Below are 42,959 nucleotides of genomic sequence, written 5' to 3'. Positions count from 1 at the left end.
GGTCCTATGCCGCCTATCTCGGTCACGCCCTGGCGCTCGATATCCTGGCGCGGATCCTGGCGCCCTGTCTGGCGGGGACGGTTTTCGCCAGCCCGGTGTTTTACACGGCCGCACTGCTGGCGAGCCTTGTGCTGGCCTGGCTCAGCCATCGCCTGATCGAACTTCCGCTGTTGAAACTCGGAAAATCGGCGATCAGGGCGCTGCTGCCCGATCGGTCGGCCCCGAGCCCCGCCTAGCGGCAATCTTCCCTTGCACAGGCTCGCTGGGTCAGCGATACCGGACGCAATCAAAGCAGGAGAAATTCGACATGCGTGTTGCAATGATCGGGACGGGATATGTGGGCCTGGTTTCTGGTGCCTGCTTTGCCGATTTTGGCCATGAGGTCATTTGTGTCGACAAGAATGTCGAAAAGGTCGAGACGCTCCGCTCCGGCGGTATCCCGATTTATGAGCCTGGCCTGGACTTGCTGGTCCAGCGCAATGTCCGTGAGGGCCGTCTCAGCTTCACCGATGACCTGACCGAAGCCGTACGCGATGCCGATGCGGTCTTCATCGCCGTTGGCACGCCGAGCCGGCGCGGTGATGGCTTCGCCGATCTGAGCTATGTCTATGCCGCAGCGCGCGAAATCGCGAGCGTGATGAATGGCTATACCGTGGTCGTCACCAAATCGACCGTGCCGGTCGGCACCGGTGATGAAGTCGAGCGCATTATCCGCGAAACCCGGCCTGACGCGGATTTCGCGGTTGTCTCCAATCCGGAATTCCTGCGTGAAGGCGCCGCGATCGACGATTTCAAACATCCGGACCGCGTCGTCGTCGGTACTGATGACGAGCGCGCCCGCACGGTCATGCACGATATTTACCGGCCGCTCTTCCTCAATGAGACCCCGATTGTCTTCACGTCCCGGCGCACCTCCGAACTGATCAAATACGCCGCCAACGCCTTCCTCGCCCTCAAGATCACCTTCATCAACGAGATGGCGGACCTGTGCGAGGCGGTGGGCGCGAATGTGCAGGAAGTCGCGCGCGGTGTCGGTCTGGACAATCGTATTGGCAGCAAATTCCTGCATGCCGGCCCCGGATATGGCGGCTCCTGCTTCCCCAAGGATACCCTGGCCCTGACGCGCACAGCGCAAGAGTCCGGCGCGCCCCTGCGGCTGATCGAGACCGTGGTCGAGGTCAATGATGCGCGCAAGCGCTCGATGGCCGACAAGGTGATTGCGGCCTGCGATGGCGATGTCTCCGGCAAGACTGTCGCGGTGCTGGGTCTGACCTTCAAGCCCAACACCGATGACATGCGTGACGCGCCCAGCCTCGAGATCGTCCCGGCCCTGCAAAAGGCCGGTGCCCGCATCAAGGCGTTTGACCCGGCCGGAACCCTGGAAGCGGAGAAACTCCTGTCCGGCGTGGAATTCGTTTCGGGCCCGTATTTCTGCGCCGAGAATGCCGATGTCCTGGTGATCATCACCGAATGGAATGAATTCCGGGCGCTTGATCTGGAGCGGATCAAGTCGGCGATGCGCGCGCCGGTCATTGTTGATTTGCGCAATATCTACTCACCGGAAGAAATGGCCAGCGCCGGCTTCGCCTATTCGAGCGTGGGGCGGCCGACAGCCTGACGCCTGGCCGCCGCGCCCGGCAGGGGCGCGGCCGGCATGATGCGGACCAATTCTGGTCCCGGCGCCAGGTTTGGCAGGGTCATGCCAGCGCCAACCCACCCGTTATTCAGATGGAAGCGCCCAATGAGCCAGATCCCACAAGCGACACTGAAGCCCAATACGTCCGCTTTCGAGAATGAGCCGCTGATCAAACCGACCGGTTTTCGCGAATATGATGCGCGTTGGTGGTTCGGGCATCCGGCCTCCGATGTCGCGCCCGATCTCAACCTGTATGGCGTCCAGGCGCTGGGGCTGGGTCTGGGCACGTTGATCCATGAATTGGGCGTCGCGCCGAAAATCGCGGTCGGACATGATTTCCGCAGCTATTCCCTGAGCGTCAAACAGGCGCTGGAAGTGGGCCTGATGGATGCCGGGATCGAGGTGCATGATATCGGGCTGGCCTTGTCGCCCACCGCCTATTTCGCGCAATTCGATCTCGACCTGCCCTGCGTCGCCATGGTCACGGCGAGCCATAATTCCAATGGCTGGACCGGCGTCAAAATGGGCGCCCAGCGGCCACTCACCTTCGGACCCGACGAGATGTCGCGCCTGAAGGAAATCGTCCTGGGCGGACTGGGACAGTCCCGCGCCGGCGGCGGCTATGTCCGTCAGACGGGCGTGGCCGAACGCTATCTCGCCGACGTCTCGGAGGGCGCCTCGATCGCGCGGCCACTCAAAGTGGTTGCGGCGTGCGGCAATGGTACAGCCGGGGCCTTCGCCCCGCAGGCCCTGCGGGCGATGGGCGTCGACGTGGTGGAGCTTGATTGCGAGCTCGACCACAGTTTCCCGCGCTATAATCCCAATCCTGAAGACATGAAAATGCTGCACGCCATTCGCGATGCCGTGCTCGAGCACAAGGCTGATATCGGCCTGGGCTTTGACGGCGATGGCGATCGTTGCGGTGTCGTCGACAATGAAGGCGAGGAGATTTTCGCTGACAAGATCGGCCTGATGCTGGCGCGCGACCTGGCGCCGCTCTATCCCAATTCGACTTTCGTCGTCGATGTGAAATCGACCGGCCTGTTTGCGATTGATCCGGTGCTCGCCGAACATGGCTGCAAGACGGATTATTACAAGACCGGCCATTCCTACATCAAACGCCGTTCGCGTGAGCTCGGCGCTCTGGCGGGCTTTGAGAAGTCGGGCCATTTCTTCCTGCAGCCGCCGATTGGCCGCGGTTATGATGATGGCCTGGTGGCCGCGCGCGCCATCCTGCAAATGCTTGATCGCAATCCCGGCAAGAGCATGGCCGATCTGCGCCGCGCCATGCCGGTCAGCTTTGGCTCGCCGACCATGTCACCAGCCTGCGCCGATGAGGTGAAATACGGTGTGGTCGAACGCATCGTCGCCGATATCGAGGCGCGCCATGCCGCCGGCGAGATGATGGCCGGGCGCCGGATTGTCGACGTCAATACGGTCAATGGCGTGCGCTTCACGCTGGAGGGCGGGGCCTGGGGGCTGGTGCGTGCCAGTTCCAATACGCCCAATCTCGTCGTCGTGATCGAGAGCACGGAATCGGCCGATGATGTCGCCTCCGTGTTTGCGGCGATTGAAGGCCTGCTCTCGGCCTATCCGGAAATCGGCGCCTTCGACCAGAAACTCTGATCGCTGCGACTACTGGTCGTCAAATTCCAGTGCCGCGGCCCTCAACGTAAGCGAACCCGTATGCTCGCGTGAAAATGCGTTGTCGGCTCCAGGCACACTCGCTGCCGGGACCAATTCGAGGACAATCCGGTTGGTTTCGGCTGGCAGGTCGAAGGGGATGGTCAGCCGGATACTTTCTTCTGTGACGGTCTCGGTCCACCTCGTCTCATCCGCCTGTCGGCGCGGGATGGTGCGCCCGGCCACCCCATCAATCAGAAATTCGAATCGTTCCCCGGTCGGTTCAAGCGTGACCCGGATCAAGGGGAGGCTGGTAACCGAGCGTTCAAGAATGATCTCCAATGTCGCCGCGTGAGCGTCCGGATACGTGTTGAGTACGGCTTCACCGATTTCCAACCTGGCAGTCTGGAAGGAAACCGCGCGGTTGTCGCTGGCCAGTAGAATGGAGCCGGTGTGATAAACCTCCGACCCGCGCCATGCGGACGAATCAATCAGGGAGAGGTCCGAATTAATGGTCAGTGCTTGGCCGGACATGCGCGCCGACTCCGCACCGGTCGCATCGGTATTCGCCCAGGTGCGGAATGCATCGATGATGTCAGAATCGGCCCGGACCGCCGCGCCCAGCCTTTCCGACCCGCGCCAATTGAGGTGATCCCTGTCGAAGTAGGAATAGTGACCGTCAACCTGACCCTGGCAGATCGTCCCTTCGCAGAGATAGTCGTTGAAATCCACATAGGCAGCGCCAAGCGATTCAGCGGTTAACCTGATGATTCGATTAACCTCTGTGACAGCGCTTCGGTCGACTGCGGCGCGTTCCGCACAGCGCAGGAAGGGAAAACGGATGGCCTTGATGGGACAGGTGGGATCGGATTGTGCGAGCTGGGGCACGCGGCCGATCACCAGGACTGCGGTGCCATTTTCGGTCAGCGTCTGGATCGTGTCGCTCAGGGCAGCCAGAAAAGGTTGCCCACCGCGCTCAAGATTGTTCTGCCAGTTCGCTGCCAGGATGATGTGGTCATAATTCGGCAGAATCTCTCGCACCATCTCGACCGAGGCGTTGCAGCGGTCGACCGAGCGCGTCGGGGCAAATTGCCCAAATGTGTTCAGCAGGGGCGGGCAGGCGGAGATCGAAACATTTCTGAAGCCGAAGCCAGCCTCATCCGCAATTTCCCGAATTGTTCCGACATAATGCCCGGAATTGGAGTCACCCCACATGAGAATTGGTGGTTCCTCAGTTGCATTGATGCGGCAAGCAGCTCTGGTCAGGTGGCTGTCCCGAAGCATGAAGCGCTGACAGATATAGGAGGCATCGGTCGACGGACCGGCACCAGTAATCATCCGGTCGACTTGCGCAACATAGGTCGAGTCGAAACGCCAGACGCCGAATCCGCCGGTCGTGAAGACCGCCGCCGTCACCGCCAGAATGAGCAATGTCGGGGCCGCGAAATAGACGGTGAAGATATGCGAGAGCGAGGCCTTGGTCCGGCGGAGGGGGCGCTCAACCAACCGGTAGGACAGGATGGAGGCCACGATCATGATCACGAAACAGATCAGCTTGAGCTGCAAGTCGAGATCGCCGACGAGGTAGCGCGTAAAGGCGAGGACCGGCCAGTGCCACAGATAGAGCGAGTAGGAGATGAGGCCGATCCAGACAAAGGGCTGGAAGGATAGTGCGCGGTTGATTAGGGATCCGCCGACACTGCCGACATAGATCAGCCCGACAGTGCCGAGCGTGACCGGCAGGGCGAGAAAGCCTGGAAAGAGATCGCCCTCATGGATGAACACAAGGCTGCCTGCGATCAGGGCCAGCGACAGCATGGCGAGAAATTCGCGCAAGATGCGCGGTAGCTGGAGTTCTCGGTAGTGGTGCCGGACCACGAGCAGGCAGATCGCCCCGGCGAGAAGCTGGCCGGCCCGCATCGGCAGCATGTAGTAGGCCGTCATCGGCGCAGCCGGGGCCACGGCCTGGGCGAGCAGGAAGGAGGCCAGCGCCACGACGCCGAGCCCAATCAGCACATAGCGGCCATAACCCCGCGAGCCCCAGGCCGCGAGGATAAGGGGCCAGAGCAGGTAGAATTGCTCCTCAACGCCGAGCGTCCACAGGTGGAGCAGTGGAATGGTGGTGGAATCGTCCGCGAAATATCCGGTATCAACCGAGAACAGGAAGTAGAAGTTCGCCAATGACAGGATCGAAAAGACGGAGGAGAGGGACAGGTCCTTGAAGTCAGCAGGCAGCATGATGATTTGCCCGACCACGAGGGTCACCAGGATCAGCGCCACCAGCGCGGGAATTATCCGCTTGATCCGTCGCTGGTAGAACTCAGCAATGCTGAAACGGCCCTGCTCGATATCGGAGGTGATATTGCCGGTAATCAGAAAGCCGGAAATCACGAAGAAGATATCGACGCCGATGAATCCACCCGGGACCCAGGTCTTGTCGATATGGAAGAGCACGACGGCCATCACGGCGAGCGCGCGCAATCCGTCGATATCCGGCCGGTAGTTCGAGGTCGTTCCGGAGTGCTTATAGTTCATCAATCGGCTCTCTTGGCAGTTGGACGCCGCGCGCGCAGCGGTCCGATTCACGCTCTCAAGTCAGGGTGACGGCTCGGCAGGCGCGCCGATAGTGGCATAATTGATCGCGAAATCCGCCAGCAAAATGCTCCCGGTCGCAGTGACCGAATAATCATCATTGAGCAGCGTGGCGACCGCCGGGAGAATATCGAGTCTCAGTTCGCTATTTGCCGGATCGAAGGGAATCGTTGCCGTCAGCTGAATAAAATCGTCATCGACCTGCGCAGTCCAGGTCTCTGGTTGACCCCGGCGCAGGTCCACGCCGTCGCCCTGGGCATTGACGATGAAGTCGAAGCGCCCGGCGGGCGCTGTGGTCCCGATGCGCAGCAGCGGGCGGCTCGAATCCAGTCGCCGGAAGACGGTCGTGACGGTGAGCATTCTCGCATCAGAGGCTGGCAGTGTGCCTGGTGCCAGGGTGAGATAGGTCGACTGGTATGCGGTGTCGGACTCATCGCGGAACATCAATCCGCTCGTCATAGGCAGGGCGCGCCGATTCGACCAGATGTCCGGCAGGAGCAGGTCGATGAGCGAAGGCAGCCGATCGGCAGCCTGACCGCCCGGGATGGCCGGCATGTCGCTGGGGCTGATGGCGACGATGGGTCTGAAGGCGGCAAGAATGGCGTTGTCATTGATGACCGCCTGGCCAAGTAATTCGCCGCCGCGCTGGCTCAAATGCCCGACATTGTAATAGGCATTCACCTCGCCGATCACGCTCCGGCAGTGACCATCCGGACACAAGTAGTCATTGAAATCGACGTAGCGCGCACCCGCGGCTTCGGCCAAGGCGCGTATGGTCGCGTTTACCTCATCGGCGGCCGCGCGGCGCACCATCCCATGGTTTCTGCAGGTGATAAAGGGAACGCGCAATCGCTTGCGTTCACAATCATGATCAACGGATGACAATTGCGGCAGGCGGCCGATCACCAATACATCAAGACCGCGTGCACCTAGCTCCGCGAGCGTGCCGCGCAGTTCCTCCAGAAAACGGTCGCCGCTATGGTCGAGGTGGTGTTCCCAATTCGCGGCAAGGATGATGGATTGATATGCGTCGAGAACTTCGAGTGTTGCTGAAACCGATTGCTCACAACGATCTGCCGTGCGCGGGTTTGCAAAGTCGGATGCGTGTCGAAGCAGTGGCGGGCAGGCGGCGTGCGCAATGTTGCGGAAGCTGAAGCCCAGTCTCTCAGCGATGGCTCGCACGGTGCCGACATAGTGTCCGGCGTTGGAGTCCCCCCAAAGCAGAGCGTTCGGCTCACCGACACTATTGATGCGACAAGCCGGGAGTGTGACATCGGTTTGATCCAGATGGACGCCTTGGCAGGTAAATGGCGATGCGGTGCTTGGCAGAATGCGGGGTACATTGTCGGGCCCGAGTTGAGCGAGACGCTGCACATAGCCGGAATTGAATTGCCAGAAACCAAAGCCATGGGTGGCGCGAATGCCGATGAATGCGAGGCCGATCAGCACCGTCGGCAAGACGAGGTGAGCCAAGAATACGCGGCGGAAACCGGCGCGGGTGACCCGGAATGGTGCCTCTACCCAGCGATAAGATAGCCAGGCCAGCAGGAATATTACGACGAGGGCCAGGCCCTTTCCTGCGAGGTTAAGGTCCCCGGTGAAGTATCGGGCGAAAGCCACGACCGGCCAGTGCCACAGGTAGAGTGAATAGGAAATCAGGCCGGTCCAAACCAGAGGGCGGAAGGTGAGGATCCGGGTCACGTATGAGCCGCCGAGATTGCCAATGAGGAGCAGGCCTGCCGATCCCAGTGTCACTGGGATGGCCAGTACACCTGGATAGGTCATGCTCTGATTGATCCAGATCAGGCTCGCGACGATAAGCGCGAGCGAGCCCCACCCTACACACTCCCGAACCCGATCGGCGAATGGCTGTGCGGGATCAATCTGTTGCAGAAAAAAATAACAAAGGGCCCCCGCCAGCAATTGCCCGACACGGGTTGGCAGCATGTAATAGGCCGCCATTGGTGCCTCGGGCGCGATCATCTGGGCGGCGATAAAGCTCGCCACTGCGACCAGGACAAGGGAGCCGATCAGAATGCGGTTGAAGCGGCGCGCGCCAATCGCGCAAAGCGCCAGTGGCCAGATCAGGTAAAACTGTTCCTCGACTCCCAGCGTCCATAGGTGAATCAGTGGTTGGAGCGTCGTTTCATCGGCGAAGTAGCTCGTGTCGACCGACAGCAGGAAATAGAAGTTGGCAACGAAAAGTTGCGACGCAATGGCGCTGAGCGTCAGATTCTGCATGTCCTCAGGCAGTAGCAGGATCTGCCCGACCAGTAGGCAGGTCAGCAGCACGACCGACAATGCGGGCATGATCCGGCGGATCCGGCGGCGGTAGAATTCGGTGACCTTGAAACTGCCGCGCTCAATGTCCTGCGCGATATTGCCGGTGATGAGAAAGCCGGAGATCACGAAGAAGATATCAACGCCGATGAAGCCGCCCGGAACCCAGCTCTTGTCGATATGGAAGAGTACAACCGAAAGTACGGCAAGAGCACGCAAGCCGTCGATATCTGCCCGGTATCCTTCCCGGACTGTCGCGAGTAGCTTCATTTGCCGTAGCCCAGGTGATAGATGTTAAAAATCATGCGGTGAAAGCTTCATGATCATAGTGTGTTCATGAGCTTATGGACTGTCGGGTTTCGCCGGTCAATGTGGGCCACATGGCGATAATCGAGCGACTGCTGTTGGGGCAAATAGTCGGCACTGGAAACGATATTGCACAACATGTTCGGGTCGTGCGGCGATGGGTTCGGGGTGTTTTGCAACGCCCGGCTATCCGCGTCGGAGTTGAGCGATATGACGGCGCGGGTGGCCAGCAAGGCTTTCGCCGCTATATCTGACCGCATGGGTGTGGGCGAATAGCTCAACCTTGCGCTGCGTGCGGTGCGCGCGAAACGACGGGCGCGTTAGCCGCAAGGTGTCGGTGGGCGTCCACCGGAAAAATGGATCGACGGCGCGAATATGCAAAGTTTTCTGACGCGTATCCTGGGCCTGCTTTTGCGTTGGGCGGATTTCCGATCCGCGCTGATTGACGCCTTGGGCGGTTCCCAAGGCCAGGCGGTGCTGGATGCGGCTGTCGCGGTGCAGCCCGAGCGCGCTGCGTCGGTTCTGGCGCGCCCTGACCTGTCCTCCCGCGCGGCTGCGACGCCGGGCCATGCCGACGCGATCCTGGCCCATCTTCCAGACGATTTACTGCTCGACGCCCTGCGTCAGCGTCTCCCGGACTCCGCGACCATCCTGCCGCAATTGTCGAGAGCCCCCTTCCTCGACGCCTTGATGGCGCGACCGGACTTTGTCGCACGCATCGTCGATCAGGCTGGCAGCCCCCTGATGCTGGAGGCCATGCGCGCGCGTATGGAATCCGACATGGGGCTGACCTGGCAGCTGGTGAATGAACGCGTCTTGCGCAATCTGAGTGAATCGACCCGGTTCGACTCCATCGCCGCCGAGGGGCTGGGACGCCCGGCGCTGCGCGAGGCCGTCAAACGCCGCCTGGCCGGCAATCCGGATTATGCGCGCTCGGTCCTGACGCGCCAGCAGCTGAGCCATGTCCTGGCTGACCCGGTCTTCCTCGACGCAGCAGCCTCACGGCTTGAAGATCCGTATCTGGTCGATGCCGTCGCCCGCCGGACCGGCGAGCATGCGGCCTATGCCCGTGATGTGATCGGCCTCGATGCCTTGCGCCACCTTTCAGCCAGTGAAGACTTGCAGACGATCATCGAGGAGCGCCTCGATAGCCGCGAACTGGTCGGGCATATTGCTGGCCGGCTGGCACAGGATGCCGGTTTCCGGACGGCGATCCTGGGCGGTGAGGTCTACAAGGCGGCGCGCAAGGACCCGGAATTCCTCAACGCCGCGGCGGACGCGATTCACAGTGCGCGGGTCATCCAGGCCGTCCGGCGCGCCGCGGCCGAAGATGCCGAATATGCCCGCCTGGTTATCGCCCCGAAGGCGCTGACCCGTCTGTCCAACGATCCGGGCTTTATCGGCGTCGTCACCGGGTTGGTCGGGCAGGACTATATGATCGAGGCGGTGCGCGCCGCGATCACCGGCGACCCGGTCTTGCGGGCCCGGATCATCGACTCGGAAACTCTGGAACACACTCGCGCCACACCCGATTTCAGGCGCGCGGCTGCGCGAGAGATCGGCAGTGATGAAGTCGCCAACGCCCTGCGCGCTGCGCTGGAAGCGGATGCCGGCTACCGCGCCCGTATCATCACCGGGTCTGTCATGGAGGCCATGGCTGACAGCCCGGTCTTCCTGGCGGCAGCCGCGCGCGCGATCAACAACACGCCGGTCGTCGACGCGGTCCAAACGGCTGTCGCGGCGGATGCTGACTATGCCCGCCGGGTGATTTCGCGGGAGGCCCTGGAGCACCTGTCTGAAGACCCGGTCTTCGCCCATGTGGCGGCGCATCAGGTCGGGCAGGACTATATGATCGCGGCGGTTCGTGCTGCGATCTCCGCTGATCCGGCCTTGCGGGCCCGGATCATCGACGCGGAAATTCTGGAACACCTGCGCGGCACCCCTGAGCTTCAGCGGATCGCCGCCGGTGAAATCAAGAGCCCGGCGGCCGAGCTTGCCATCCGGGCAGCGCTTGAATCCGACGCCGGATACCGGGATCGCATCATCACCGAAACGCTCCTGCAGGCCGCGGCGGGGGGGGCGGAATTCCGGACGATCGCGGCGGGGCAGCTCACGACCGAGCCGCTGGTCCGCGCTGTTCGTACGCTTCTGCTGGATGATACGTCCTATGCGCGGGCGGTGCTGGACCAGGAGGTTCTGCGCAAGTCGAGAGATACGATGGCGTTTGTGACGGTCGCTGCCGGCTCGATCCGCGCAACGGGTGTCCAGTTGGCGATCCAGCGACTGATGATGCGCGATCTCGAATACGCCCGGGTGCTGCTCAATGAGCAAATCATCGAGTCGGTCGCCGATGATGCCATGGTGCTCGAGCCCGCGGCCCGGCGGATTGACAGCCCCCGATTGGTCGACGCAGCCAAGGATGCGCTGCGAGACGATGAAGCCTATGCGGCGCGCCTGCTGACAACCGAGATCCTGAAGGTCGTTGCAGACCGCGATGCCTTCGCCAAGGCGACCTCCACCATGCTGCGGGTGGGCGGGTTCCGAACCAGCGTCCAGCACGCGCTGGGAGATGAGCCGGTCCTTGCGGCCAAGCTCGCCGGTTCCCCGGCAGTCCTGTCGAATTTGCTGGATCAGCCCTGGAAGGGCAAAGGCAAGCTCCTCGACTTCACCGGACGGGCCGCCACAGTCTGGCGGTCGCTGGAACGGATCTATGGCAAGGAAAGACTGGAAGAGGTTGCCGCAAGCGTGGCTCCGCCCGAAAGGGGTTTCGGCCGCGAGACGGATGTCCGCGACTACATGCTTTCACGTCTGTGCGAGGGCAATATCATGCGCCTCCCGCATGGCGAGATCGAGTTCATCGACCGCCGCTCGCTCTGGACCCTGGTCAATGAAATCCTGATTGATGAGGAATACTACTTCCACAGCGACAAGCCGGACCCGGTGATTATCGACTGCGGTGCGAATTTCGGCATGTCCACGGTCTATTGGAAATTACTCTATCCCGACGCACGGATCACCGCCTTCGAGCCGATCGCGGAATATGCCGATCTGGTCAGGGCGAATGTCCGCCGCAATAGTTTCACCAATGTCGACGTGCACACGGCGGCCCTGTCCGACCATGGTGGTCAGGAGACCTTCTTCGTCTCCGAAGACCACTCCATGGCGGGTTCGCTGACCGAGCGGCGTACGGCTTTTGGCGATGCCATCCATGAGATCACAGTCGATACCGTGCGGCTCAGCGAGTACATCACCGGGCCGGTGGATTATCTCAAGCTGGATATCGAAGGCGCCGAGCCCAGGGTGCTGGCCGAGATCGAGGACAAGCTGAAATGGGTCGATCAGCTCACCATGGAGTGGCATATCGACCCCGACAAGACGGCAGACGGCTTGTCCGAGGCTCTCGTTCGCCTCGAGCGGGCCGGCTTCGCCTATGGGGTGGCAAAGTCTTACAACTATCTCCGCGCCACCTCTCACCGGCCGATTTCGCACGTGTCCGGCGTCGGGACATTCAATGTCTGGGCCATCAAGCGCGACAGTCTCAAGCGCTTTCGAGACTAGGCCCGGCACTGTTGGCGACTGTGCAAATCCGGAGAATGACCGTTCCAAACGGAACAAAAATTGCTACAAGAATTAGCATCGAACCACTAGCCGGTCGGTCGCGAACGCGGCTTGGATCGAAATCATTTCTGGGAGTCTGACATGTCGAAGGTCGATCACGCGTGGCTTGGTGATTATTTCAATAAGTACAAAGGCCTGATGTTCGACGAGCAGGTCTATGGCCAATTGCTGGAATTCCATAAACTGTGCCTGAGTGTTCGTGAGCGCGGCGGCAAGCTGATGTTTGCCGGAAATGGTGCCAGCGCTTCGATCTCGTCGCACGGCGCCGTCGACTTCACCAAACAGGGGCGCGTGCGGGCGGTTGATTTCAACGAGCCCAATCTCATCACCTGTTTTTCAAATGATTTCGGCTATGAAAACTGGATCGCCAAAGCGGTCGAGTTTTACAGCGACCCCGGCGATGTCCTGGTCCTGATCTCCGTCAGCGGTAAATCACCCAATGCCGTCAAGGCTGCCGAATATGCCAAGTCCAAGGGTATTCCCGTTGTCGCCTTCACCGGCTCGGGCGGCGATAATCCATTGCGTGGCATGGCGGAGATCGATTTTTGGGTCGATAGCCGTGCCTATAATATCGTCGAGTGCATTCATATGGGTTGGCTCATGGCCGTGGTCGACATGCTTGTCGGTCAAGCCGAATATCCTGTGAACTGATACAATTCGGGGCGCGCCGGCAGATTTGCGGCGCAGGGCGATTTAGGGGGGCGATGTGTTATCCTGGAGTTCGGATATTTCACATCTGGAGCGGCTTGCGAGCTATCTCCGTGTGAAGCGCGCGCGGGCGCGCTATTTTGAGACCTTGCGCCTCGATTTCAGCAAGGGCTTCCCCTTCACCACCCGTGACCCCGGCTACCAGGGCCGGATCGCCAAGCTGTGGAACAAGCACAAGGGCAAGCGCGGTTTTGTGATCGGAAACGGTCCAAGCCTGGGCCAGATGGATCTGTCCAAGCTCAAGGACGAGGTCACAATCGGGTCGAACGGGATCTTCCTGAAGTTCAAGGAAATGGGATTTCACACCACCTATTTCACCATGGAAGATATCCAGCAGGTGGAAGACCGGCGCGACCAGCTCGCCCAGGTCAAGGGGCCGGTCAAGATCTATGGTCTCCACAATTCCTACGCGATCAAGAAGGTGGATGAAGACACGCTTTTTGCGAACGTTGCCGTTGAGAGCTATCCGACCAAGAATCGTTGGAAAGAATTCTATCCGGGTTTCTCAACCGACTTCGCGAATATCGTCTATCTCGGCTCGACCATCACCTACATCAATCTGCAACTCGCCTTCTTCCTCGGATTGAACCCCGTCTACATTATCGGGTGTGATCACAGCTATGGGCCATTGGCCAAAGCCTATCCCCCCGGGAAGATCCGCATCACGCCCGAGGTTTTTGAAATGCTCAAGGAAGCGCATTTCATCAACAATTATCACAAGGTGGGTGGCACGTTCGGCATCCCTTACGTCTCCTACCAGGAAGATGCGTACAAGCGCGCGCTTGAAGTCTTCCGCGGCTCCGGCCGTGAGGTGTTCAACGCGGGTGAGAACTCGAAACTGGACATCTTCCCCCGCGTCAATTTTGACTCCCTCTTCTAGCATTCAAAGAGAGTTCCGATGCGCATCGTCCATCTCACCTATACTCTCCGCGGCGGCGCCGGCACGGCTTTGCGGCGTCATCATTTGGCTCTGCGAGACCAGGGTATCGATTCCCAGGTCGTGGTTGGTGAACCGGTCAAGGGCGACTCGCCCCATATTCATTGCCTGAAGGATCTGGTGGACGTGCCCGACGCGAAGGTCCGGGCTTTTGAAGCCCTCGCGCGCCGACATCAAAAGCGTGACGGTTCCGGCGATCTTTGGGCCTCGCCGGAGAGTTTCGGTCTCAAGGATACGGACCTCGTCCGATCCGCCGACATTTTTGAGGTGCGCCAGCTCCATGCCGGCGGGCACCGGCCGTTTTTCAATTTTCGGGCATTGCGGGCGATCGCGCGCGAGAAGCCGGTGATCTGGCGCCTGTCCGACATGTGGGCCTTCACCGGCTATTGCGCTTATTCACTGGAGTGTGAGCGCTGGCGGGATGGCTGTGGCCCGTGCCCCCAGCTCACGGTCGAGCCGGAAAAAGCCGAATTGCGCCGCCCCGACCGGGACAATTCCGCCATCATGTGGGGGGCTCGGCGCAAGGCCTTCAAGGGCGTGCCTTTCCATATGGTTTTCCCATCGGAATGGTTGCTTGAGAAGGCGCGCGTCAGCCTGCTCGACCAGGCGGCATCCTTTACCCATATTCCGGTCGGTGTCGATCTCAACGTTTTCAAGCGCTCGGCCAGCCAGGCCAACCGCGCCCGGCTTGGCATTCCCAAGCAGAATTTCGTCATTGCCGCGGTCTTGTCCAACGCCAAGAACCACCGCAAGGCCTTCGACCTGTTCGCGGCCGTGGCGGGGCAGTTGCGGGAAAGACAGCGGACCAGCCTGGTGATCATCGGAAATGTCGGTGATCTGGACGGCCATCCGGACTTTGAAGGGCTTCAGATCGTCAGCCCCGGCTTTGTCGGCGAGGAAGCCGAGCAGGCGGCCATCCTGTCGACGGCCGATGCTTTCCTCTTCCCGTCACGATGCGATAATTCCGCCCAGGTCCTGCTGGAGTCGGCGGCCAGCGTCCTGCCCACGGTGTGTTTCGACGTGGGCGGCAATGCCGAATACGTGAAGGAAGGCGAGACCGGCCGGGTTATTGCCCCGTTCGATGTGGTCGCCATGTCGGCTGCAATCCAGGCCTATCGCGACGATCCGAAACTGGCGAAGGCTCATGGCAAGGCCGCCCGGCGCTTCATGGGCGAGAACTGCTCGGTTTCCCTGCAGCGTCAGCGCTTCATGCAGTTGTACGAGCAGGTGCTCTCGGGCGCGGCGCAGTAGCCGCCACGGGCGTTGCCGGAGCCACCGCTTCATTCTCGATCGCCTTGACCGGGCTCGCTTTCGGCATCAGGCCGGATTCCGTCAGGCAGTGTTCCAGCGTAGCCACGAAGGCCTTGTCCGACAGGCGGCGGTCGAAATATTCCTGCGCGCGTTCGGCATATTCGTCGTAATTGCTGTTGAGCTCGTCGAATGCGGCGATGAAGGAGTCGTAGTTGTTTGGCTCATAGGTCAGGCCGACCCGATTGGCCTCGGTGCGGAAACCGCAGACGCCGTAGGACGGGAAGATGACCGGTTTGCCGAACGACATCACCTGGCGCCAGACGCCGCTGGTTCTGGCGTGGTTGCGGTAGGCGAGTGGGATGTAATGGGCGTCCCGGAACAGCCGGTCGATAAATTTCTGCGAGCCGCAATAGGTGCTGAATTCAAGCAGGCGGTCATCCTCGATGAGTTTTTCCCGCGCGCGGACTTCCCGCCAGTTGAGCACCTGGTAGCCCGGCTTGATCCGGCCCAGTCGCACGAGGATCAGATCCGGGCGATCGGCCGCCAGCCGAAGCAGGAAATCAAAACCCTTGCGCACTTCGAGGTCGCCGAACAGAAGCACGATCTTCTTGCCCTTATGGCGCCCCTTCCATTGCTGGTAACGTCCGGCCAGGCGCTTGTAGAGCGTGGTTTCCTCGTCGGTGAGGACTTCCTCGGGCTCGTAATGGCCGACTTCCTCGATGAGATGGACCCGGCCGGCCTCGGTGTGGCGCTGGGCGTAGACATCGTCGGACGCCAGGATGCCATCGAGATAGCCGGGCTGAACGAGAAGGTGCTCGTAGATCACCCCGCGCAGCCAGTGGCGCCGCTCATCCAGATGCTTGAGGCGGCGTGCGGGAAGCGTGCGGCGATACAGGTAATCATAGCGGATGCAGACCGCATAGGTGTTGCCGATGAAGCGTGGCTTGCCCGCCTGGCCCTGCGCCAGGAATGTCTTCAGCATCGCATCGCCATCCATGAAGAATGTCACGGCGATATTCTCGGCCTTCTGGTATTCGACAATGGCTTCAAGCTCGGACGCGGCGCTCGGCATGCTCTTGCGCAGGCTCACGACCCGGACGCCGTCGAGATCCTTGATGCCCTTCATGCTCGGCGACGTGAAATCCTTCCAGGTGGCCTGGGTGGCATCATGCAACAGCCATTGCAGCGACGTGGCATCCTGCTCGCCGCAATAGACGACATCGACCTCAAAACCGAGCTTGTGCAAGGCGTCCGCGAAGCGCGCGGCGTAGAGATGCCGGTGGCCGCCAAGATGGCTGGAATAGATCATGACCCGGCGTGAGTTCGTGGCGAGCTTGGCGCCGCCACGGATCCGGCCATATTTGGCCTGTAGCGCAAACGCACTGATCTTGGAAATCAGGTCGTTGATAACATTTACGTTTTCGAGGTTCATGAACTTCCCGACCTAATCTTGGTTTGCGGCATTCCGATATTATGCTGAGCGCGGCTATTCAGCCAGCAACCCGGTCGTTGGGCCCGCGACCTTCAACACTGTTGGCGAGATACCATTCATACGCGTCCTGCAGGCCCTCGCGAAGACCGATCGAGGGCGCCCAGCCGAGGCTGCGCAGGCGGCTGATGTCGAGTAATTTGCGTGGTGTGCCGTCCGGTTTGGACGCATCCTTGCGCAGGCTGCCCTCGAAGCCGACGACATCCATGACCAGCTGCGCCAGCGCATCGATGCGGATGTCTTCGCCGGTGCCGACATTGACGTGCTCATCACCGGAATAGACCTTGAGCAGGGTGACGATCGCATCGGCGCAGTCGTCGGCGTGCAAAAACTCCCGCAGGACCGAGCCGCTGCCCCAGATCTCCATCGAATCGGCCTTGGCCATCTTGGCTTCATGGGCCTTGCGGATCAGGGCCGGAATGACGTGGGAGGATTGCAGGTCGTAATTGTCATACGGCCCGTAGAGATTGGTCGGCATGGCGGAAATGAAATCGCAGCCATGCTGGCGCCGATAGGCCTGGCACAATTTGATGCCGGCGATTTTCGCCAGCGCGTACCACTCATTGGTGGGCTCGAGCGAACCGGTCAGGAGGGCGGCCTCCTGGATGGGCTGTTCGGCAAATTTTGGATAGATGCAGGATGATCCCAGCAGAATGAGTTTCTCGACGCCGGTCCGGTGGGCGGCCTCGATGATATTCGCCTCGATCATCAGATTGTCGTAGAGGAAGTCGGCCGGGTAACGGTCATTGGCGAGAATGCCGCCGACTTTTGCGGCCGCGATGATGACGAGTTCCGGCTTCGCATCGGCCATCCAGGCGCGGGTGGCCTGCTGGTCGCGCAGATCGACCGCCTTGCTGGCCACCGTCAATAATTCGCCCGGAGATTCGCGTTCCAGCCGGCGAACGACGGCCGATCCGACCATCCCCCGATGGCCGGCGACCCATATCCGCTTGCCCTTCAGGTCACACGGTGTCGTCGCCGTGCGATCATTCAAACCGGTCATTTCGGTCACCTTCCATCGCGACCGCCTTCAGGTCGGCTGCCACCATTTCCTGAACGAGCGCCTCGAAACTGGTGGTGTGGGTCCAGCCCAGCTTTTCCCGTGCCTTGGCCGGGTCAGCGAGGAGAAGCTCCACTTCGGTCGGGCGGAAATACCGCTCATTGATGCGCACCAGTGTGCGGCCGGATTCGGCGCAGATACCGGTTTCGTCAATGCCTGTTCCGCGCCATTCGATCGTGATGCCGACATGTCCGAAGGCCTTCTCGACAAACTCGCGGACGGTGTGCATCTCGCCGGTGCCGAGTACGAAGTCGTCGGCCGTCTCGTGCTGGACGATGCGCCACATACCCTCGACATAATCGCGTGCATGGCCCCAGTCGCGCTGGGCGTCGAGATTGCCAAGATAGAGGCAGTCCTGGAGCTTCAGCTTGATGGCGGCGACGGCGCGGGTGATTTTCCGGGTCACGAAGGTCTCGCCGCGCAACGGGCTTTCATGGTTGAACAAGATCCCGTTCGACGCGTGCATGTCATAGGATTCCCGGTAATTCACCGTGATCCAGTACGCGTAGAGCTTGGCGGCCGCATAGGGGCTGCGCGGGTAGAAGGGAGTCTTTTCTGTCTGGGGGATTTCCTGAACCTGGCCGAACAGCTCCGAGGTGGAGGCCTGGTAGAAGCGCGTCTTCGACTCCATCCCGAGAATGCGAATGGCCTCGAGGATGCGCAGCGCACCCATCGCATCTGAATTCGCGGTATATTCAGGCGTTTCGAAACTGACCTGGACGTGGGACTGGGCCCCCAGATTATAGATCTCGTCAGGCTCGGTCTGCTGCACCAGGCGGATCAGATTGGTCGCGTCGGTCAAGTCGCCATAATGCAGGTGAAGCTTCTGGTCCTCGGCGAAGGGGTCCGTATAGATGTCGTCGATGCGGCCGGTATTGAAGGACGATGACCGCCGCTTCACACCATGAACCACATACCCCTTGTCGAGCAGCAAGCGCGCAAGGTACGCACCATCCTGCCCGGTGATGCCGGTTACAAGCGCGACTTTATTGCCCATTAATTCCCCCTAGAACCAATCGCCGGACCTGATTGAACGCCGAAAGACCGAGCTTGGACTTCCGTTTCGCCTGCCAATTCGCGCGATGAGTGATGATGTGGATCGTCTAAGAAAATTGGCGGCATCACGCAACCCCTTATCACAATGTATTATAGGGAATTTTGCTAGGCAAAATTGGCGATCTACGGTTTGCGGTATTCGCCGGCACTGCTTGTGTGTAAAGAGCGGCCCAACGCCCGGACCTGTTCTTGGGGGGACGAAAACCTCCGTTTCGGCCGTTACTGGCGCCGCTTCGACCCCGTTGCTGGCTGGCTGTGCGCCCGACCCGGCCGGCAAAGCTGAGAAGTTCTATAGGCCCATGCAGGCTGGGGATGTATACAATGCGTCCGCGAGCAATTCGGCGATTTCAGGAAGCCATGGCTTCAGGCTGAGCATAGCCATTGATACCGGCCAGGCCTCATTTCGCGGCCCGGTCTCGTGGGTATCGGCGCGGCGCCGCTGATGCCCGGCAACCAGATATAGGTGCATTTTGGGTCAGCCGGCTTTTCAACTCGTGAGACGCGATATTCGCGCCCAATATGCCGGGTCGGGGCTCGGCCTGATCTGGGCCCTGCTCGAGCCGCTGATCCTGGCGACCGCATTCATCTTCCTGCGCCATTCGGGCATGATCACGATCGGCGATATTACTCTGCCCTACGCGGTCTATGCCGTGACGAGCCTGATGGTCTGGCAGACTTGCGTTGACGGTATTAATGGCGGGCTCAATTCAATCACGCGCATGCGCCCTTTGTTGAAGACGACGCAGGTTTCGGCGGGTTCGGTGGTCTGGGTCGTGATCCTGACCGCGTGCTTCTTCCATCTCTTCCGGCTGGTGGTGGCACTGGGGGTCGCGCTCGCATTCGGTATTCACGACCCGGTCAATCTGCTCGCCTACGCCCTGCTGTCATTCCTGGCGCCCTTCTTCGGCGTTGCGATCGGATTGCTCGTGGCGCCATTCGCAGAGCTCTACCGGGATTTGAAGATTCTGGTCTCCTCGGCGCTGCGGCCGCTGCTCTTCGTCTCCGGTGTGATCATCCCCATCCCCGATCAATTCTCTTTTCTGGGGGTTTACAATCCGATAGCCGTCGCAATATCCACCGCCCGTGATGCGCTTGTCGGCGTGGGGCGGGTGGATTACGGTCTCGCCGGCCTCTGGCTGGCAATCATGTTCATTGTGTTCGCAATCGCGCTATTCATCTTCCGGCGCACGCTTAGAATCGTCTTGTGAGAGCTCCCAAAAATGCCCATTATTTCCGCAACCGGGATATCCAAGAAATACTCGCTACGAGACCAGCAGACGCGCCGCCGGGGCCTGGGAGCCCTGATCCGCGAAATCGTCGGGCCGGCTGAGGCCACTTCGGATTCGGTCGCGCTTTCGGAAGGCGAATTCTGGGCATTGCGGGATGTGGACCTCTCGGTGTCCTCGGGCGACACGCTCGGTGTCATCGGCCTGAACGGGGCGGGCAAGACGACGCTCATGAGCCTGCTGGCCGGGGTGGTCAAACCGGATACGGGCAGCGTTGTTCATAATGGCGATGTGCAGGCCGTGCTGAGCCTGGGCGCCGGCATCAATGCCAAGTTGACCGGCCGGCAAAATGCCGAGAGCGGTGTTGCGTTGCGGGCCACGTCGACCGAGCAGCGTGAGGAAATGATTGCGCGCATCGAGTCCTTTTCCGAACTCGGGGAGTTTTTCGACAGTCCGGTTGGCTATTATTCCAGCGGCATGAGGGCGCGGCTCGGCTTCGCTATCTGTATCAGCGCGACACCGCAGGCGATCCTGATCGATGAGGCGCTCTCGGTCGGCGACGCGTCATTCAAACAGAAATGCCTGCTTTATCTCGAGCAATTGCGCCGCCGCGGCGTCGGCATGGTGATGGTTTCGCATTCGATGACATCCATTCGGCAGTTCTGCGATTCCGCGATCTGGGTGCATGATGGCCAGATCCGGGCGCGCGGGCCGAGCGGCGAGGTCGTGCATGAATACCTCGAATTTGTGGAGCAGAGGCAGTCCAGCTCGCTGGCGGCGCCGGCGCCCGCGAGACAGGGTGACAAACCCCTTCTCCCGGTCGCCGATCGTGCAGCGGCCACGGATGCCAGCCCGATCAAGAGCGTGACCGGCACGGCGTTCAATGCCTCGGAGGCCAGCCCGGCAGTGCGCACGCTCGGCCCGGTCGAGCGTGAACTGCATCTGTCTGGCCAGCCCGGCGAATGGATCCGTCCGAATATCACCGCGACCGAGGTCAATGAGTTATACGGCCGGCAAAGAGCCGAGCCGGGCGTCGATGAATTCGCGGCGGTCATGCTGGTCAATGGGCAGCCCACCAATGAAGTGCGTCCGCATGAGTGCGTGGAGATCGAATACCGTTTCCGTCTGCGCGACCCGGCGGCCAATCTCAACGTATCGCTGGTCTTCCACAAGGAAGGCAGCGGCCGGCTCGCGACCATCTCGACGCTCAACAAGGATTTGCTCAAGGGGCTGGACACTGATGGCCTGGTTCACTGCAAGGTGCGTGTTCCGGACATGGTGCTGGCACCCGGCGACTATGTGGTCACCATCTCGATCCATGATGGCAAACCCTATTTGTGGCGCGATGTGATTTTGGCCTTCCGCGTCCGGACCTCCGACCTGCTGACCTGGGGCGATGTCAATATGCCTTACAGCTATGAGGTCTATACGGCTGTCGATCAGGCCGATGCAGAATAGGCGATCGTCCAGGCCGGCCTGCCGGCCCTGGAGGCGCTGGTGAAGCTGCTCGTGATGTCGCACGCGGCGGACCGGACCGGTGCCCCGCGGAGCGCGCTCCTCCTGGCACAGGAATGGGTTCGTCTGGGTCTGGATGTCCGCATTCTCCTGCGCCGTGACGGGGTATTAAGGCCCGACTTCGAAGCCGTTGCGCCGACAGAAATCTACCGCGCTGACCCGGCGTTTGGCGTGCGCGATTTCGGCGCGATGACGCGAGAGGGCGATGCTGTCCTGGCATTGAAATGCTTGCGGAACCCGGGCCGGCCCTATTGCCGCTCCGCGTCCGAACGGCATCACGTCAACACCCTGGCCGATCAGTATCGCGATTGGGGGGCGGATGCGATCTATGCCAATACATCGCACTGCGCGGACATGATTGAACAAATCGGGTTGAGCCTCCCGGTGCTGACACATGTCCGGGAGATGGCGCCCAGCCTTCTGGCGCTCGACACCCGCCGGCGTCAGCATCTCATCGCGGGCGATGGGCCGGTCCTCGCTGTGTCTGAACGCGGCCGGTCTGACCTGGTCGAGATTGGCGTCGCGGCTGCGCGTATTGCGATCGAGCCGCCGGCGGCCGCTGTGCCGGACAGGGCCGGCCTCGATGCGCAGCGCACTGATGTGGAGCGCGAACTCGGCCTCTTGCCCGGTGACCGGTTGATAGCGAGCGCGGGCACGGTTGGCCCACGCAAGGGGGCAGATCTTTTCATCAATGCGGTGCAGCACGTGCTTGAGCGGTCGACCGGGCCGGAGCGGATCGTCGCGGTCTGGCTCGGCGAGGGCGCCTGGCTGGAGGCCTGCCGTGCCCGGGTCGCCGCAGCGGGGCTGGCAGGTCGTATCCTGCTTCCCGGTGCGGTGGCCGATGTGACACCGGTCCTTCGCCGGGCGGAGCTTCTCCTGTGCTGTTCGCGTGAAGACCCGTATCCGCGGGTTCTGATCGAAGCGGCGCTGACCGGTGCGCCGAGCATCGCCTTTGCCGGGACGGGCGGAGCTGAGGAATTCATTGCGGAATTCGACGCTGGCTGGCTGGTCCCGGCCTTTGACATCGGCGCCATGGCCGCGCAGGTCGGGGCCGCACTCGCAGCGCGGCAGGGGCCGGATGAGGCGCTGGCGGGCCGCGTGGCAAGCGAGCGATCGGTCCAGAAGAGCGCGGCGCGGCTGTTGGGGCATCTGCAAGACCTGGTCGGGGGGGATGCATGGCGCGATTAATCACTCATAGCACGCCCGCCTGCGTGGCCAGCGCAGCAGCCGATGCGATCGTGCGGGCTGTCAATCGGCACCAGGGGCACCGGTTCAATCTGGCCCTCTCGGGAGGCTCGACACCGCCGCTGATCTTCCGGCGGCTCCGCAGGCTGGCGGGCCGTGGCTTCGCGCCTGAGCGGTTGCACCTGTTCTGGATCGATGAGCGCTGTGTTCCCATTTCGCACCCGGACAGCAATGCCGGCAGCGCCCGGAAGCATCTCGGAAATATCTGGGATGCCGCCGATGTCCGGATCATGTCCGGCGCCTTGCCTCCGCCGGACGCTGCCGAGGCCTATGCCCGGCGCCTGCACTATTTCGGTGGGGCGCACGCCTTCGATATGGCCCTCGTCGGACTTGGCCCCGACGGCCACGTCGCCTCGCTCTTCCCCGGTACCGACGCATTGGAGGCGGGGGGGAGTGTGGCTGTTGGCCAGGCGCCGTCCGGTGATTACAGGATATCGGTCACCCTGCCGGTCTTGCGCTCGGCCCGCTCACTCCTGGTCGTCGCCTGTGGTGCCTCGAAAGCCTGGGCCGTGCGCGAGGCGCTGACGGGCCGGCCTGTCTCGCCCTTCGCACGGGCCTGTTCCGGTCGCCCCCGCGTCGAAATTCATGCCGATGCGGCCTGTTCGCGGGCGTTGTGAGTGGATCGCGCACCCGGGCGCGTTTGATGCTTTCGCTGCGGTGCGCAGACGCGCTGAATCCAGTCGCTTGCAGCCCGCCGGGTCGATTGATCATTTAATTTTATGCAGATAAACTTGCCGGTGAATCAATCAATTGGAGAGTTCGAATGGCTGGTATGGAGGACGTCAAGAGTTATTATGTATTCACGACGCACAAAGCGGCGTCGAGATTTATTGATGCCTTGATGCGAGACATCGCAATCGGGACTGGACTGGAGCTGCACGCCCCTACGCATCCAAACTTCCCACGCGAAAAAGAACTCGAACTGGACCCAAGCAAGCTAAAAGTTACCGGCTTGATCGGAACGCTTAGATATGCATTCTTGCCGCTTGATTTTGAAGATTCTCAGGTCGTTCTTCATCTCCGGGACCCTAGAGATGTACTGGTCTCTCTGTTTTTCTCACATAAATACTCGCATAGTCGGAGTAGTGAAGGGTTTAATCCTTCGAGCGACTTATTGAGTGAGATCGACAAGGGTATCGATAATTACGTTCTCTTTAGAGCGCCGCAGTACCTGGAGCGCTATAAATTCTATATCGACAAGATGCTGGACAAGGATAACGTGACTTTCTCAAAATATGAGGAGATGGTCCTTGACTTTGAGGGGTGGCTGCCGAAATTCCTTGAGCCATTCCCGTTGAGAGACCGCAAGGCGTTCATCGCCACGCAAATGAAGAAGCGCGCGGCGCAATTCGTTCTGGACGGGACTGAGGATGTCACGGCTCACAAGCGCAAGGCGGTTCCCGGCGACCACAAGGAAAAGCTGACGCCTGAGACAATTGCGAAGTTGAATGGGATTTTCGCGGGCCCGCTGGCCCGCCTGGAATACGATATCTGATGGCCGATGCAGGGCTGCGGCCGTGAGGACGTGACAGGTCTTCTCGGGGTTCTCGTGAGATGGTTCCTGAGGCCTTCGAGGGGCCAGACCCGCCGGTTAGCATGCGTTAGACCTAGCTGATCGGGGCCTCGGTCGGCACAGGCCAGGCCAACCTGCGGGCGGGGCCAGTGTGTGGTCGGCCTCACCTCATTGCCTTTGCCTTTTCAACTATATTCCATCATGGCTGAAGCCGGGTTCAAGTGAGTTTTTCTGGAGCATTTCCGACCGGCGTGCCTTACGGTTTGTCACCGTGGCGCGCCACTCGCTGCAGCTTGGCATGTCGCAGGAGTGTGCCCTCCACAACAGAATATGCCATGCCCTTAGAACTGAGGGATGTTTGAATTTGCGCGTGATGACGCGCCCGAGAAACCGCTTGCAAGCGCCGTTTTGGTGGCGGCTCGTTCGATGATACTGTTGCCCTGTTGAATCGCGACAAGCTCGTGGTCGGTGTCACCGAGGAGATGAGCAGCACGATGCGTGTGATCGCCCGGGTCACGGGTTTCTCGGATCTCGACGTACCTCACGCCAATGTCTCGAAACAATTCTCGGAATTCAATGTGGATGAAGATCGTGTTGCCGAGGCGACGCGGATCCTGGCCGAGAAGAATCCCCTCGATATTCGCTTGTACGATCACTTCAGGGATGTGCTGCTGGAAACCGGCGTCTAGTTCTTCCCGGGCCGATTCTCCCGGCCACTACGCTGTCAGGGTCTTGAAAAGCGGGGATTGCCGACAATTAACCCTGTTGATTTCAGGCCATTTTGCGCTAACAAGTCACCATCATCCATAATCGATTACCCCTAACCCTTGAAAGGGAACTTCATGAGCATGGAATCTAGCAATCTGGGCTGTCCTGAAGCCGTCGCCTACGCACTGATGCTGCATATGGCTGCCGTCGAAGGCGTGTCCCTGGCCGGTGGCGAAAACTCCGCCAGCAAGAAATGGATCACGAACACCTATGCCAAATGCCTTCAGCTCGTGAAGCAGCAGAAATCCGACTGACGATATCGGTCCCGGTCGGCGCCTCGCCTTCGCGGCGAGCGCCTGACCGTTATTTCCCTGACCGTCATTTCCCTGGCCGTTATTTCCCTGGCCGTTATTTCTACGGGCCCAGCTCGTTGCTTTTGAGCAGAAACCTGCAGGTTGAAGTCGTCCCGTGACCCTAATTGCCATGATCCCGGCCCGTATGGGCAGCCAGCGGCTCAAGAAGAAAAATCTCGCGCCATTGGCGGGCATCCCGCTGATCCGCCGGGCTGTCCGGCGCTGTCAGGCCGCCGGCTGTTTTGACCGGATCATCGTCAATTCGGAGAATGTGGAATTTCGCGACCACGCGATCGCCGAGGGTGCCGAGTTTCACGAGCGTCCGGACTGGCTTGGCGGCCATGATGCGACCAGCGAGGATTTCGTTGGTGAGTTCATGCGCGCCCATCCGAGCGAGCGTCTGTACCAGGTGCACTCCATCGCCCCGTTGGCTTCGGCCGACCATATCCGCCGGTTTGTCGAATTTGCCGAGGCGGGCGAGCTGGATACCGTGCTCAGTTGTGTCGAGGAGCAGATCGAATGTGCCATTGCCGGCAAGCCGGTGAATTTCACATTCGATTCCAAGACCAACTCTCAGGATTTGCGCGCCCTGCAGCGTATCACCTGGAGTCTGACCAGCTGGACACCATCGATTTTTCTTGAGGCGCAAGACGCCGGCCGGTGTGCGACCTATGCCGGGCGTGTGGGCATAATGCCCTTGGATCGCTGGTCCGGGCATGTCATCAAGACGCAGGAAGACTTGGATATCGCGGAGGCCTTGCTGAGCCATCTCGGCGACGGTCCGCAATTCGGCGGCTGAGCGAGCGGGCGCGTCTGGCCTGACGTCCTGGAAGGACAAGGTAATGGTATTGAAGATCGGGGTCGTCGGATTCGGCAAGATGGGGCGAATCCGCAAGGCGACACTTGATGCGCGCAGCGATGCCCGTGTCATTGCGCTGGCTGACCCCTATGCCGACATGTCTGACCAGCAAAGTGTCAGCCTGCACACCGATTGGGAAGACCTGCTCGAGGAAGACATTGATGCCGTCGTCATCAGTTGTACCAATGAGCTGATCCCGACTGTCGCGGTTGCGGCACTGGCCAAGGGCATTCACGTGTTTTGCGAGAAGCCGCCGGGGCGCAATCCCCAGGATGTGCACCGGATTCGCGATGCGGCGCTGCAGCACCCCGAGCTGATCGTCAAATTCGGCTTCAACCACCGCTATCATGAATCCGTGGAGCAGGCGCGCCGCCTGGTGTCCTCGCAGAGCCTCGGTAAAATCCTCTGGATGCGCGGTGTCTACGGCAAGGCCGGCGGCCCTGAATTCGACAAGAACTGGCGCAATGAGCCCAGCCGTTCCGGTGGCGGGATCCTGCTGGATCAGGGCATCCACATGATCGACCTCTTCCATGATTTCTGTGGCACGTTCACAGACGTGAAGAGTTTCGTGACCAGCCAGTACTGGAATATTCCGGTCGAGGACAATGCCTTCGCCCTGTTGCGCAATGATGAGGGCCAGGTTGGCGTTATCCACTCTTCGGCGACCCAGTGGCGCCACACATTCCGCCTCGAGATCTTCCTCGAGAAGGGGTTCCTGACCCTTGAGGGCATCCTCTCCTCGACCATGAGTTACGGCAAGGAGACCCTGATCGTCGCGCGCAATACGTTTGACGAAAACGGCTATCCGCTGCCCAATCCCGAGGAGGTGATCAGCTTCTTCGCCGATGATCGGTCATGGGAAAAGGAAATGACGGAATTCGTGACCTGCGCCCTGACCGGCGATGCCATCAGGATCGGCACGGTGCAGCAGGCGGTGGATGCGATGGAGGCGGTCTTCGCCATTTATGGCGCCGACAAGAGCTGGAACCAGTCCGGCGAGTGTGAGCAATCGGCATGAAAACATCGGTTCTGATCGACGAAATGCGCCTCGCCGAGGTCCGCCCTGACCAGGTCGCCAAGCGTTACGAGGAATTGCGCCGGGCCGAAGCGGCCCACCTGCTGCAAAACCCGTCGACGCGCTGGGTTGGCCGCGCCACGCCGACCCGCTCCTGCAAGCCAGGCCCGGCTTTCATGTCTGATGGTCTGAGCTTCCATCACTGTCCCGATTGCGGCTCGATTTTCGCCTCGCCAGTTCCGGTCCAGGAAGAGCTGGACCGCCTGGCCCGCGATGGCGAGGCCGCCCGTTGGCGCCGCGATTATTTCGGTCAGCGGTTTTCGGAGAAGCAACGCCAGGCGATTCATGCGCCGATCGTTCGCTGGGCCCAGGAAGTGATCGACGAATACGGCCTCACCGAACCGCGTACCGCGCTGGTCGGCAATGATGAAACCGGGCTCGCGACCTCGCTGAACGCGAATGGGCGACTTGGCCAGATGGTCTTGACCGAGCGCGTCTCGGGCCAGCCGGCGCCGGACGGTGCCGTGGAGATGGCCGCATCGGAGCTCAGCGCCGCTGCGTTTGACCTGGTGTTCGATATGGGCTCGCTGGAGCGGGTTGCCGATCCCGAACGCCGCCTCGCACTCTGGTCGGAACTGGTTGCGCCCGGTGGTTTTCTGGCGATCACCACAAGCATGGCCAGCGGGCTGGAATACCGGGTTCTGGGGCCCAAGGCCGCCAGTTTCATCGCGCTCGACCGGCTGACGCTCTATTCGGTTCCCGCCCTCACCGAACAACTCGCCCTGTTCGGCTTCGAAGTGGTCGAGTTCTCGACCCCGGGACGGCTTGATGTCGAAGTACTCGAACAGGCTTTCGCCGATGGTGCGCCATCGGATGATCCGCTCGATTTCTGGACCCATGCGCTCAAACATGGTGGCGAGGACTTCAAGACCGATCTGCAACGCCTGTTGCAGCGACACAGATTCTCATCCTTCGCGCGCGTGCTCGCCCGCAAGGTGGGCTGATTTATTTTTTGAACCTGAAGGCAGTAGCACACCATGACCAAAGGCAAGATCCTCCTTGGACCGTCGAGCTTCGGCGCCGCAAGCCCGGCGCCCGTCGCGCTGTTGCAAGCGGCCGGCTATGAGGTCGTCGACAATCCGTTCAAGCGGCGTTTGACACGCGAGGAATTGCTGGGCCTGCTGCCGGGGATCAAGGGGTTGATCGCCGGCCTTGAGCCACTGGATCGCGATGTCCTTGAGAAGTCCGAACTGAAGGCGCTCGCCCGCGTCGGCTCCGGCATGTCGAATGTGGACATGCCCGCGGCCCAGGATCTCGGCATTCACGTCTCCAGTACACCGGACGGGCCGACCCTCGCGGTTGCCGAGCTGACGGTTGGCTGTCTGATGAATCTTCTGCGCCAGACCTCCGCCATGGACCGTGCGATGCGGGCTGGAGACTGGGACAAGCGCATGGGCCGCCAATTGCGTGACCTGACGATCGCCATTGTCGGTTACGGCCGGATTGGCCGGAAAACCGGCGAACTTTTCTCGGCGCTTGGCGCAAAGATCCAGATCGTCGACCCGTTTGTCGACGCGGCCAGCGTCTCGGCACCGGTGGTCTCGCTGGAACAGGCCCTGGAAGGTGCTGATGCCATCGCGCTGCATGCCAGTGGCGAGACCTGCATCATCGACGCCGCGGCCTTTGAGCGTATGAAGCCGGGCATGTTCCTGCTCAACGCGGCGCGTGGCGAACTGATCGACTATGATGCCCTGTTCCCGGCCCTGGGGGATGGCCGGGTAGCCGGTATCTGGGCGGATGCACATCCGCAGGAACCCTATAAGGGAAAGCTGCTTGAATTTGATCAGGCGCTGCTGACCCCGCATATCGGGTCCTACGCCCTGGAAGGGCGCATCCAGATGGAACTCGACGCAGCGCAAAACCTGCTCAACGACCTCGACAAGGCCTCCTGATGGCGGCGACCGGCGACCTGCGCGCCGTCCTCGCGGCCGCCGAAGATGCGGCGCGCGCAGCCGGACAGGCCCTGCGTGAGGGTGGCGGAGCGTTTGAGGGGGTCGAGCGGTCCGAGGGGCGGGACATCAAGCTGAATGCCGATCGTGCCGCTGAACGCCTGATCATTGACCGTCTCACGGCCCTGATGCCCGCGCCGATCCTGTCCGAGGAAACGGGTTGGACGGCCGAGGCCGGCGACAAGGTCTGGGTCGTCGATCCGCTCGATGGTTCGGCCAATTACAACCGCAATATCGATCTGTGCAGCGTCTCGATCGCCTGGGTCGAGAATGGCCGCCCGGTTGCGGGCGTCATCTATGAATTCCTCAGCGACCGCCTGTATAGCGGCGCGATCGGCCTGGGCACGCGCCTCAATGGCGAGCCCGTCAGTGTCGCCGGTCACACCCGCACCCAGGACTCGATCCTGTTCACCGGGCTCGCGATCAATCGTGATTTCAGTGCCGAATCCCTCGGCGCCTTCGCCGCCGGTTTCGCGTGCTGGAAGAAAGTCCGGATGATCGGTTCGGCCGCCACCTCGCTGGCCTATGTCGCGCGTGGTGCTGCGGATGCCTATTTCGAGGACTCCATCATGTTCTGGGATGTTGCAGCCGGATGCGCGCTGGTCGAGGCAGCCGGTGGCCGGGTCTCGATTGTTGGAGATTCAATGGACAAGCCCGTCAGCGTACATGCGGATAATGGCAAGCTCTGGACCCTTTGACCCACAGCTGATCGCGGATGCGCTCGGCACCGCGCGTGCCGGGCGCCGGCCATTCGATCCGCTGGTGCGGTTCGGGTCGCTGGACCTTGCGGCGGGCTATGCGATTGCGGCGCGAAGCCGTGATCCGGCCGGTGCCGCGGCCTTCAAGCTGGGAGGCACCACCCAGGCGACGCGCACCGCCTTTTCGGTATCGCGAGCCTATGCCGGTCCGCTGCGCGGCGATCAATTGATTCACGCCGGGCAGGCCCTGCCGCAGGGCCTGGTCAATCCGGTGGTCGAGCCTGAAATCCTGCTCGCCTTTGCCGTCCCGTTTGCGCCGCAGACCGGGCGCCGGGACGAAGACGCGCTCCGGGCCGCCCTGAGCTGGGTCGCGATCGGCCTGGAAGTGCCCGCGACCCCGGTCATGGGCCTGCCGCAGACCGGTGTGGGATGGTTGCTCGCCGATTGCTGCGCCGCTGGGGCCCTGGTCATCGGAGAACACCTGCCGCCCGAACAACTGGATGTGCTGTCGCAGGCGCGTGTCAGCCTGCAGGTCGGCGACCAGTCATCGGAAGGCGCCGCTACGCGGCTGCTGGATGGCGCGCTTGGGGCTGTCGCCGATATATTGAGTGTGTTTGGCGAAACCGGCTGGACCGTGGCTTCAGGGGTTCCGTTCGCAACGGGTGGCCTTGCCCCGGCACTGCCGATCGCGAACGGGCAGACGGCGCGCGCTGGATTTCGTGCGCCGGGGATTGAGTTGTCGATATCGACCAGCTTGTGCGAAGAAGGTTGAGCGGGGCAGACCCGGTTTAGTCAGGAGAAGCGGTGCATGTGCGGAATTGTTGGCGTAACCGGTAATCTCAAGGCCCGGGATATTTTGATGGAAGGTCTCCATCGGCTCGAATATCGCGGCTATGATTCCGCCGGCGTGGCGATGATGGACAGCTCCGGCACCGTCCGGCGCGCCCGGGCCGCCGGCAAGGTGGCCAATCTGGGCGCCGAACTGAATGATGAGATCACCGGTCAGACCGGGATCGCCCATACCCGATGGGCGACGCACGGCGCGGCGACGCGCGAGAATGCACACCCCCACACGGCGGGACGGGTGACGCTGGTGCATAATGGCATCATCGAGAATTACAAAAGCCTGCGGGTTGAACTGGCGGCGCAGGGCCGTGAATTCTCCAGCGAAACCGATACCGAAGTCCTCGCACACCTGCTCGATTCCGCGCTGGCCAGCACGGGCGATCCGCGCGCGGCCCTGCTGGAGACGCTGGGCAAGCTCGAAGGGGCGTTCGCCTTCGCGGCCATTATCGAGGGTGAAACCGAATTATTGCTGGGCGCCTGTCGTGGCGCGCCGCTGGTGGCCGCGACGGGGCCGTCGAGCGGTTTCCTCGCATCGGACATCATGGCGATTACCGGTGCGGCCCAGACCGTCATCTATCTGCATGAGGGTGATGCGGTGATTGTTCGCCTGAACCAGGTCGAGGTCTTTGATACGGCCGGCCGGCCGGCCAACCGTCCGGCTGCCCCGGCTCCAACCTCGCTCGTCCTCGCGGAAAAGGGCAATTACCGCCACTTCATGCAGAAGGAAATCTACGAGCAGCCCGAAGTTGTCGGCCATACGCTCAGCGGTTATCTCGACCCGGTCGCCGGCGAGGTTCGCCCGCGGGAGGGGATTGATTTCTCGGCTGCTTCACGGCTGCTTATCGTTGGGTGTGGCACCGCCTCCTATGCCGGCCAGATCGCCGAATACTGGTTCGAGGCGCTGGCCGGAATTCCGGTCGAGGTCGATATCGCCTCCGAATTCCGCTACCGCAAACCAGCCTTCATGCCCAATGACGTGGCGCTCTTCATCTCCCAGTCCGGCGAAACCGCCGACACGCTCGAAGCCATGCGGATGTGCAAGGCGGCCGGGCTGACGACGATCGTGCTGGTCAATTCACCGCTGTCCACGATGGCGCGCGAAGCTGATATCGTGGCTCCGACCATGGCTGGTCCGGAAATCGGGGTCGCCTCGACCAAGGCCTTTACCTGCCAGCTCGCCTCGCTGGCGGCGCTGGCTGTGCTTGCCGGAGTTCAGCGCGGCCGGATTGATGCGGCCGAACAGGCCAATCATGTCACCCGTCTGATGGGTATTCCCGGACTGATGGCGCAGGCGCTGCGGATCGAAGACCCGATCAATCACCTCGCCAGTGAGCTCGCCCAGGCCTCGATCGTGCTCTATCTCGGTCGCAATGAATTCTTCCCGATGGCGATGGAAGGAGCGCTCAAGCTCAAGGAAATCAGCTATATCCATGCGGAAGGCTATGCCGCCGGCGAACTCAAGCACGGCCCGATCGCGCTCATCGAGGATGATGTGGCGGTGATCGTTATCGCGCCCTATGACGAACTTTTCACCAAGACCCGCTCGTCGATCCAGGAAGTGCGCGCCCGCGGTGCCCGGGTGATCGCGATTACCGATGATGTCGGCGCTGCCGCGCTGGACGGCGAGGCGAGTGCCATCATCACCCTGCCGCGGGCCGAAGGCCTGGCGGCGCCGCTGGTGGCAGCGGTGGCGGTGCAATTGCTGGCCTATTATGTCGCGGTTCACAAAGGCACGGATGTCGACCAGCCGCGCAATCTGGCGAAATCTGTGACGGTAGAATAGCGAAATCTTTCGTGACTTTATCGGTGCGGTGCCGCGGTCTATAGGGCGCTCAGTGTCTATGGCGTGCGGCGATTTGCGCTCACGCATTATCCAAATTCGGGAAGCCCCATGACCGACATGATCCCCTTCATCGACCTCAAGGCCCAGCGCGGACGCATCGGTGCCCGTATTGATGCCGCCATCGCCAAGGTCCTGGATGATGGCCGCTATATTCTCGGGCCGGAAGTGGCCGAGCTGGAAGCCGGTCTGGCGCGCTTCAATGGTGAGGGGCGTGCCCTGTCCTGCGCCAATGGGACCGACGCCATCCTTATCCCGCTCATGGCCTGGGGCATCGGGCCCGGCGACGCTGTCTTCGTGCCGAGCTTCACCTTTGCCTCGACCGCCGAAGTCGTGGTCCTGGCCGGCGCATCGCCGGTCTATGTCGATATCGATCCCGACACCTACAATATGTCGCCCGCCAGCCTGGCTGCCGCGATTGATGCCGTGATGGCCAAGGGCGAATTGACCCCGCGAGCGGTGATCGCTGTCGATCTGTTCGGCCAGCCGGCGGATTATCCGGCGCTGGCGAGACTGGCGCGCGCGCATGATCTGAAGCTTATCGCCGATGGCGCCCAGGGCTTTGGTTGTACGCTCGACGGCCAGTCGTCACTGCACTGGGCCGATGTGCTCACCGTCAGTTTCTATCCGGCCAAACCGCTGGGCTGTTATGGCGATGGCGGCGCGGTCCTGTGCAAGGATGACGGCCTCTATGACTTGATGAAGTCGGTCCGCGTGCATGGCGAGGGCCGGGAGCGCTATGAATACGCGCGCATCGGCCTCAATTCCCGCCTCGATACCATCCAGGCCGCGGTCCTGATCGAAAAATTGCGCGTTTTCGGTGAGGAGATCGAAATGCGCCAGCGCGTTGCCGATCGCTATGCCGCCGGGTTTGGCAATCAGGTCAACTGGCCGCGCGTGCCCGCCAATGCGCGCTCGACCTGGGCCCAATACACGATTGAAGTGGCTGATCGCGATGGTTTCCGGGCCCATCTCGCGGCAAAGGGCGTGCCGAGCGCGATCTATTATCCGATCCCGCTACACCTGCACGAGCCGTATGCGCCTTACCCGGTTGTGCCAGGCGGCTTGCCAGTGACCGAAGCGGCTGCCCACCGTGTCGTCTCATTGCCGATGCACCCGGACATGTCGGATGCGCATATCGACCAGGTGATCGAAGCCGTGTTGAGTTATCCAGCCGCCCATTCCTGAGTGGCGGAACCTGAATCGGTTTGAATTTGATCGCGCTAACGGGTGGTATTTGCGCGCGACCTGTCCTAAATCGCGCTGATACGGTGCGCGCCCGGCTTTTCCTGCATTTAGAGCGTATCGGCCAGTGAGGACATGATGAGTACGATCCAGGAGAGCGTCCGCGCCTATGCGCAGCGATTTCAGAGCGCCCGGCACCGGGAACGCCCGCTGTCGGCCCACCTCAAGGCGCTGGAATCCGAAAGCATGCACATCATGCGCGAAGTCGCGGCCGAGTTTGAACGCCCGGTGATGCTGTATTCGGTCGGCAAGGATTCCGCCGTCATGCTGCATCTGGCGATGAAGGCCTTCTATCCGTCCCTGCCGCCTTTCCCGCTTCAGCATGTCGACAGCACGTTCAAGTTTCGCGACATGATTGCTTTCCGCGACGCGATCGCGGCCGAGCTGGGTCTCGAGATCCGCGTTGAAATCAACCAGGACGGCGTCGATCGCGGCATTAATCCGTTCGATCACGGTTCCAATTTGCATACCCAGGTGATGAAGACCGAAGCGCTGCGCAGCGCGATGACCCGGCACAAATATGATGCGGCCTTCGGCGGCGCCCGCCGCGACGAGGAAAAATCGCGCGCCAAGGAGCGGATATTTTCCTTCCGCGACGGCAATCATGGCTGGGATCCGAAAAACCAGCGGCCCGAGCTGTGGCGCAACTACAATACCAAGATCAAGCAAGGCGAATCGATCCGCGTGTTCCCGCTGTCCAACTGGACCGAGCTCGATATCTGGCAATACATCCTGGAAGAAGACATCCCGATCGTACCGCTCTATTTCGCGGCCCACCGGCCGGTCGTCGAACGTGATGGCCAGCTGATCATGGTCGATGATGAGCGCCTGCCACTCGCCGAGGGCGAGACGGCCGATCTGCGCCTGGTCCGTTTCCGCACGCTCGGTTGCTACCCGCTTACCGGGGCTGTCGAATCCGGCGCCACCACGCTTGAGGAAATCGTGATCGAGATGCTGACGGCCAGCACGTCGGAACGCTCGGGCCGACTGATCGATCATGATGAGTCCGGTTCGATGGAGAAGAAGAAGCGCGAGGGTTATTTCTGATGGAAAACCAAGAAACCCGCGCCGCAGTGATGGAGCGCCTGACCCAGTCTGGCGGCCATGGTGTGCTGCGCTTTTTGACCTGCGGTTCCGTTGATGACGGCAAGTCGACCCTGATCGGCCGTCTGCTCTACGATTCCAAGCTTCTGTTCGAAGACCAGCTTTCCGTTCTGGCACGCGACAGCCGCAAGCATGGCACGGTCGGTGAGGAGATTGATTTCGCCTTGCTGCTCGATGGCCTCGAAGCCGAACGCGAGCAGGGCATCACGATTGATGTCGCCTATCGCTATTTCGCCACCGAAAAGCGCAAATTCGTCGTCGCCGATACGCCGGGCCACGAACAATACACGCGCAATATGGCGACCGGGGCTTCAACCGCCGATGTCGCCGTGATGATGATCGACGCGCGCAAGGGCGTGCTCATCCAGACCCTGCGCCATACCTACATCGCGCGGATGATGGGCATTCGCCACATCGTGCTGGCGGTCAACAAGATGGACCTTGTCGAGCATTCGCGCGGTCGTTTCCATGAGATCGTAGCCGAATACATGAAAAGTGCCGAAGACCTCGGCTTCGAAACCATCACGCCGATCCCGATGTCCGCACGCTTTGGCGAAAACGTGACCGTGCGCAGCGAGACCATGTCCTGGCACACCGGTCCGACCTTGATCGAACACCTGGAAGGGCTTGATATCTCCGCGGATATCGAAAATGAACCCTTCCGGATGCCGGTTCAGTGGGTCAACCGGCCCAATCTCAATTTCCGTGGTTATTCCGGTGTTGTCGTGTCCGGGTCGATCAAGCCGGGTGATGCGATCATCGTGGCAAAATCGGGCACGGCCGCCAATGTCAGCCGCATCGTCACCGCCGATGGCGATCTCGATGAGGCTGTGGCGGGCGATTCCGTCACCCTCGTGCTCAATCACGAGATGGATATTTCACGCGGGGATGTGTTGTGCGCGGCCGAAGAGCGGCCTGAGGTGTCCGACCAGTTCGCGGCCGAAATCCTGTGGATGAACCAGGATGACCTCCTGCCCGGGCGCTCCTATTTGCTGAAGATCGGCACCGCGACGACACCGGCGACGATTTCCTCGCTGCGTCACCGGGTCGACGTCAACACCTATGAGAAACAGCCCTGCCGCAAGCTGGAAATGAACGGCATCGGCATGTGCAATGTCTCGACGGCCCAGCCGATTGCCTTCGACCCCTATCACAAGATCCGCGATATGGGCGCCTTCATCCTGATTGACCGCTTCACCAATCAGACGGTCGGTGCGGGCATGATCGAGTTCGGCCTGCGCCGGGCATCGAACATCCATCATCACGCGATGACAGTGACCAAGGCGGCCCGCTCCCAGATCAAGGCCCAAAAGCCCGCCGTCCTGTGGTTCACCGGCCTGTCAGGCGCCGGTAAATCCACCGTCGCCAATCTGGTCGAACAGAAGCTGGCCGTCGCCGGTCATCACACCTATTCGCTCGATGGCGATAATGTCCGTCACGGCCTCAACCGCGATCTCGGCTTCACCGATGAAGACCGCGTCGAGAATATTCGCCGGATCGGCGAGGTCGGACGCTTGTTTGTCGAGGCGGGCCTGCTGGTGACCTGTTCCTTCATTTCGCCCTTCCGCTCGGAACGGCAAATGGTGCGCGAGCTGGTGGAGGCCAATGAATTCATCGAGGTCTTCGTCGACACGCCGCTCGAGGTCTGCATCCAGCGCGACCCGAAAGGCCTCTACAAGAAGGCCAAGGCTGGCGAGATCAAGAATTTCACCGGCTTCGACAGTCCCTATGAAGCGCCGGAAGATCCGGAGCTTCGCATCGATACGAGTGAGATTTCGGCCGAAGACGCCGCCGACCAAGTCGTGGCCTATCTGCGCGAGACCGGCCGGCTCGGCTGATATTTGCCCAGCCATCACCGCATAAAAAAGGCCGGGCGTTGCGCCCGGCCTTTTCTCTGTCTGTCTGTCCGCTGCGCCCTCAGGGCCGCACGCCCCAGGCGACGAAGGCGCCATTGAGGAATTCGGTTTCGGTCTTGGCGTAGAGGAAGGGCTCGCCGTCGGGCAGAAGCACAGCGCCGCCCGCTGCATTGAGCACGGCATGGCCGGCCCCGGTATCCCACTCACGCGTCGGGCCGAAGCGTGGATAGACATCCGCCAGTCCTTCGGCGATGAGGCAGAATTTGAGCGAGGAGCCGGCGGAGGTGCGCTCGGTCACACCGGCAGCATCGGCGAAGGCCAGGGTCTCGGCATCGGCGTGCGAGCGGCTCATCACGCCGGTCAGGCCGCCAGCCGGTTGTGTCCGCGTGCTGATCGGGGCGAGCGTGTCCGCGACGATGGCGTCGCCCGCTTTCAACGGACCGGCCCAGGCTTTCGTGCCGCCGATATAGATGCGCTCACGGGCCGGCGCGTAGACGCAGCCCGCAGTCGGGACGCGGTTTTCGATCAGCGCGATATTGACGGTGAACTCGCCATTCTTGTTGATGAATTCCTTGGTGCCATCGACCGGGTCAACCAGGACAAAGGTCGAGCCGACATCGGGCCGGAAACCGGCCGAAAAGCTCTCTTCGGCGAGCACGGGAATGCCCGGCAGCAGTTTTTCCAGCCCGGCGAGAATGATCTTCTCGGCGACTTCATCGGCGTCGGTGACGGGTGAGGCATCATCCTTGTCGCGCGCGGCGAAGTCGGAATTATAGATTTCCATGATCGCCAGTCCGGCTTCGCTGCAGAGGCGGCCGAATTCGAAGGCGAGGGCGTTTTTGTCGTCAATCAGGGACATGGGGACTCCGGGAGTGATCAGAAATGCAGGATGGACAGCGTGGCGATAGCGGCAATGGCGTAGGCGATGAGCACGACGCTGCCAAGGCGCAGAAAGTGGGAAAGCCGGTATTCGCCCGGCGTCAGCACCATCAGATGGGTCTGATAGCCAAACGGCAGCAGGAAGCTCGCGCTGGCGCCAAATGCGGTGGCGAGGACAAAGGCCTCGGCTGGCAGGGCGAGCTGGAGCGCCGTGCCGAGTGCCACCGGCAAGGTGATCAGGGCGGCGCTGGCATTGGAAAATAATTCGGTCATGAACCAGGCCAGCATGAAGATCGCCGCGAGGGCGGCCCAGTGAGGCAGGCCGACGACCTGGTGCGCGATGAAATCAGCCAGCACGGTCGAAGCGCCTGATTGCTGGATGACCTGGCTGAGCAGGACAGCGCCCCAGAGGATGATGACAAGCTCGAACGGGAAGATCCGCTTGGTCTCACGCGGCGATATCCAGCCGGACAGGACGCAGAGTGCGGCCATCAGGAAGGCGGCCAGGGCGAAGGGGATCAGCTGCAGGATCGCGACAAGAATGAAAATCGCGAAGGCGCCGCAGAGCAGGGCGCTATTGCGGCGGCTGAGCGGGACCTGGCCGGGATCCTCGACATCGAGAATATGCAGATTGGTGCGCAAATTCTCGCGCGAACGAAAATCCGGACCGGCCGCCAGGATCAGGCTGTCGCCGATCTTGAGCCGGATTTCGCCGAGCTTGCCGGACAGGCTTTCCTCGCCGCGCCGCACCGCCAGCACGGAGGCGTCGAAGCGGGCCCGAAAATCGGCCTCTTTCAGGGTGCGCCCGACCAGGACTGAATTGTGTGCGATCACGGCGTGAAACATCGCCCCCAGGGCATTGGGTTGCGGCGAACCGTCGATCGACAGGCCGTTGATCGCGTGCAATTCGCCGACATGGGCGAAATCGCCGACGAAGATCAGGCGGTCCCCGTCCTCGATCGACTGGCTGGGGCTGACCGGTGAGATGATGCGTCCGTGCCGGACAATTTCCGCGAGGAAAAACCCTTGCAGATGGCGCAGCCGGTTCTCGCCGACATTGCGGCCAATCAGCCTGGAGCCGGGATTGACCCGCGCCTCGACATAATAGACCGCCTTGTCCGCATCGCTCGCCCCTTCGGGCCGTTTCAGGATCATCGGCGCGGCCAGGACCAGGGCCGCAAACACGGCCAAGGCGACCATGGCGCCGGGCAGGGCGAAATCGAGCACGTTGAGATGCAGGCCGTGACGCGCCGCCTCGCCGACCACCATCAGGCTCGCACTGGTCCCGAACGGGGTCAGCATGCCGCCGGCCAGTGCCATATAGGAAAGCGGCAGCAGCAGGGCGTGGGCCGGCAGGCCCGGATGGCGGCTGGCCGGTCCCATAAAGGCCCCGACCACGGCCGTATTGGGCGTGAAGGCGGAGACCAGGCCGGTCAGGCCGAGAAAACGGATCAGGCTGGCGCGCATGCCCAGCTTGGTGCGACCGAACAGGGCCTGGCCGATTCCGGGGATCTTGGTCAGCGCGACCGCGACAATGACCAGGCTGGTCACCGCGATGATCGCCGGCGAGGTGATCGCCGTGACGGCATCGGTGAAGCTGACCCGCCCGGTGATGATGATACCGATGATGAAGCCGGCGAAGGCGCGCGTGGTCCCCACGCGGCCTGACAGAAGCGCCAGGGCGAGCATGGTAATCAGCGCAAAATCAATGATGCTGGCGCTCAATTGTCCCCCAATTCCCGCCATTGCGTCCTGTCCCGGCAGTCGTAGCGTATCGCGGGCACAATCCAAGCCCCGGCCTGCAATTTCGGGCTCGCGGGATGGCGCCGCGCTCATCGCGATACTGGGCCTTGGCCGGCAAGAGTGGTAACGGTGCGCTCTCTTGACCCTGGCCATTTGTGCGGACCCGCCACATGACACTTTCAGAAACGGCACCGGACCGGCCGATTGCGGATGTTGCGGTGCTGATTGTCGCCTATCGCAGCCGCGCGACGCTGGACCAGTGTATCGCAGCGCTGGCCGCGCAGACCGTGATGCCGCGCCAGGTCTTCGTGCTCGAGAATGGATCGCCGGCGGGCGAGCGGATCGATGCGGCCAGGCTGCCCGATTGGGTGAATTTCGTTGCAAGCGAGGACAATCTCGGTTTCGCCGGCGGCAATAACCGGCTCGCCGGAATGGCCGATAGCGAATGGCTGGCCCTGCTCAATCCGGATGCCTTCGCCCGGTCGGACTGGCTGGAGCAATTCCTGGTCGCCACGGATCGTTATCCGGATATCTCGCTGTTCGGTTCAACCCAGTATGCGGCCAATTTTCCCGGCCTGCTCGACGGTGTCGGGGATGTCTATCATGCGACTGGCCTGGCCTATCGCGCCGGCTATATGCGCCCCGTCGCCCTGCTGCCCGATGATGGGGAAGTCTTTGCGATCTGCGGCGCGGCGGCCTTCTGGCGCCGGTCGGTGTTTGACGCGCTGGGTGGATTCGACGAGCGTTTCTTCTGTTACAATGAGGATGTCGACCTGGCCTACCGGGCGAAGCTGCAAGGCTATCGGGCGGTCCAATTGCGCGATGCGGCCGTGGAACATCTCGGCTATGCCTCATCGGGACGGCGGTCGGAATTCGCGACCTATTATGGCGTGCGCAACCGGCTCTGGGTCTTCATGAAGAATACGCCGGGATGGCTGTTCTGGGTGTTGAGCCCGCTCCATGCCGGCGTCACGGCCTTGCTCTGGCTCTCGGCGGCCCGCTTCGGCCAGTTCACCGTGTTTGGCCGCGCCCTGCGCGATGCCCTGAAGGGGCGCCATGAGATGATGGCCTCGCGCCGGGACATCCAGCACGCGCGCGTCACCAGTCCATCGACGATTGCGCGCGCGATGAGCTGGAATCCGGCCCGCCTGCTGACGCGTGCGCCGGATGTACGGCCGATGTCCGCCGCTCGGCCCGGCCCGTCAGACTAGTTGTCCGGGCAATCGGGCAAGCGCTCCAGCGCGGTCAGTTCGACGCGCTCGAGATCGATCGTATTGCTTTCGAAACCCCAGTCCGGCCAAAGGCCGATATAGCCGAATTCCCAGCTGCAGACCGAGGACGCGGCCTCAAGGGTGAAAGTCTCGAACTGATCGCCGGTTTCGACATGTTCGCCGGCATTCTGTCCGACCCCCGGGGCGAAGAAATTGAGCCTCACGCCCGGCGCGCCAAATTCCGGGGCGGTGCGAACAGTAAAGCGCAGACGGACACGCCGGCCCTGGATCGCCTGGACTTCCCCCGGTGTCAGGGTGAAGAAGGCACCGGCGGACTGGATGCCGTCAAACGGGCCGCGTACGGCATCGATACGGGCGAAAGTCTCCTCGCCTTCGCGCAGGATGCGGGCGGTCAGGCCATTGCCGGTCGTGATGGCGTTGAGGCTGTCGCCTTCGAACAGGATCCCGTCGGTCAGGATTTCCTCGGGCGAACGAACAGAGTTGTCGCCATAGCTCAGGGCGCCAGCCACCATTCCGGCGGCGGCCAGGGCTGCGATCGGGTAAAAGGCCCAGTCGGGCAGGCTGTACATCGAGATTTCTGACCTGAAGAAGCGGCGGAACACGGTTTCACTGTTTGGCGCGGATGCCTGGCCGGGTCAACGCTATCATCCGGGCTTGCACCGGGCGCCTGGCTGCGGATATTGGCCTCGCTTTCGCCCCGATCCGGTGCGACAAAACCGGGCATTGATCACCAGAGTCAAGGCGCGGGGCGACAAACTTGAGAGAATACTTGAACTTTGACGCAACGCAGCGGATTCTAGAGGCATGACGTCGCAAGCCAATTCCGCTGATGATCCCTTGCTGGCGGCCGTGACACGGCTCAACGGGGCATTGGCGCGCATTGAAGGGCAAACGAAGAAATTGCGGGGCCGCGTCGAGCGCGCCGAGTCCGCCGCGATTGGCGCGCGCGACAGCGATGATGACCGGGCCCGCCTCGCCGATGCGCTTGATACGGCCAGGGCGCGCGAGCAGGCCCTGCAACAGGTTGCGCAGGAGACGTCGGAAGCGCTCGACCGGGCGATCGGGGAATTGCGTCTGTATGTAGACGAGGAGGTCTAGTCGGCTATGTCCAAGGTGGCAGTCACGCTCAATGGTCGGGTCTATACAATTGGCTGCGAAGAAGGCCAGGAGGCCTATCTGCGCGAGCTGGGAGGCTATCTCGACAGCAAGGTCACGGTGATGGCCGACCAGGTCGGGCAGATCGGTGATTTGCGCCTGGCCGTGATGGCATCGCTGATCGTGGTCGACGAGCTGAAAGATGCCGAGCGCCGTATCGAGACGCTGGAAGCCCAGCTCAACCAGCTCCGGTCCGAAAGCCAGGGCTCCAATAGCGAGTATGGCGAGGAGCGCCAGCATCTGGCCGATCACCTGCTGAAAGCGGCCCAGCGCCTCGAGGCCCTGGCCGCCAGTCTCGACTTTCCCGAACCTGACCTCGATGCCGGTGAGGCGCCGGCGTCTGAGCAGAAGATCCGATTTGCAGACGCGCGCCCTTGAGCTGGACGCCGTTAGGCCTCACATAGGATCCCGGCGGTTATCTGCAGCGTGCGATGGGGCATAAATCCCACGGACCGTACATCACCACGAGGGAGCTGCCTCTGCTAGGGACCCTGGTCCTCTGTAAGCGGCGCCCACCTGCACCGTCGGGTCAGTGGGGATTTACATGTCTTGCCGGCGCAGGTGGAGACCCGCCACATGAATTTGCAAGCGCTCAAGGATGAGCTGAGGCGGCGCGCCCTCGCGGCGCGCCGGATCGCCCACGAGGCGGCCCCCGATGCCGGTGAGCGGCTGATCGATCAGTTCCCGTTTGAATTATTGGCGCCCGGAGCGGTGGTGTCAGCCTATTGGCCCTTGCCGGGCGAAATTGATCCACGCCCGCTGATGGCCGAGCTGTCGGCGCGCGGCGCACGCCTGGCCCTGCCGGTGATTGTGGCGCCCGGTGCGCCCCTGATCTTCCGCGCCTGGAAGAATGGCGACGCGCTTGAGCCGCGCGCCTTCGGACTGATGGAGCCGCCTGTCGACGCGCCGGAACTCATTCCGGATATTCTCCTGGTTCCCCTGCTGGCGATCGATCCGGACGGCAATCGGCTCGGCTTCGGGCGCGGCTATTATGATCGCACGCTCGCAGGGCTGCGGGCGAAGGGCGCTCCGGTGGCGGTCGGGCTGGCCCATGAGGCGCAGATCGTGCCGGCAGTGCCTGTGGATGCGTTTGACCAGCCACTGGACCGGGTGGTGACGGAGGAGCGCGGACGTGTGATTCCGGAGGCCAGCTAGCCCACTTATCCCCCACCACCCACAACTATCCCACGTCATCCCGGCGGACGCCGGGACCTCGACGCGACAGGGTCGGAGCCTATGAAATCGAGGTCCTGACTTTCGTCAGGATGACGAGTTTTTGGTGATGTTATCCCCGCCCCCTCCGGCCGCGCTTATGCTTCAGCTGTTCCGGTCGCACGGGAGGCGTGAGCTCAGTCATTTGCG

The 42,959-nt window shown here is 61.8% G+C and carries 35 protein-coding genes, 1 other RNA gene and 1 pseudogene; 29 read left to right on the top strand and 8 right to left on the bottom strand.

Annotation, left to right across the window (positions count from 1 at the left end; translation table 11 throughout):
• From ACN0YJ_RS12555 to ACN0YJ_RS12545, 3 genes and pseudogenes are all read left to right on the top strand, one after another.
• Window positions 1–236, top strand: a pseudogene (locus ACN0YJ_RS12555) (hypothetical protein); the annotation flags it as partial.
• A 71-nt stretch (window positions 237–307) separates the two neighbouring features.
• On the top strand, window positions 308–1,618 hold the full coding sequence (locus ACN0YJ_RS12550) for a UDP-glucose dehydrogenase family protein (protein WP_417478102.1): 1,311 nt from the start codon (window positions 308–310) through the stop codon (window positions 1,616–1,618).
• Window positions 1,619–1,741: 123 nt separating this feature from the next.
• On the top strand, window positions 1,742–3,262 hold the full coding sequence (locus ACN0YJ_RS12545; RefSeq protein WP_417496392.1) for a phosphomannomutase/phosphoglucomutase: 1,521 nt from the start codon (window positions 1,742–1,744) through the stop codon (window positions 3,260–3,262).
• Window positions 3,263–3,271: 9 nt separating this feature from the next.
• On the opposite strand, the gene ACN0YJ_RS12540 is transcribed toward ACN0YJ_RS12545, so the two are convergent.
• Together ACN0YJ_RS12540 and ACN0YJ_RS12535 are read right to left on the bottom strand one after the other, a co-directional pair.
• On the bottom strand, window positions 3,272–5,794 hold the full coding sequence (locus tag ACN0YJ_RS12540) for an acyltransferase family protein (protein WP_417488816.1): 2,523 nt from the start codon (window positions 5,792–5,794) through the stop codon (window positions 3,272–3,274).
• Between the two features lie 60 nt (window positions 5,795–5,854).
• Window positions 5,855–8,401 (bottom strand): acyltransferase family protein, encoded by a 2,547-nt coding sequence (locus ACN0YJ_RS12535; RefSeq protein WP_417488817.1) that lies wholly within the window; start codon window positions 8,399–8,401, stop codon window positions 5,855–5,857.
• A gap of 411 nt (window positions 8,402–8,812) precedes the next feature.
• On the opposite strand from ACN0YJ_RS12535, the gene ACN0YJ_RS12530 reads away from it, so the two are divergent.
• The 4 genes from ACN0YJ_RS12530 to ACN0YJ_RS12515 all read left to right on the top strand — a co-directional run bounded on the left by ACN0YJ_RS12530 (window position 8,813) and on the right by ACN0YJ_RS12515 (window position 14,951).
• Window positions 8,813–11,995 (top strand): FkbM family methyltransferase, encoded by a 3,183-nt coding sequence (locus ACN0YJ_RS12530; protein WP_417496391.1) that lies wholly within the window; start codon window positions 8,813–8,815, stop codon window positions 11,993–11,995.
• A gap of 141 nt (window positions 11,996–12,136) precedes the next feature.
• Window positions 12,137–12,706, top strand: coding sequence for a D-sedoheptulose-7-phosphate isomerase (locus tag ACN0YJ_RS12525; RefSeq protein ID WP_417478107.1), 570 nt, complete (start codon window positions 12,137–12,139; stop codon window positions 12,704–12,706).
• A gap of 55 nt (window positions 12,707–12,761) precedes the next feature.
• On the top strand, window positions 12,762–13,643 hold the full coding sequence (locus ACN0YJ_RS12520; protein ID WP_417478108.1) for a 6-hydroxymethylpterin diphosphokinase MptE-like protein: 882 nt from the start codon (window positions 12,762–12,764) through the stop codon (window positions 13,641–13,643).
• Window positions 13,644–13,661: 18 nt separating this feature from the next.
• Entirely contained in the window at window positions 13,662–14,951 is a 1,290-nt protein-coding gene (locus ACN0YJ_RS12515; protein ID WP_417496390.1) for a glycosyltransferase, read from the top strand.
• Here the strand turns inward: ACN0YJ_RS12515 and ACN0YJ_RS12510 are convergent.
• From ACN0YJ_RS12510 to gmd, 3 genes are read right to left on the bottom strand one after another with little or no spacing between them, the layout of a single operon-like run.
• Window positions 14,908–16,383, bottom strand: a complete 1,476-nt coding sequence (locus ACN0YJ_RS12510) for a hypothetical protein (protein WP_417496389.1) — start codon at window positions 16,381–16,383, stop codon at window positions 14,908–14,910. The genes ACN0YJ_RS12515 and ACN0YJ_RS12510 overlap by 44 nt on opposite strands.
• Window positions 16,384–16,441: 58 nt before the next feature.
• Window positions 16,442–17,443: a GDP-L-fucose synthase gene (gene fcl, locus ACN0YJ_RS12505; protein WP_417496388.1), complete on the bottom strand. Its 1,002-nt coding sequence runs from the start codon at window positions 17,441–17,443 to the stop codon at window positions 16,442–16,444.
• Window positions 17,427–18,497, bottom strand: coding sequence for a GDP-mannose 4,6-dehydratase (gene gmd, locus ACN0YJ_RS12500; RefSeq protein ID WP_417478112.1), 1,071 nt, complete (start codon window positions 18,495–18,497; stop codon window positions 17,427–17,429). The genes fcl and gmd overlap by 17 nt, the downstream gene beginning before the upstream one ends.
• A gap of 553 nt (window positions 18,498–19,050) precedes the next feature.
• Here gmd and ACN0YJ_RS12495 point away from each other — a divergent pair.
• The 17 genes from ACN0YJ_RS12495 to cysN all read left to right on the top strand — a co-directional run bounded on the left by ACN0YJ_RS12495 (window position 19,051) and on the right by cysN (window position 36,570).
• A complete protein-coding gene (locus ACN0YJ_RS12495) occupies window positions 19,051–19,764 on the top strand; it encodes an ABC transporter permease (protein ID WP_417478113.1) in 714 nt (237 codons plus the stop codon).
• Between the two features lie 12 nt (window positions 19,765–19,776).
• On the top strand, window positions 19,777–21,240 hold the full coding sequence (locus tag ACN0YJ_RS12490; RefSeq protein WP_417496387.1) for an ABC transporter ATP-binding protein: 1,464 nt from the start codon (window positions 19,777–19,779) through the stop codon (window positions 21,238–21,240).
• A gap of 39 nt (window positions 21,241–21,279) precedes the next feature.
• Window positions 21,280–22,485: a glycosyltransferase gene (locus ACN0YJ_RS12485; RefSeq protein ID WP_417496386.1), complete on the top strand. Its 1,206-nt coding sequence runs from the start codon at window positions 21,280–21,282 to the stop codon at window positions 22,483–22,485.
• Entirely contained in the window at window positions 22,473–23,159 is a 687-nt protein-coding gene (gene pgl, locus ACN0YJ_RS12480) for a 6-phosphogluconolactonase (protein WP_417496385.1), read from the top strand. The genes ACN0YJ_RS12485 and pgl overlap by 13 nt, the downstream gene beginning before the upstream one ends.
• 146 nt (window positions 23,160–23,305) lie before the next feature.
• Window positions 23,306–24,037, top strand: coding sequence for a sulfotransferase domain-containing protein (locus ACN0YJ_RS12475; protein WP_417488825.1), 732 nt, complete (start codon window positions 23,306–23,308; stop codon window positions 24,035–24,037).
• 461 nt (window positions 24,038–24,498) lie between these two features.
• A complete protein-coding gene (locus ACN0YJ_RS12470) occupies window positions 24,499–24,744 on the top strand; it encodes a hypothetical protein (protein ID WP_417496384.1) in 246 nt (81 codons plus the stop codon).
• A 153-nt stretch (window positions 24,745–24,897) separates the two neighbouring features.
• The gene (locus ACN0YJ_RS12465) at window positions 24,898–25,077 is read left to right on the top strand and encodes a hypothetical protein (RefSeq protein WP_417478119.1); all 180 of its coding nucleotides are present in this window, start codon (window positions 24,898–24,900) and stop codon (window positions 25,075–25,077) included.
• Window positions 25,078–25,231: 154 nt separating this feature from the next.
• A complete protein-coding gene (locus ACN0YJ_RS12460; protein ID WP_417496383.1) occupies window positions 25,232–25,915 on the top strand; it encodes a cytidylyltransferase domain-containing protein in 684 nt (227 codons plus the stop codon).
• Window positions 25,916–25,958: 43 nt separating this feature from the next.
• A complete protein-coding gene (locus ACN0YJ_RS12455; protein WP_417496382.1) occupies window positions 25,959–26,993 on the top strand; it encodes a Gfo/Idh/MocA family protein in 1,035 nt (344 codons plus the stop codon).
• On the top strand, window positions 26,990–27,994 hold the full coding sequence (locus ACN0YJ_RS12450) for a methyltransferase domain-containing protein (protein WP_417496381.1): 1,005 nt from the start codon (window positions 26,990–26,992) through the stop codon (window positions 27,992–27,994). Before ACN0YJ_RS12455 ends, ACN0YJ_RS12450 begins: the two co-directional genes overlap by 4 nt.
• Before the next feature lie 33 nt (window positions 27,995–28,027).
• Window positions 28,028–28,942, top strand: a complete 915-nt coding sequence (locus ACN0YJ_RS12445) for an NAD(P)-dependent oxidoreductase (protein WP_417478123.1) — start codon at window positions 28,028–28,030, stop codon at window positions 28,940–28,942.
• Window positions 28,942–29,697, top strand: a complete 756-nt coding sequence (locus ACN0YJ_RS12440; protein WP_417478124.1) for an inositol monophosphatase family protein — start codon at window positions 28,942–28,944, stop codon at window positions 29,695–29,697. Before ACN0YJ_RS12445 ends, ACN0YJ_RS12440 begins: the two co-directional genes overlap by 1 nt.
• Window positions 29,675–30,469 carry a hypothetical protein gene (locus ACN0YJ_RS12435; RefSeq protein ID WP_417478125.1) on the top strand — a complete coding sequence of 265 codons (795 nt, stop codon included), beginning with the start codon at window positions 29,675–29,677 and terminating at the stop codon, window positions 30,467–30,469. The genes ACN0YJ_RS12440 and ACN0YJ_RS12435 overlap by 23 nt, the downstream gene beginning before the upstream one ends.
• Before the next feature lie 36 nt (window positions 30,470–30,505).
• Entirely contained in the window at window positions 30,506–32,326 is a 1,821-nt protein-coding gene (glmS, locus tag ACN0YJ_RS12430) for a glutamine--fructose-6-phosphate transaminase (isomerizing) (RefSeq protein ID WP_417478126.1), read from the top strand.
• Between the two features lie 108 nt (window positions 32,327–32,434).
• Window positions 32,435–33,571, top strand: a complete 1,137-nt coding sequence (locus tag ACN0YJ_RS12425) for a DegT/DnrJ/EryC1/StrS family aminotransferase (RefSeq protein WP_417478127.1) — start codon at window positions 32,435–32,437, stop codon at window positions 33,569–33,571.
• A gap of 135 nt (window positions 33,572–33,706) precedes the next feature.
• The gene (cysD, locus tag ACN0YJ_RS12420; protein ID WP_417478136.1) at window positions 33,707–34,675 is read left to right on the top strand and encodes a sulfate adenylyltransferase subunit CysD; all 969 of its coding nucleotides are present in this window, start codon (window positions 33,707–33,709) and stop codon (window positions 34,673–34,675) included.
• Entirely contained in the window at window positions 34,675–36,570 is a 1,896-nt protein-coding gene (gene cysN / locus ACN0YJ_RS12415; RefSeq protein WP_417478128.1) for a sulfate adenylyltransferase subunit CysN, read from the top strand. Before cysD ends, cysN begins: the two co-directional genes overlap by 1 nt.
• A gap of 79 nt (window positions 36,571–36,649) precedes the next feature.
• Here the strand turns inward: cysN and cysQ are convergent, their stop codons facing one another.
• Window positions 36,650–37,447, bottom strand: a complete 798-nt coding sequence (gene cysQ, locus ACN0YJ_RS12410; protein ID WP_417478129.1) for a 3'(2'),5'-bisphosphate nucleotidase CysQ — start codon at window positions 37,445–37,447, stop codon at window positions 36,650–36,652.
• A 17-nt stretch (window positions 37,448–37,464) separates the two neighbouring features.
• Window positions 37,465–39,213, bottom strand: a complete 1,749-nt coding sequence (locus ACN0YJ_RS12405; RefSeq protein WP_417488829.1) for an SLC13 family permease — start codon at window positions 39,211–39,213, stop codon at window positions 37,465–37,467.
• Window positions 39,214–39,380: 167 nt separating this feature from the next.
• On the opposite strand from ACN0YJ_RS12405, the gene ACN0YJ_RS12400 reads away from it, so the two are divergent.
• Window positions 39,381–40,421, top strand: coding sequence for a glycosyltransferase family 2 protein (locus ACN0YJ_RS12400; protein ID WP_417496380.1), 1,041 nt, complete (start codon window positions 39,381–39,383; stop codon window positions 40,419–40,421).
• Here ACN0YJ_RS12400 and ACN0YJ_RS12395 read toward each other — a convergent pair.
• Window positions 40,418–41,011, bottom strand: coding sequence for a hypothetical protein (locus ACN0YJ_RS12395; protein WP_417478132.1), 594 nt, complete (start codon window positions 41,009–41,011; stop codon window positions 40,418–40,420). The genes ACN0YJ_RS12400 and ACN0YJ_RS12395 overlap by 4 nt on opposite strands.
• 235 nt (window positions 41,012–41,246) lie before the next feature.
• On the opposite strand from ACN0YJ_RS12395, the gene ACN0YJ_RS12390 reads away from it, so the two are divergent.
• From ACN0YJ_RS12390 to ACN0YJ_RS12375, 4 genes are all read left to right on the top strand, one after another.
• Window positions 41,247–41,540: a DUF4164 family protein gene (locus ACN0YJ_RS12390; RefSeq protein ID WP_417478133.1), complete on the top strand. Its 294-nt coding sequence runs from the start codon at window positions 41,247–41,249 to the stop codon at window positions 41,538–41,540.
• Window positions 41,541–41,546: 6 nt separating this feature from the next.
• Complete coding sequence (locus tag ACN0YJ_RS12385) at window positions 41,547–41,975, top strand: cell division protein ZapA (RefSeq protein WP_417478134.1); 429 nt, start codon at window positions 41,547–41,549, stop codon at window positions 41,973–41,975.
• Window positions 41,976–42,010: 35 nt separating this feature from the next.
• Window positions 42,011–42,169, top strand: a non-coding RNA gene (gene ssrS, locus ACN0YJ_RS12380) — 6S RNA.
• Between the two features lie 4 nt (window positions 42,170–42,173).
• On the top strand, window positions 42,174–42,752 hold the full coding sequence (locus ACN0YJ_RS12375; protein WP_417488833.1) for a 5-formyltetrahydrofolate cyclo-ligase: 579 nt from the start codon (window positions 42,174–42,176) through the stop codon (window positions 42,750–42,752).
• Window positions 42,753–42,959: the final 207 nt, after the last annotated feature.

The sequence above is a fragment of the Maricaulis sp. genome (assembly GCF_048270095.1).
Classification (GTDB): domain Bacteria; phylum Pseudomonadota; class Alphaproteobacteria; order Caulobacterales; family Maricaulaceae; genus Maricaulis.
Note: the sequence above shows the minus strand (reverse complement) of the source record. Positions and strands in the feature narration are given on the sequence as shown.

Excerpts from the sequence above, each read along its gene's own strand:
- ACN0YJ_RS12535 (WP_417488817.1), bottom strand. The coding sequence starts at position 8,401 with ATGAAGCTACTCGCGACAGTCCGGGAAGGATACCGGGCAGATATCGAC.
- ACN0YJ_RS12440 (WP_417478124.1), top strand. The coding sequence starts at position 28,942 with ATGGCGGCGACCGGCGACCTGCGCGCCGTCCTCGCGGCCGCCGAAGAT.
- ACN0YJ_RS12375 (WP_417488833.1), top strand. The coding sequence starts at position 42,174 with ATGAATTTGCAAGCGCTCAAGGATGAGCTGAGGCGGCGCGCCCTCGCG.
- ACN0YJ_RS12405 (WP_417488829.1), bottom strand. The coding sequence starts at position 39,213 with ATGGCGGGAATTGGGGGACAATTGAGCGCCAGCATCATTGATTTTGCG.
- ACN0YJ_RS12390 (WP_417478133.1), top strand. The coding sequence starts at position 41,247 with ATGACGTCGCAAGCCAATTCCGCTGATGATCCCTTGCTGGCGGCCGTG.
- ACN0YJ_RS12435 (WP_417478125.1), top strand. The coding sequence starts at position 29,675 with ATGGCAAGCTCTGGACCCTTTGACCCACAGCTGATCGCGGATGCGCTC.
- ACN0YJ_RS12475 (WP_417488825.1), top strand. The coding sequence starts at position 23,306 with ATGGCTGGTATGGAGGACGTCAAGAGTTATTATGTATTCACGACGCAC.
- ACN0YJ_RS12490 (WP_417496387.1), top strand. The coding sequence starts at position 19,777 with ATGCCCATTATTTCCGCAACCGGGATATCCAAGAAATACTCGCTACGA.
- glmS (WP_417478126.1), top strand. The coding sequence starts at position 30,506 with ATGTGCGGAATTGTTGGCGTAACCGGTAATCTCAAGGCCCGGGATATT.
- ACN0YJ_RS12530 (WP_417496391.1), top strand. The coding sequence starts at position 8,813 with ATGCAAAGTTTTCTGACGCGTATCCTGGGCCTGCTTTTGCGTTGGGCG.
- ACN0YJ_RS12455 (WP_417496382.1), top strand. The coding sequence starts at position 25,959 with ATGGTATTGAAGATCGGGGTCGTCGGATTCGGCAAGATGGGGCGAATC.
- ACN0YJ_RS12400 (WP_417496380.1), top strand. The coding sequence starts at position 39,381 with ATGACACTTTCAGAAACGGCACCGGACCGGCCGATTGCGGATGTTGCG.
- ACN0YJ_RS12510 (WP_417496389.1), bottom strand. The coding sequence starts at position 16,383 with ATGAACCTCGAAAACGTAAATGTTATCAACGACCTGATTTCCAAGATC.
- cysQ (WP_417478129.1), bottom strand. The coding sequence starts at position 37,447 with ATGTCCCTGATTGACGACAAAAACGCCCTCGCCTTCGAATTCGGCCGC.
- ACN0YJ_RS12425 (WP_417478127.1), top strand. The coding sequence starts at position 32,435 with ATGACCGACATGATCCCCTTCATCGACCTCAAGGCCCAGCGCGGACGC.
- ACN0YJ_RS12445 (WP_417478123.1), top strand. The coding sequence starts at position 28,028 with ATGACCAAAGGCAAGATCCTCCTTGGACCGTCGAGCTTCGGCGCCGCA.
- cysN (WP_417478128.1), top strand. The coding sequence starts at position 34,675 with ATGGAAAACCAAGAAACCCGCGCCGCAGTGATGGAGCGCCTGACCCAG.
- ACN0YJ_RS12385 (WP_417478134.1), top strand. The coding sequence starts at position 41,547 with ATGTCCAAGGTGGCAGTCACGCTCAATGGTCGGGTCTATACAATTGGC.
- ACN0YJ_RS12450 (WP_417496381.1), top strand. The coding sequence starts at position 26,990 with ATGAAAACATCGGTTCTGATCGACGAAATGCGCCTCGCCGAGGTCCGC.
- fcl (WP_417496388.1), bottom strand. The coding sequence starts at position 17,443 with ATGACCGGTTTGAATGATCGCACGGCGACGACACCGTGTGACCTGAAG.
- gmd (WP_417478112.1), bottom strand. The coding sequence starts at position 18,497 with ATGGGCAATAAAGTCGCGCTTGTAACCGGCATCACCGGGCAGGATGGT.
- cysD (WP_417478136.1), top strand. The coding sequence starts at position 33,707 with ATGAGTACGATCCAGGAGAGCGTCCGCGCCTATGCGCAGCGATTTCAG.
- ACN0YJ_RS12525 (WP_417478107.1), top strand. The coding sequence starts at position 12,137 with ATGTCGAAGGTCGATCACGCGTGGCTTGGTGATTATTTCAATAAGTAC.
- ACN0YJ_RS12515 (WP_417496390.1), top strand. The coding sequence starts at position 13,662 with ATGCGCATCGTCCATCTCACCTATACTCTCCGCGGCGGCGCCGGCACG.
- ACN0YJ_RS12395 (WP_417478132.1), bottom strand. The coding sequence starts at position 41,011 with ATGTACAGCCTGCCCGACTGGGCCTTTTACCCGATCGCAGCCCTGGCC.
- ACN0YJ_RS12545 (WP_417496392.1), top strand. The coding sequence starts at position 1,742 with ATGAGCCAGATCCCACAAGCGACACTGAAGCCCAATACGTCCGCTTTC.
- ACN0YJ_RS12550 (WP_417478102.1), top strand. The coding sequence starts at position 308 with ATGCGTGTTGCAATGATCGGGACGGGATATGTGGGCCTGGTTTCTGGT.
- pgl (WP_417496385.1), top strand. The coding sequence starts at position 22,473 with ATGGCGCGATTAATCACTCATAGCACGCCCGCCTGCGTGGCCAGCGCA.
- ACN0YJ_RS12540 (WP_417488816.1), bottom strand. The coding sequence starts at position 5,794 with ATGAACTATAAGCACTCCGGAACGACCTCGAACTACCGGCCGGATATC.
- ACN0YJ_RS12465 (WP_417478119.1), top strand. The coding sequence starts at position 24,898 with ATGAGCATGGAATCTAGCAATCTGGGCTGTCCTGAAGCCGTCGCCTAC.